Origin of the sequence: Rothia sp. HMSC066H02 (assembly GCF_001814995.1) — a bacterium.
GTDB classification, from domain to species: domain Bacteria; phylum Actinomycetota; class Actinomycetes; order Actinomycetales; family Micrococcaceae; genus Rothia; species Rothia mucilaginosa.
Genome location: NZ_KV818688.1, coordinates 402,124 through 459,794 on the forward strand (window position 1 = coordinate 402,124; position 57,671 = coordinate 459,794).

The window sequence follows — 57,671 nt, forward strand, 5'->3', positions numbered from 1 at the left end:
CGAAGCGAAGCGAGGGCGGGTTCCCTGTAGGAACAAGGAGGAGCACCTTCCCTCCTTAAAACCAAAAAGTTAAACACAAAAGCCCTGATTCCGAAGAATCAGGGCTTCATCTGTGCGCGATACTGGGATCGAACCAGTGACCTCTTCCGTGTCAGGGAAGCGCGCTACCGCTGCGCCAATCGCGCTCACAAAACAGTTGTTTTGTTGCGAGGTGAGGACGGGATTCGAACCCGCGTACACGGCTTTGCAGGCCGCTGCCTAACCACTCGACCACCTCACCGCATACGCTCCACAAGGGAACGCGTTCGAACTCTTGGAGTCCTTACGAGCGGTTGACGAGACTTGAACTCGCGACATCCACCTTGGCAAGGTGGTGCTCTACCAACTGAGCTACAACCGCATATCAGCGTATTCAATTTGAATCATTCCGTTGGAGTTTTTCGCTCCGTCGTGCTGACAGGTAAATACTATACGGGGTTTTTGAGTGTTTGCCAAATCCTTTGCAGATCACCTTGTGTTCCGCGTGTTTCCGGGGCAGAACGGGGTATTTGGGCTCGTTTTTGAGGTGTGTGAGCAAAATTTATTTTCATGGTGCCGGTCACATTTTCGGGGTTTTGGGGTGGTTACTGTTCCCGTGAGGGCGGCGGCGAGCACACGATGCCCGCCACGATGTCTGCAGAACGTCCGCAAAATTTTTCGCAAGGACACGAAAAGGAGGGGCGGGGAACCAGGTTCCCCGCCCCTCCCCCTATGAAATCCGCATCAGAAATCCGCACCGGCGAAAACGCCAGGCTCATGTTTTCTGGAGCCTCTAGAGTTCTTCGAAGAAGAGTCGTTCGTAGACCTTGCGGGCGTTACGGGTTTGGCGCAGGTAGTCCTCTTCGAGGGCGCGTGCGCTACCGGCGGGGTATCCGCACCAGCGGGCGATTGCTTCCAGGTCGGCGCGTCCCGAGGGCAGGGTGTCGGATTGGCGTACGCCGCGCAGCACGTTGCCGCCGCGAATCTTCGTGGCGAGTAGCCAGGCGCCGCTGAGGATTTCAGCGTCCGCGGCTTCGACCAGTCCCGCCTCGACCGCGGCGTTTAGCGCCTTCAGGGTGGAGGTTGTGCGCAACCCCGGCACGGCGTGCGCGTGGCGTAGCTGTACGAGCTGGACCAGCCACTCCACGTCGGAGAGTCCGCCGCGGCCGAGCTTGAGCTGGCGGGTGCGGTCGGCGCCGTGCGGCATGCGTTCGTTCTCAACGCGCGCCTTCATACGGCGAATCTGCTGCACCTGTTCGGGCGCGAAGGCTACCGGGTAGCGGTACGGGTCGATGAGCTCCACGAAAGCCTCGCCGAGCGCCTCGTCGCCCGCGATGGGGCGGGCGCGGGTGAGCGCTTGGAACTCCCAGGTTTCCGCCCAGCGTTCGTAGTAGGAGCGGTAGGAGTCCAGCGAGCGCACGATAGCACCCTGCTTGCCTTCGGGGCGCAGGTCGGCGTCCACTTCGAGGGGCCGTTCGGCGCGAATGGCGGGTTTGACGGGCTGTTTGAGGAGCGTCAGGGTGCGGTTGACGATGCGTGCCGCCTGTTCCTGTGCGGCGTCTTCGTCGGCCCCGTCGAGGGGTTCATGGACGAACATGACGTCCGCGTCGGAGCCGAAGCCGTTCTCGGCGCCACCGAGGCGGCCCATGCCGATGACGGCGATGCGGGTGAGTAGCTTCTCCCCCGTTGCATCCTCAGCCTCCGCACCCTCAGCGCCTTCCGGTGCCGTTTGGAGTTCACGCAGGGCAATCTGCAGCGCCGCACCGATTGTGCACTCGTCGATGGCGGCAAGACCGGCGCAGGTGTCCTCAACGTCGACGATGCCCAGGGTCCAGCCCATGGCGGTGCGCAGGGTTTCGCGGCGGCGCAGGTAGCGCACGGCGCGCATCGCCTCGGCGGCGTCCGCATGGCGTGCCAGCAGGGAGGAAATCTCGGAGGCGAGCGCTTCCTCCCCCAGCGGTTTGAGGTCGGCGACCTTGTCCAGCCAGGCGATGGAGGCGGAAGCGTCCTCCAACAGGTCGGTCATGGGGCGCGAGCTGGAGAGTAGCTGGCTGAGGCGTTCTGCGGCTGCGGGTGAGTCGCGGAGCATGCGCAGGTACCAGCTGGTGCTGCCGAGCGATTCGGAGACGATACGGAATCCGAGCAGACCGGCATCCGCGTCCACGCCGCGGGCGAACCAGCCCAGTAGCACGGGCATGAGGTGCCGCTGAATGTCTGCACTGCGGGAAAGTCCCGTGGTGAGTGCCTTGATGTGGCGCATGGCGCCGCGCGGGTCGCGGTAGCCGAGGGCTGCGAGGCGGTCCTGTGCCGCCTGCTCGCTGAGCACTACTTCGTCGCGGCTGAGCGTGGAGACGGCGGCGAGCAACGGGCGGAAGAAGATCCGCTCGTGCAGTGAACGGACGTTCCGTTTAATTTTCTGCCACGCCTTGAGCATCTGCTCGGCGGAGAGCGTGCCGTTGCGTTCCGGGGAGAGAATCGAGCGGGCGAGGGCGCGCTGTTCGGCGTCCTTCTCGGGCATCAGGTGGGTGCGGCGCAGCTGCTGCAGTTGGATGCGGTGCTCGAGCACGCGCAGCTTCTTGTAGTCGCGGCTGAACGCTTCGGCGTCGGTGCGGCTAATGTAGCTGACGGCGGTCAGCGCCGCGAGGGAATCCACGGTGGATTTGGTGCGTACGGCGGGGTCGGTTCGACCGTGCACGAGCTGCAGCAGCTGCACGGTGAACTCGATATCGCGCAGGCCGCCCGGGCCCAGCTTAATCTGGCGGTCCACCTGGTTCGAGGGAATATTGTCGGTCACGCGGGCGCGCATCGCCTGCACGGATTCCACGAAGGATTCACGGCCAGCGGACTCCCACACGAAGGGGTCAATGGCGCGGGCGTAGCGGGTGCCCAGCTGCGCCGAACCGGCGATGGGGCGCGCCTTGAGCAGCGCCTGGAACTCCCAGTTTTCCGCCCAGCGCTTGTAGTACTGAACGTAGGATTCGACGGTGCGAACGAGCGGGCCGTCCTTACCTTCGGGGCGTAGGTTCGCGTCGACCTCCCAGAGGGCGGGTTCGGGTGCGGGGCCCATGATGGCGCGGGTGAGGGCGTGCACGAGTTCCGTGCCGATGGTGGAACATTCGTTCTCGGTGAGCTTGAGCGGGGCGCTCTCCCCCTCTGCCCCGGCATTGGGCACGGCGCCAGCGGCGGCGGGTTCTACGGGCGCAACCACGTACACTACATCAACGTCAGAGATATAGTTCAGCTCGCGGGCACCGCACTTACCCATGCCGATAATCGCCAAGTCCAGGGCATCTACGGCTTCGCCTCGGCGAGGAGCCGCCAGGCCGGGGCCCAGCCCCTCCGCCACTTCGGTGCGTGCAATGGCGAGCGCACCCTCCAGCGCGGCGGCAGCCAAATCGGCGAGGTGACGACCGATGGTGGGCATCATTTCGACCGGGTCTTCGCAGCACACGTCGAGCAGGGCGATGCGCGCCAGGGCGGCGCGGTAGGCGACGCGCAGGGTCACGTAGCCGTCTTTGCCGGTCTGTTCGGCGGCAGCGCGCGGGCGCTCCGCGTGGGGGTCGGCGCCGAGGGCGGTGAGGATGTCGCGGCGGTAGGGGGTGTCCAACGGTGCGATGGGGGTCAGAAATTCCCCGTCGGTTTCCGGCAGAATCGACGCCGGGTGCTGGGAGCGAATCAGCGCGCTCTCAGCCGGGTACACCTGCGTGTCGAAGAGCGGGTCAATGTGTTCGGGGCGGCGGTAGAGAAAATCGCCAATCGCCTGGGACGCGCCGAGCAGGCGATACATGCCGAATTCTTTGTCGCCGCGGTTGGCGCGTTCGGCGACCGCCGGGTGCTTCTCGATGAGGCGCACGAGGGCGGGCAGGGCAATATCCGGTGAGGGGGCGAGGCGCAGCCCGGCAAAGAGCGCATCCTGCGAGACGTGCTTCAGTTCGGGGGCGTTGAGCCAGCGTTCTGCCTTGGACGGGTCGTGGAAGCCGGTGGCGATCATGCGGGTGCGCAGGCGTAGCTGGGCTTTGCGTTCGGCTTCGGCGCGTTGCTCGTCGTCGAGTGCGTCGGGGGCGATGTCGGTGAGCGGTTTGGGTTCTTTGGCGGGGTCGATAATGCGGATGAGCCCGGTGGCCGGGTAGTGGGAGCTGTCAGTCATAGCGTGAGAACCGTGGGTAGAGAACTGGGGTTAGAGAACTGTGGGTGGAGAGTAGATCCGGGGTGGAGAGTATAAATTTCGGCGGCAAAAATCGGCGGTGAACCGCGCAGCCGATAGGTGCATTTGATAGACCTGTGGGCGGCACCCGCCGGTGTGTTACCGGTAGCGGGTACCGCCCTGAGGCTGTCAGCGGTTACTCATTTAGAGAATACCGAGGTTGTGCTTGAGCTCGTACGGGGTCACCTGAGCCTGGTACTGATCCCAATCGGCGCGCTTATTGCGCAGGAACTGCTCGAAGACCTGCTCGCCCAGGACCTCCGCCATGAACTCGGATTCTTCGGTGATATTGATGGCTTCACGCAAGGACGCGGGCAGCGGGTTGTAGCCCATGGCGCGGCGTTCAGCGTTGGTCATGGCGGCGAGGTCTTCGGTCACGGCGGGCATGAGCGGGTACTCGTTTTCGATGCCCTTCAGACCTGCTGCGAGAATCACCGCGTAGGCGAGGTACGGGTTCGATGCCGAGTCCAGGCCACGGTACTCGATACGGGCAGACTGCATCTTGTTCGGTTTGTACAGGGGCACACGCACGAGGGCGGAGCGGTTGTTGTGGCCCCAGGAGACGTAGGAGGGTGCCTCGCCGCCGCCCCAGAGGCGCTTGTAGGAGTTGATGAACTGGTTGGTGACCGCGGTGAATTCGGGGGCGTGCTTGAGCACACCGGCGATGAAGTGGCGTGCGGTCTTGGACAGCTGGTATTCGGCACCGGCTTCGAAGAATGCGTTGGTGTCGCCTTCGAAGAGGGAGAAGTGGGTGTGCATGCCGCTGCCGGCGTACTTGGTGAAGGGCTTGGGCATGAAGGTTGCGTACATGCCGAGCGAGTAGGCGACTTCCTTGATGACGGTGCGGAAGGTCATGACGTTGTCGGCGGTCTGCAGGGCGTCGGCGTGGCGCAGGTCGATTTCGTTCTGGCCGGGGCCGGTTTCGTGGTGGCTGAATTCGACGGAGATACCGACTTCTTCGAGCATGGTCACTGCCTTGCGGCGGAAGTCCTGCACGATGCCGCCGGGGGTGTGGTCGAAGTAGGATTCGTAATCCACGGGCACGGGGAATCCGTCGGCGCCGAGCTTGGAGGATTCGAGCAGGTAGAACTCAATTTCGGGCGAGGTGTAGCAGGTGAAGCCCATCTCCGCAGCCTTGTTGAGCACGCGCTTGAGCACGCCGCGGGTGTCGGAGGCGCTGATCTCACCGTCGGGGGTGAGCACGTCACAGAACATGCGGGAGGTGTAGTCTTCCTCGCCGCGCCAGGGCAGGATCTGGAAGGTGGAGGGGTCCGGCTGCAGCAACATGTCGGATTCGTAGATGCGGGAGAAACCCTCAATCGAGGAGCCGTCAAAGCCCAGGCCCTCATCGAAGGCGCTTTCTACTTCAGCCGGTGCGAGCGCAACGGATTTGAGGGTGCCGACCACGTCGGTGAACCAGAGGCGGATGAAGCGGATGTCGCGCTCTTCGATGGTGCGCAGTACGAATTCCTGTTGGCGGTCCATGAGTTGCCCTCTCGGTGCGGGCGCGCATCCGCGTGGTACCCGTCTGTGGGTGGCGGAGGCGCGCTAAATTTGTTGCCGAGGTGAGGAAGACCCTGTTGCGGAAGGTCCTGCATGTCCCTTGGGGTTCCAAGGGGTTGCGGCGGGTTGTGTACCAGCGGTGCTGGCGCCTCCTTGCCCCGGCGTGTGTCCTGTTGTTATCTAGCCTATCGGGTTCTGCCCTGTGGCGGGTGGGTGGGAGGTTTCGTTTGTGTAAATTCTCTTTTCGTGTGCCGCGGTAGCTCAGATTCTGGGCGGTGCCGGGGGCCGCTCCCCCCGCTTTCTGCGGTGCGGGTTGTGTTCAGATACCTAGCATATGGTTGTGTTCAGATACCTGGCAGATGACGGTTCGCGGGGCGTGGTCGGGGTCGCCTTGCGATAATGGGGGTATGCTACATTCCGTTCTTCTCTCATCAGCTTCGCAGGCGCTGCCCGCACAGGTGGCGCCCGCACAGATTCCTCTAGCGGCGAGCACACTGGTTGCTGCTGACCCCACCGGGCTTGAGTGGCTGCTACTTATTGCCGCCCCCATTGTTTTCTTGGTGTTGTATCTGGTCTGTCTTTTTGCGGTTGCGGTCTTTGGCCCGACAGTCATGAAGAATAACAAGACCGGTGGTGCGACCTATCTGCTGGACCGCCCCTCCCGTGTGGCGTTTAGGACCCGCACCGTGGCGTTGTGGGCGCTGGTTGGTGCGTTTGTGGAGTTCATTTGGACCGGTTATACGGGTCGTTTGGGGTCGAGCGCGGCTATTCCGGTCATTATTTTTAGCTGGTCGTGGAAGTACACTTTCTTCTTCTTGCCGCTTCAGATATTTCGTGCCTGGTACGTTCACGCAAGCCGTGGCAAGTATGATGCGCTGTCGGCTGAGGGTGCTCAGCGCCGTGAGAAGCTGAACCGTAAGAGCGCTTACGAGGTGTCGAAGATGATGCAGCGTAACCCGCAGCAGTTCGCCATGAATAAGGAGCTGCATACGCTGGCGCGCGGTCAGAAGATTGCGGGCGTGCGTCCGTTCCAGCACCTTGACGAGGCGGGCAAGAAGCGCCGCACGAACTATACGGTTGAGCTGGCTGTGGCGCTCATGCAGGCGCGTGCCATGAACCCCGGCAAGCTTCCGTCGGAAGCGTTCGGCGAGAGCATCCTGGGTATGGGTGTTGGCATTACGTCTGATCGTGCGGTGGAGCAGACCTGGTTGACTCTGTGTACGGAGCGTGTCAACGCGCCGGATGCGCCGAACTACCCGGATTCGCTGTACCCGGTGGCGGCTCGTTTTTCACTGTTTACCACGATGTCGCTGTTGCAGCCGGTGATGGGCCGCCCCTATTCGCCGTTTACTGCGCCGGATGCTCGTCGTTTCGTGCCGCGTGATTTCTCGGCGGATACTGTGCTGTTGAAGACTGAGGAGCTGGGCAAGAAGGCTCTGACGCAGAGCGCTATTTTCCGTCAGATTCATGAGCGTCTTCTGCCGTTGCATCGGCAGCAGCCTCAGCTGGTGGATGGCCGCGCCCTGGCGTATTGCGGTGCCCTACTGCTGAGCGTGGCGAAGGCGGAGGCGGAGAGCCAGCGGTTGACGAGCCAGATTCTGGCGGCGGCTGCTTCTGAGCGTGGCGTCCTGTCCTTTGGCGTGTTCTCGCAGATCTCTGAGGATTATCAGTGTGTTCAGCGTCTGCTGAATCTGATGGTGAAGGCGACCGCCGACGTTGAGCGTTTCATCAACGCGGTGGAGGCGCTGGTGCAGATGCATTCTGGTCCGGTCCAGCCTTCCGGCATTGCGTACGAGAAGGTGCAGATGGAGTACATCGCTGCTCTTCTGGACGTTATTGTCTTCTCTTCGCACGCCCCGCTTGCCGGTTCTATTCAGGCGTCTTACGCCCTGCTGAAGGCAGACTATGAGGCGTTTACTTTCAACACCACCGATGAGCTGAGCCGCAGCTATTGGCTGCAGTACGCGAAGAACGCGGTGAACGCCTGCGATACGGGCCTGTCTCAGGGCTATGAGGGTTTCTTCGATAACGATGCGGCGCTCCCGGCGTGGGAGTCCTACGCGGAGGACGTCGTGAAGGAAGTCTGCACCTATTCGATCATGCAGCTGTACTGGGATGCTCTGGTGCAGCAGGCGCTCATTCAGCGCGATTTGCCGCGTGAGTTTAGTGATGCTTCTTCCGCTGTTCCGGAGCTGATGAATAAGAACGCCGCTGCGTCGTTCCCGACCTACTACATTAACCTCATCTGGAACTAGGCATAGTTGTTCCCTCGTGGTGAGCGGTACGCCAGGTTGGAGCCGTGCAGGGTTAGAATAGTCAGCATGACTACTGAGCGTTCTTCCGAGATCTCTTCGCCCTACGCGGCACAGCCTGCCGCTACCTCTGCGGCGGCTCCCGCGACTGCTTCTGAATCGAAGCCTTTTGACCTGGACACCGTCAAGAAGGTTCGTACCGTTCACCTGGCTCAGGCTAAGGCGACCGGTCAGAAGTTCTCCATGCTGACCTGTTATGACGCTCTGACGGCGCAGATTTTTGATCGCGCCGGCATCGACATGCTGCTGGTGGGTGATTCAGCGGCGAATGTGGTGCTCGGCTACGAGTCCACCCTGACCATTACCCTGGATGAGATGATTCCGCTGGTTGCGGCGGTTTCCCGCGGTGCATCCCGCGCCATGGTGGTCGCTGATCTGCCGTTTGGTTCCTATGAACAGTCCCCGCAGCAGGCGGTGGCGAGCGCTGTTCGCCTGATGAAGGAGGGCGGCGCGCACGCGGTCAAAATTGAGGCTGATGCTTCGATGTCTGAGTGGGTTCGTGCCCTGGTGCGTACCGGTATTCCGGTGGTGGCGCATGTTGGTTTCACCCCGCAGTCGGAGCATGCTCTGGGCGGTTTCCGTGTGCAGGGCCGCGGCGATGCGTCTGAGCGTGTTCGTGAGGATGCGGTGGCTCTGGCTGAGGCTGGCGCGTTCTGCGTGCTCATGGAGATGGTGACTACCCAGACTGCGCAGCTGGTGGATGAGGCTGTGGGCACTGTGCCGACCATTGGTATTGGTGCCTCGAATGTGACCACCGGTCAGGTGCTGGTGTGGCAGGACATGATGGGTGTTCGTTCCGGTCGCGTGCCGCGTTTTGTGAAGCAGTTTGCGCAGGTCGGCCAGGTCATGGAGGACGCTGCGCGTGCTTATCGTGAGCAGGTTCGTTCGGGTGAGTTCCCGGCGGCTGAGCACACTTTTGAGTAGGCTTTAGGCTGAGAAGAAAAGCTTGATGAAGAAAAGCTTGAGAAGAAAGACCCCCGTATCCGGTGCTCCGGGTGCGGGGGTCTATTCGTCTCAGACTGTATGCCTGTTGAGCGGCGTGCGCCTTGAGCGTTGCTGAGGACGTTGGGCAAGGCTGAGGGTGCTCGTTCTTTAGAGCCAGCCGCCGTCCTTTTCCCAGGCGTCGTTGCGTTCACGGGCGCGGTCCATGGCGTGTGCCGCCTCCTCGTAGGTTTTGAAGGGCCCCCACAGGGAGGTGACGGCGCTCTGCTGACCGCGTTCAACCTGACCGGTTTTGAGGTTGTACCAGTACTCTTCGGGGTGCGGGCTGGTGGCTTCGGTCGCGGAGTTCAGGGTCTTTTCGACCGCCGATTCGATGGCTTCGCTCAGGTGGTTTTTCTTCTCACTCATGGGTTCTCCTTCGACGGTGAGGGGTTGGTGTTTCTAGCTTCTCACGCGCGTAGGTTCGTGGCAATGAGGCGGGCGGAGCTTCTCACGGCGTTTCCCCTCCACGGTCTTCCGCCCCGGTCTTCCGTCTCTGCCTTCCACTCCGGCTTTCCGCCCGCGCAGTTTTTGCCTCTAGCGTGCATGAAATTTTATTCACAATCTGGGAAAAAGGTACGGCTTGTGTATCCGCCGCTTTTTAGCGCCTGAGCAAGGGACACAACCCGCCCACGCCCGGTAAGATGAAACTATGTCTTCAACCAAAACGAATACTTCGCACAATCTTCCTGCAGAGCCCGGTCGAGCACCCGTGGGTTGTCTGACCCCCGGACGCATCACCCCCATGCGCCCGGTCCCCTCGCACATTGTTCGCCCCGAGTACGTGGGTAAGCCCACCGCCAACGAGGGTAACGACTCGAACATGTACACCCCCGAGGAAGTTGAGCGGGTTCGCGCAGCCGGCAAGATTGCGGCAGGCGCCATCGTTGAAGCATCCAAGATTTGCGTGCCCGGCACCACCACCGACGAGATTGACGTGCTGGTCCACGAATACATTTGCGACCACGGCGCGTACCCCTCCACCGTGGATTACCGCGGCTACCCCAAGTCCGTGTGCACCTCCCTGAACGAGGTCATCTGCCACGGCATCCCGGACTCCACCGTGCTGGAGGACGGCGACATCCTCAACCTGGACGTCACCGCATACCTGGACGGCATGCACGGCGACACCAACAAGACCCTGCTCGTCGGCAACGTGGACGAAGAGTCCCGCCTGCTGGTTGAGCGCACCGAAGAGTCCCTGAACCGTGCGATTAAGGCTGTGAAGCCTGGCCGCCAGATCAACGTGATTGGTCGCGTCATTGAGAAGTATGCGGCACGTTTCGGTTACGGTGTGGTTCGCGACTACACCGGTCACGGTGTGGGCCGCGAGTTCCACTCGGGCCTCATCATCCCCCACTACGATGCGGCACCCGCCTACGACACCGAGATTCGCGAGGGTATGATTTTCACAATCGAGCCCATGCTGACCCTCGGCACCATCGAATGGGACCTGTGGGATGACGACTGGACCGTGGTCACCCGCGACCGCAAGCGCACCGCGCAGTTCGAGCACACCCTCGTGGTGACCGCTGACGGCGCGGACATCCTGACCCTGCCCTAAGCGCAGCCCTCTGGGTTTCCTACTTGTGCAGGTACGAGCCCAGCCCCTCACTTTTATATCAATTCACCCACTGACAAGCCCGCCCACTCCCTTAGGTTACACGGCAGTAGGCGGGGTGAAAGAGAGAGAAAACCATGAGCGATTACGCAGAACCCGGCGTCATCAACGAGCTGCCCGCCCCCACCCCCAAGGACCTGCAGATTGGTGTGGACATTGGAGGCACCGGCATTAAGGGCGGCATCGTCGACCTGCGCACCGGTAACCTCGTGTCCGACCGCTTCCGCATCGACACCCCCAAGCCCGCAACCCCCGAGGCTGTGGCTGAGGTTGTACGCCGTGTAGTGGACGAGCTGCAGGGCCGCGACCTGGCACCGGACCCCGAGTCCGCTGTCGGCATCGACTTCCCCGCAGTGGTGAAGAACGGCATGGTCTTCTCCGCAGCGAACGTGGACGACTCCTGGATTAACACCGACCTGGAGCAGGTCATGAGCGAGGCTCTGGGCGGCCGCACCGTCTACGGCCTCAACGACGCTGACGCAGCCGGTCTGGCTGAGGCAACCTACGGTCAGGGCCGTAACCGTGACGGCCTGATCGCTGTCATCACCCTGGGCACCGGCATCGGCTCCGCCCTCATCAACGACGGTAAGCTGATCCCGAATACCGAGCTGGGTCACCTGGAGCTTGACGGCCACAACGCCGAGTCTCAGGCTTCTGCTCGTGCCCGCGAGGTGCACGAGCTGTCCTGGAAGAAGTACGGCAAGCGCCTGTACCGCTACTTCGAGCACGTTCAGATGCTCTTCTCCCCCGACCTGTTCATCATCGGCGGCGGCATCTCCAAGAACCCGGAGAAGTTCATGCCGTACTTTGAGGATCAGATTCGTACCCCCATGGTCATGGCTGCCCTGCGTAACAACGCGGGTATTGTGGGTGCGGCGCTGTGGGCTGGCGGCATGCTGCAGGAACGCAAGCGCCGCGGCGAAGCATAAGGGCTTGCTTCCTGCTATCCGCCTCGGATAGCGCTTCACATACGTATGAAGGGACCGCCTTCCGAATCATTCGGAAGGCGGTCCCTTCTGTATGCCGCTGCGCATGTAGCGGCGGCTGAGCTCATTAGCTACTGGGTTAGCTAGTGGCTGTGCTAGTCAGTTACTGTGCTAGCTAGTTACTGGGCGATGCGGTCCTCACGCAGACGCGCAATCGCCTCCTCAAAGTCTTCAAGGTTCTCAAACGCCTGGTACACGCTCGCAAAACGCAGGTAGGCGACCGCGTCCAGCTTCGACAGCGGCTCCAGGATGGTCAGACCCACCTCGTGCGCGTTAATCTCCGCCAGACCGCGAGCACGAATCAGCTCCTCAACCTCCTGGGCGAGCTTCGCCAAATCGTCCTCACCCACGGGGCGGCCCTGGCATGCCTTACGCACGCCAGCGGCAATCTTCGAACGGTCAAAAGGCTCGGTCACGCCGGAACGCTTAATCACCGAAATGGTGGTGGTTTCAACGGTCGTGAAGCGGCGAGCGCAGGAGGTGCACTGGCGGCGGCGGCGAATTGCGGCGCCGTCATCGGTGGTGCGGGAATCCACCACGCGCGAGTCGGTGTGCTTGCAATAGGGGCAGTACATTCGTTTCTCCTTGGCTGGGCGCTAGCGCCCGCGTATACAGCGCTCAAGAATATTTATACCTATTCTACCGTGATATAGAGCGGATACACCGTATGTTGTGAGTGAATATACGCTCAGGGTGGACTCTGCTATGCAGAATCCACCCTGTCATTCCCCTCATAGAGGCGTGTTGTTAGCGTCGAATGCAGCTCGGACCGAAAATCGTCTTGATTTCACCGAAGAGGCTCGGGTTCGGTTCCACGCGCACGCTCGCATCCAGCAGCACCAGCTGCTCCTTATCGCGGGTGCGCACGAGCATGCGCACATCCGCGGTGCCCTTGTGGTCGCGCAGGGTCTCCTTCAGCTCCTTCAGGTTCGCCTCGGTCACCAGGTACTCGGGTACCACGATGGTGATGGGTGCGGCGCGGCCGTCATCGCTGATTTCCAGGATCTGCAGTTCCTGCGCGCTCATGTTCACGCTACCGTCGTCGCGGCGCTGCACGCGGCCACGAATCGAGCAGATGAGGTCGTCCGCCAGGGCGGCGCCCATCGTCTCGTAGGCGCGGGAGAAGAACATGACCGTAATGGTTGCGCCCGAGGGGTCTTCCAGCTCCACGGAGGCGTACTGGTTACCGCTGGACTTGGCGATACGACGCGAAACGCCGGTGAGCATGCCCGCAACGGTGACGGTTTCGCCGTCGCGCACGTGCGAGTCTTCACCAATGATGTCGTGCACCGAATGGCTTGCGGCATCCGAGAGCGCACGCTCCAGGCCACGTAGCGGGTGGTCCGAAACGTACAGGCCCAGCATGTCACGCTCAAAGTTCAGCTTCTCGCGGCGATCCCAATCGGGCACGTCCGGGATGGTCACGGTCAGTTCGTCGCCGAGGGCGTCGTCCATGCCGAGGGAGCCGAAGAGGTCGAACTGGCCCGCCGCCTCCTTACGCTTGACCGCCACGGCGGCATCCACTGCCGCCTCGTGGATGAGGGACAGGGAACGGCGCGTATGACCCAGGTCGTCGAAAGCGCCCGCCTTAATGAGCGACTCGATGGTGCGCTTATTGCACACCTGCAGCGGCACCTTCTTCAGGAAGTCGTTGAAGGACTCGTAACGGCCCTTCTCCTCGCGGGCGGCAATCATGCCCTCAACCACGTTCGCGCCCACGTTACGAATCGCACCCATACCGAAGCGAATATCATCGCCGACAGGGGCAAACGTCAGGGTGGACTCGTTCACGTCCGGGGCGAGCACGGTAATGCCCATGGCGCGGCACTCGTTCAGGTACAGTGCGAGCTTGTCCTTGTTATCGCCCACACTGGTCAGCAGAGCAGCCATGTACTCCTGCGGGAAGTGCGCCTTCAGGTACGCAGTCCAGTACGATACCAGACCGTACGCAGCCGTGTGCGCCTTGTTGAACGCGTAGTCCGAGAACGGCAGCAGAATATCCCAGAGCGCCTTAACAGCGCCCTCAGAGTAGCCGTTAGAAATCATGCCGTCGTGGAAGGTAGCGTACTGCTTATCCAGCTCCGCCTTCTTCTTCTTACCCATCGCACGGCGCAACAAGTCTGCCTCACCCAGAGTGTAGTTCGCGACCTTCTGAGCAATCGCCATAACCTGCTCCTGATACACGATCAGGCCGTAGGTGGTGTCCAGAATATCCTTCAGCGGCTCTTCCAGCTCAGGGTGAATCGGCTCAATCTCCTGCTTACCGTTCTTACGCAGAGCGTAGTTGGTGTGCGAGTTCGCACCCATCGGGCCCGGACGGTACAGCGCCAACACTGCCGAAATGTGCTCGAACTCCTCAGGCTCCATGAGCTTGAGCAGCGAGCGCATCGGGCCGCCATCAAGCTGGAACACGCCGAGGGTGTCACCGCGCGCCAGCAGACGGTACGATTCCGGATCGTCCAAAGACAGGGATTCCAGGTCCAGGTCGATGCCTCGGTTGACCTTAATGTTCTCCACCGCATCGGAGATGATGGTGAGGTTACGCAGACCCAGGAAGTCCATTTTGATCAGGCCCAGGCCCTCACAGGTGGGGTAATCGAACTGGGTAATGACCTGGCCGTCAGCCTCGCGGCGCATCACGGGAATCACATCCACCAGATTCTTGCTGGACATAATCACGCCCGCGGCGTGCACGCCCCACTGACGCTTCAGGCCCTCCAGGCCCTTCGCAGTCTCGAACACCTGGCCGTAAATCTTATCGACCGGGTCCTCAATGAGGGCGCGCAAATCTGCCGCCTCGGCGTAGCGCTTATCCTCTTCGTTGTACACGTTCGCCAGAGCAATGTTCTTGCCCATGACGTCCGGCGGCATCGCCTTGGTGAGGCGCTCGCCCACCGAGTACGGCTGGTCCATCACGCGGGAGGCGTCCTTGAGCGCCTGCTTCGCCTTAATGGTGCCGAAGGTGACAATCTGCGCGACCTTGTCCTCACCGTACTTATCGGTCACGTAGTCGATGACCTCGCCGCGGCGACGATCGTCGAAATCCACATCGAAGTCGGGCATGGAGACACGGTCGGGGTTAAGGAATCGCTCGAAAATCAGGTCGTGGTCGAGCGGGTTCAGCTCGGTAATGCGCATCGCGTACGCCACCATCGAGCCTGCACCGGAGCCACGGCCCGGACCCACGCGGATGCCGTTGCGCTTTGCCCAGTTGATGAAGTCGGCGACCACGAGGAAGTAGCCGGGGAAGCCCATGGAGGTAATAACCCCCACCTCGTACTCCGCCTGCTTGCGCACAACATCAGGGATACCCTGCGGGAAGCGATAGTGCAGGCCCTTTTCAACTTCCTTCACGAACCAGGATTCCTCGTTTTCACCCTCGGGCACGGGGAAGTTCGGCATGTAGTTCGCCTTGGTGTTGAACTCCACGTTGCAGCGTTCAGCGATTTCGAGGGTGTTCTCGCAGGCACCGGGAATGTCACCAAAAATGGAGTACATTTCCTCGGGCGAGCGCAGGTAGAAGTTATCCGCGTCGAACTTGAAGCGCTTGGGGTCGGTCAGGGTCGAGCCGGACTGCACGCACAGCAGCGCCGCGTGGGCGGTGTGGTCTTCCTGGCGGGTGTAGTGCAGGTCGTTGGTCGCCACGTAGGGCAGGTTCAGCTGCTTGGCGAGGCGGTGCAAATCCTCCTGCACGTTGCGTTCAATGTCGAGGCCGTGGTCCATGACCTCGCAGTAGAAGTTGTCCTTGCCGAAGATATCGCGGAAGTCGCTCGCCGCCTGAATTGCCTCGTCGAACTGGCCCAGGCGCAGGCGCGTCTGGATCTCGCCGGAGGGGCAACCGGTGGTAGCGATCAGGCCCTTCGAGTAGGTCTGCAGCACCTCACGATCCATGCGCGGCTTGTACAGCTGACCTTCCAGCGACGCAATCGAGGATGCACGGAACAGGTTGTGCATGCCCTCAGTGGTTTCAGCCCACATGGTCATGTGGGTGTACGCGCCACCACCGGACACGTCGTCGCGGGAGCCGTCGCCCCAGCGCACACGTGAACGGTCGGTGCGGTGCGTGCCGGGGGTCAGGTACGCCTCCACGCCAATGATGGGCTTGATGTCGTGCGCTTTAGCCTGGCGCCAGAAGTCGAAGGCACCAAAGAGGAAGCCGTGGTCACTGGTCGCCATGGACTTCATGCCGAGTTCTTTAGCGTGGGTGAACAGGTCGCCCAGGCGCGCGGCACCGTCGAGCATGGAGTACTCGGTGTGCACGTGCAGGTGCGCAAAATCTTTGGTTGCCACGGGAATCTCCTGGAGGTGTGGGCTGGAGGATGGGCGGTGAATGTGAAGCTGTGTGCGGCGGTCCGCGGACGGCTATATCTAGCCGGGTTGTCTAGCCGAGCTGAACTTTGCCCTCGCGCAGAGCGGTCAGCGCGTAGGACAGGTCGAGCGGGTACTCGCTGGTGAAGGTCACGCGCTCTCCGGTACCGGGGTGGTCGAAGCCTAGGCGGTGCGCGTGCAGCCACTGGCGGGTCAGACCCAGTTCGGCACTAAAGCGCGGGTCGGCGCCGTAGGTCAGGTCGCCGCAGCAGGGGTGGCGCAGCGCGGAGAAGTGCACACGAATCTGGTGGGTGCGTCCGGTTTCTAGGTGCACCTCTACCAGGGATGCGGGGCCGAAGGCTTCGAGCACATCGTAGTGGGTGATGGAGTTGCGGCCGTCTTCGACCACGGCGAACTTCCATTCGTTGCCGGGGTGGCGGCCGATGGGTGCGTCAATGGTGCCGCGCAGCGGGTCGGGCAGGCCCTGCACGAGGGTGTGGTAGACCTTGTCCACGGTGCGTTCCTTGAAGGCTCGCTTGAGTTCGGTGTAGGCGCGTTCGCTGCGGGCTACGACCATCAGGCCGCTGGTGCCCACGTCCAGGCGATGCACAATGCCCTGGCGCTCTGCCGCGCCGGAGGTAGCAACCGAAATGCCCTCACCCATGAGCGCGGAGATGACGGTGGGACCGTGCCAGCCCGGCGAGGGGTGCGCCGCCACGCCCGCGGGCTTGTCCACCACAACGATATCGTCGTCCAGATGCACGATGCGGAAGCCGTCCACCTTCTCGGGGCGGATGTCCGCCAGATCGCGCGGTGCGGGTGCATCGACGACGACCTCATCGCCTGCGGAAAGCTTGTAGGACTTGCCAATCTTCACGGTCTTGCCGTTGTTGGTCACGGTCACGTGGCCGTCACGAATCCACCCGGAGGTGCGGGTGCGCGGCGCATCGAGGGCACCGGCGAGCGCGGCGTCCAGGCGCATACCGGCGAGCGCGCCTTCAACGGTGAATTCGGCGCGGATGCGGGCCGTATCTTCGGCGGCGTTGGTGGTTTCGCTCATGCGGCTCTCCTTCGGGTGGTGTTTACTTTGGTTGTCTGTGTGAGGGGTTGTCTGTGTGAGAACGTCTTAGTAGGCACGTGTGTCGGCAACGTAACCGTCGGCGCGTATGCCGGAACGGGGAGCTACTTGGTGCTCTTCCCTGCCGCATTCTTGTCGTCAGCCTGCACACGGGTTCCGTTGAGGTTCAGGCCCTTGAAGTTCAGCAGAACGATGAACGCCATGCACACGCAGATTGCGGAGTCTGCAATATTGAAAATCGCGAAGTTCGGTACGGAAATAAAGTCGACCACGTGACCGGAGCCGAAGCCGGGCTCGCGGAAGAGACGGTCAAAAAGGTTGCCGCAGATACCGCCAAGCAGTCCGCCTAGCGCGAGGGTCCAGGACAGGGCGCGGGTGCGGCGCAGCAGGTAGAGCACCACGGCTGCGGCGGCGACCATGACGAGGGTGAAGACCCAGGTGACGTTCTCGCCCATGCTGAACGCGGCACCGGAGTTACGGATCGAGTACCACCACAGCAGCCCGTCAATAACGGTGATGCGCTCCCCCAACTGCATCTGGGTGACGACCAGGTATTTGGTGCCCTGGTCGATAGCGAACACGACGGCGGCAAGCACGAGCGCGAGGATGCCCGCAGAGCGAGCCGAGAGGATGCGCACGCGGCGTCCGTCAGCCTTTGTAGCGGTGTGTGAGACTGAGGCTTCAGCAGTCTTGGGGGTGTTGGTCATAGCTCTCCTCTAGTCTGTGCCGGTTGCTACGCGCCCGAACGCAAACCTGGTGCGGTACCGTTCGATAGTGCCCCTCTAGCTTAGCAAATCGGGGTAGTGCATCGAGTATTCGGCGTGTGCTCTCCCCCGCTTCTCATCCTGTGTTCTCAAGCCGGGCGGAGCAGGCATGAGAATACCGCCCGGTTCTCTCCATCTTCCCCGGTGAATAGCGGTGGAAGAGAAAGAATCCGGGCGGCATACGCTTCAAAGCGTCGTTAGCTCATTCAAGCGAACTGATTTATGCGGAAGCCTCGATGGACTTGAGGTTCTTCAGCTCCTGAACCTGTGCATCCAGGTGCTGCAGCAGCTTGGAGCGGTAACGGCTCTCGAAGCCGCGCAGAGCCTCAACAGCGATCTCCAGCTCTTCCTTCTCGTCGGTGAGGCGAGAGAGAACCTCTTCGCGCTGCTGCTGAGCTTCGCTCACCATAGCGTCTGCCTTCTTCTCTGCCTCTTCGAGTAGTTCAGCCTTAGCCTTCTCGCCCTGTGCCACGTAGTCGTCGTGGACCTTCTGAGCCATAGCGAGCAGTGCCGCCGCGTCCTGAGGTGCTGCTGCCGGTGCTGCCGAGGACTGTGCGGGTGCCACAGCCGCTGCGGGGGATTCGGGAGCGTTTGCGGAGAGCTGCTCGACCTGACGCTCCAGAGCGTCACGCTCGGAGTACAGTGCGCGCAGTTCGACAACGAGCTCGTCCAGGAAGTCGTCGACCTCGTTGCGGTCGTAACCGGACTCTTCGGTGACGATCTTGAAGCTCTTAGTGATCAGGTCTTCGGGGGTGATTGCCATGGGCTTCTCCTCTGGGTATCCCTACGGGGTTTGGTGGTGATGTTGAGTGCCGCGGATTCACCAGCCAGATAGGGCGTGGCCCCAATATTTTAGGGTCCCGATGATTCAGGGCATGGTTATGCCGCGATGCAGTCGTTGGCACCAATTCTACTATTCTTTGGTTTCTGTGCCCGGTTATACGTCGGTTGAATCGTAAAATATTCGCTCAGCGCAAGGGTGGGATTCACCACGCGCTGCGTTTATCCCTATCCTCGCCGTAATCAAGCTCGATATCTGCTCGCGGGTGCATTTCGCATGATTCGACGCCGGCTGTATTCGTCTCTCCCCCCTCCTCGCGGGAGGTTCTTCTCGGCCCAGAAATTGGGTACAGAAAACCCCGCCAGCGCTTCATCCCATGCCAGGATGCCAAGCGCAAGCGGGGCTCTCATGCCTAGTTCTCGTATCTCTCCGATGGAGGGGCTACGTTAGGACAGCTTCGCGGTAATCGTCGTCATGATGTTCAGCAGGAAAGACAGCAGAACAATCAGAATCAGAAAACCGGTATCCAACGCAACGTTACCCACACGCACCGGCGGAATCAGACGACGCAACAGGTTCATCGGCCAGTCCGTCACCGCGTACACGCCGCTAGCGAAGAGCAGAACGATGCCCTTCGGGCGCCATCCCGGAGCAAACATGCGTACCCAATCAAAGAGCATGCGCAGCAGCATGGAGACGTAGAGAACGTACAGAATAATCGTAATGAGGGCGAAAATATAACCCATCTATCAGTCCTTAGCCCTGGTCGAAGGGGAATTCGCCGTCGGTCTCAAAGCCGGCGGGAACCTCGGAGTTAGCCACGCCCAGGACCTCCAGGTTGGAGGGGGTCAGCAGGAACACCTTAGCGGTGACGCGCTCAATGCGGCCCTCCAGTGCGAATGCCAGACCGGATGCGAAGTCCACCAGGCGCTTTGCGTCTGCGTCAGGCATTTCTTCCACGTTCATAATCACGGGGATGTTCTCGCGGAATGCCTCACCAATGATCTTTGCGTCATTGTAGGAGCGGGGGTGGATAGTGGTGATACGACGCAATTCGTCCTCTTCTTCCTCGTAACCGTAGGTGTATCCGTTGGTTTCTTCGGGCTCGTAGCCCTGTTCGTAGTAGCCGTCGTTGGAGTACGTATCGGCGTACTGCTCGGTGTATTCGGTATTCGGCACCGGGGTGTCCTCCCAATTGTCTGCGCTGGCATCGTCCCAAGTCTGCTCGGTTTCTGCCAGATCAGCTGTGGTTTCAGGTGTATGAGCGGTGGCGTGTGCCGCTGCATCTACGGTTGCTCGTCCGTCGGCAGATTCTTCTGCGTCCAGATACTCGGTTTCTGTACCGTCATCGTAGCTATCAGCCTGCAGGTACTCTTCCTGTTCAGTATAGGCGGGTTCGTCCTGCGGGTGGTAGGTTTCGCTCTGCGACTCGGCATCGCTGTACTGTGCCGAGCCGGGCAGTGCTGAGAGCCTGTTGGCGCTGTCGGTCTTCTGTGCTGTAGCAGCCTGCCCTGCGGAAGCGTTTGCCTCCCTGCGGGTGTCAGCCTGCACAGCCTGCGGGGATTCTTCCGGCGTCGTCTCAGCGTTCTGGTATCGTTCCAGGCCGAGGAAACCCGCCAGACGGCTTTGTTTCGCCATGATTCTCTCGCTGTTCTTTCACGTTGGTGGTGTACAGGTTCTGCCGTAGTGCGTCATCAGAAGGTGTGTGCGTAACGGTACGCCATGCACCGGCATGTATATATTACCAGCGCCCACCCCGCGCAGGCGGTCAAGGGCACCGATGATTATGCCGCCGGTCTGCACCGAAAGCAGCCCAGCACTCGAAAGTAGCCCAACGCTCGAAGGGCAACGCACGGCGCGTAGCTTAGGCGAGGCTAGAGCGCCGGACGCTTACCCATGATGTCGCTACCCACGCGCACGCAGGTCGAACCCCAACGCACCGCCGCCTCCAAATCCCCGCTCATGCCGGCGGAAATCTCGGTCGCGTGCGGCACCTGCTCACGCACCAGCGACGCCAAACCGTAGAGCTTCTCAAACGCCGCATCCGGGTTCATGCCCAGCGGTGCCACCGCCATCACACCACCGCAGCGCAGATGCTCGTGGTTCTCGATGCGCTCCACCAGCTCCAGCAGCTCGGAGGCGCTGGTACCGCCGCGCGCGCCCTCAGCGGCGTGGCCAGCCGTCGCAACCTCCGCCAGGGACACCTGCACCAGGCAGGTCAGCGCACCATGCTCCGCCGCCGCAGGTGCGGGCGCCTCCCCCACCTCAAAGCGTGCCAGCTGGTTCGCGTACGCCTTCGCCAGCGCGTCCGCCAGGGAGGGGCGGTCCACCGAATGCACGCTGGAGGCGTACTTGACCACAGACTTCGCCTTGTTCGTCTGCAACTGGCCAATAAACGCCCAATGCGGGGGCTGCACCTCACGCTGAGCACAGTAGGCGGCAAGCTCACGAGCCTTCGCGCTCGCCTCCTGGTCGCGGTTCTCACCGAAGAGGGTCACTCCCCCATCCAGCAGTGCCGCCGCGTCGGAGGCGGGGAAGAACTTCGTGACCGTCACCAGCTGCACCGGGGCGCTCTCCTCGGTACGCACGGCGCTGTGGTCCTGCTCCGCGGCGCGGATACGCTCAAGCACGCGGCGGTAGTTCTGTAGCAGCTGCTCGGCACGTTCGGGAGTGTACTGCAGGTTCTCTTCTACGTTCATTTCAGACATCTTCTCTCCTTCAGCGGCTCTATCTTTAGCGGTTCTATCTTTAGCAGCTCTAGGCGGCGGGCTCTGCCGCCTTCTCAATCCACACCAGACCTGCGATGCGGCCCGGCTTCTCACCGCGGTTCGTGAACCCGCGATGCGAATACACCTCGGGCTCCTCAAACGTGCACTGCGCACAGTCCATGCTCACCTGCACACCCGCCTCCTCCAGCACGGCGCGGGCACCGGCGGGCAGGTCCAGGCCGGGGGTCTGCTGGCTGGTCACCGAATGCACCTGCGGAATTAGTTCGGTGGACTCGGTGCGCATATCTTCGGGCACCTCGTAGCAGCTACCGCAAATGCTCGGACCCAGCCAGGCGGTAATTTTCTCCGCGCCGAGCTGACGCATCCGCTGCACGGTCTGCTGGAGCACGCCATCGAGCAGGCCGCGGCGGCCAGCGTGAGCCACCGCCAGGATCGGTTGCCAGTTCGCGACCCGCTCACCCACAAGCACCACGGGGATGCAGTCCGCCACCATAATCGCCAGGGGAACGCCCTCACTGCTAATCGCCGCATCGGCGACCGGAGAGTTCTCCAGCACCGCGCGGGCACGCTCAACCGTACGCTCCTCGGGTGCACCGGGCGCGTAGGATTCCACCGCATAGTCTTCCGGGTAGGCAATCTGCACGCCGTGCACCTGGTTCAGGTAGAAGAACGGCTCGGTGCCCAGCGCCTCCTCCAGGGCGGCACGGTGGTTGAGGGTGCGCACCAGGGAGGCGTCCATACCGCCGCCAAGCTCATCGTCCACGTGCAAGCCCAGGTTGCCCGCCGCGCGGGAGGTGAAACCCACCCGCACACGCCAGGGACCCAGGGTTCGGGTATCGGCAGAGGCAAGTAGCGAAGTTTTGGGGGTATCGCTCATCTTCTATTCCTTCATCAGATATCAGCGGGTATAACGGCGGGTATAGCAAAGGGGAGCCGAGAACAGCACAATGTGCGTGTTTCTCAGCTCCCCTATAGCTTCATAAGACTCTCAGCCGTACAACGCGCTTAGGCGTTCACAGCCGGGCAGACTACTTCAGGAAGTCAGGGACGTCCAGGGTGTCGCGGCGAGCCGGAGCTTCCTCCACAACCGGGGGAAGGTCAACGTCGAAGCCAGCAGCGCCGGTGGAAGCCGGAGCAGCAGCGGGTGCGTTGTAGCCGTAGCCGTTAGCAGCCGGAGCGGTGGAACCGCCGAAGGATGCCTGGGTGCGCTGAGCCTGAGTAGCCGCAGCAGTGGAAGCGTTGGAGTTGGTTTCCGGGTTCACTGCGTCGAAGCCAGCAGCAATCACGGTCACGCGAGCCTCATCGCCCAGTGCGTCGTCAATAACAGCACCGAAGATGATGTTTGCGTCGGGGTGAGCAACTTCCTGAACCAGGCGTGCAGCCTCGTTGATCTCGAACAGACCCAGGTCGGAGCCACCCTGAATGGACAGCAGAACGCCGTGTGCACCGTCGATGGATGCTTCCAGCAGCGGCGAAGCGATAGCCAGCTCAGCTGCCTTCACGGCACGGTCCTCACCGGATGCCGAGCCGATACCCATCAGAGCCGAACCTGCACCCTGCATGACGGACTTAACGTCAGCGAAGTCAAGGTTGATCAGGCCGGGGGTGGTGATCAGGTCGGTAATGCCCTGCACACCGGAGAGCAGAACCTGGTCAGCGGACTTGAATGCGTCCAGCATGGAGACGTTACGATCCGAAATCGACAGCAGTCGGTCGTTCGGAATAACGATCAGGGTATCAACCTCATCGCGCAGAGCAGCGATACCGGTCTCAGCCTGGTTGGAGCGGCGACGGCCTTCGAAGGTGAAGGGGCGGGTCACCACACCAATGGTCAGAGCGCCGAGGGAGCGGGCAATACGTGCCACGACGGGTGCGCCACCGGTACCGGTGCCACCGCCCTCACCTGCGGTCACAAAGACCATGTCTGCGCCCTTGAGGACTTCCTCAATTTCCTGCGCGTGATCCTCGGCTGCCTGACGGCCAACCTCGGGGTTTGCGCCCGCGCCAAGACCGCGGGTCAGCTCACGACCAACGTCCAGCTTAACGTCTGCATCGGACATCAGCAGAGCCTGAGCGTCAGTGTTGATAGCAATGAACTCAACGCCGCGCAGACCAACCTCAATCATGCGGTTGACTGCGTTGACGCCACCGCCGCCGATACCAACGACCTTGATGACTGCCAAGTAGTTCTGGGGAGTTCCAGCGTCCATGTATTCCTCGATTGTTCCGTGTTCCAGCTTCGGAAGACCCGCAGCTTAATCTAAGCCTGAAGGTTTCCTCTAAAGAATGACTTTATCTGCTAGGATACCAAACTGTTTTTGTAGGTTCCTAGTCACACAGCGCAATTACCCCCTCTTTTTGCGGATTTCACACAAAAAGGGAGGATAAAGCGCCTGAATGGTTCCCCTAACGAGTCACCGGTACGCGCGGGGCAGACACGTCATAGACGGTCACCTTCTGCGTCTGTGCCTCGGAGGAGGTCTCCTCCTGAGCACGCTTAGCAATAGCCTGGCGCAGGGAGAGCAGGACCTTAGCCTTCAACTCGCTCTCTTCAGCGGTTCCCCACTGCACCGTAGTATTATCCCTCAAGGTTAGAGTGATACTTGAGGTTGATGTAGCGCCGGCTTCCTTAACCTGAGCTAGAAGTTCAGAGGGCATCGCCGAAAGCGCCGTAGAAATGGTGCGGAACTCAGCCGAAGTCTGCGGGTCATCACCGCTGAAACGAACCAGCGGTACCGAGGTATCGGGCTGAGTCGCCGACTCCAGAAGGCTCACACCATCGCTATCAACAGTATGGTACGTATCGCCCTGCTTCACAACCGCAACCGCGGTACGCTCCTTCAGAGTCACCACCAGCTCATGCGGCGGACGGCTCTCCACCTGCACGCTACGAATCACATTATCCTGCCCGATCAGCTCACGCACCTTCTTCTCATCGATGCGAGTGAGCGGAACGCCGCGCAGAGGCTCAAGCTTCTGCTCCACCTGGGTGGTTTCCAGCAGGGACGCGCCGCGCACCGTAATCTTCTGAGTCGCCAACAGGGGCGAAAAGAAGACCAGCACCACATACAGCACCGCAATAATAGCCAGTGCCGAAGCGGTGTACAGCAGCTTACGGGCACGAGTCAGAGGCGCACGCTCCTTACGGGGGCGCTCCTCAGCACGCAGACCGTCCAAGCCCGGATCCTGACGCAGACGCTCACGCTGAGCCTGACGGCTCGCACGCTCGCGCTCCTTCTCAATCTCCGCGGCACGCTGCTGCTCACGCTCTGCACGCCAACGACCAAAACGACTCGTGGGGCGAGGCTCTTCAACAGCCTTCTCCCCCGCCTTATCGGCGCGTTCCTCAGCCTTCTGAGCGGCAGACTCTTCGCAAGATTCAACAGAACCGGCAGAAGACTTCTGAACAGAACTCTTCTGCGTAGCCTTCTGATCGGCTACTTCCTTTTCTGCGCTCTTCTCAGCCTGAGCAGAGGCACTCTTAGACGAAGAATCCTCAAACGCCTCAACATCAAACAGCTCAGGCGCGTGCTCAACCTCAGACACGGTACGACCGGTCATCAGCGCAGAACGCACCGAATCCTTCAAAGACTGTGCTGAAGAATGAACCGCCGCAGCGCTCTTGGACGCCGAAGAATCAGCATCGTTCTGACTGGGCGACTTATGCACCACCGGCTTACGCGGCATGTGTCGCACGGAGCTCGAAGACTGAGTAGCGGAAGGCTGAGTAGCGGCAGACTGCGCACCAGAAGGCTGAGCAGAAGCCTCCGAGGATGCAACCTCGACAGGCTTCACGGCGTCCACAGACTTCATAGCTTCCGAGGGCTTTGCAGTCCCAGTAGCTTCTGCGCTCTTCACAACCTGAGGCTGGGTGGCCTGCGGCTGAGTCAGCTGAGACTGCGCAGATTCAGCCTGCACAGACTCAGATTTCTTAGCCTCAACCTGCGCATTCTCAGCTACCTGCTGGGCGCGCAAACGAGCACGCGAACGCGGAGCCTTCGGCGCGCGCGAGGAGGAATGCCCCTCCGAAGAGAGACCAGAACTCATCGGCACAGCCTAAGCCTCCGACTTCTTCGACTCGCCACCGTGACGGATTTCCAGGGACTCCAGCAGACGCGCACCCAAAGCGGTCACATCGCCAGCGCCAACGGTCATCACAATATCGCCAGCCTGAGCACAGGTCACAATATCCTCAATAGCGTCCTCAGCGGTAGCGTAACGAACCTCAGAGAAACCAGCACCGGTAATCAGCTCACTGGTCACACCCTCAATCGGCAGCTCACGAGCCGGGTAAATATCCAGCACATGAGCACGGTCAGCCATCGACAGGGCCTCAGCGAACTCCTTCGCGAACTCGCGAGTACGAGAGAACAGGTGCGGCTGGAAAATCACGTACAGGTTGTGGCCATCAGCCACGGTACGGCCCGTCTCCAGAGCGCGGAACACCTCGGTCGGGTGGTGCGCATAATCATCAAAGACCTTCACGCCCGCAACCTCACCACGCAAGGTGAAGCGGCGGTCAGCGCCCACAAACTCAGCCAGTGCACGAGCAATATCGGCAGCCTCGTAACCAGAGATCAGCGCCGACGCAAAAGCAGCCGAAGCGTTCAACTGGTTATGAATACCGGGCACCTTCAGCGCAAGATCCTGCTCACCCTCATAACGCGCACCGCGGCACTCAAAAGACCACGACAGGTGCGAGGACGAGGAAGAACCCGCGCTGGTAATCTCGCTAATGCGCAGGTCAGCATCCTCAGACTCACCGTAGGTCACTACGGGCACACCCGCCGCACGAGAACGAGCCGCCAAATCAGCCGCGCCCGCATCATCAGCACAGGTCACCACAACACCGTTAGGTGCCAGCGAACCCACAAAACGGTTGAACGCCTCAAAGACACGCTCATCCGTCTCATAGAAATCCAGGTGGTCCGGCTCAACATTCGTCACCACAGCAATAGCCGGGCGGTAACGCACAAACGAGCCGTCCGACTCATCAGCCTCAGCCACAAAAATCGACTCCGGGTCCTGAGCGCCCAGGTGCGCGTTCGTGCCGCGACCAGCAATCACAGTACCCACCGCAAACGACGGGTCAGCACCCAGCTGATCAAACATCACAGAAATCATGGAGCTGGTCGTGCTCTTACCGTGCGTACCGGCAACAGCAACCACCTGAGACTCACCCATCACGGCGGCAAGCGCCTCAGAACGATGCAGCACACGCAGACCCTGCGCACGAGCGGCAACAAGCTCCGGGTTATCCTCACGAATCGCAGTAGAAATCACCACGGTATCAACATCCACAATGTTCTCAGCCTGCTGAGGAACACCCACACGAGCACCCGCAGCACGCAAAGACTCAACAGTAGCCGACTCCGCACGATCAGAACCACTCACCGTCACACCAGCCTGCAGCATCAGAGCGGCAATAGCGCTCATACCCGCGCCACCAATACCGATGAAGTGCACACGGCCCAACTCGCTCATCTTCGCACGCTCAGGGAACGGCGGGTTCAGCGGTGCCGGCAACACCATCTCAAGATTCATCAATTCAGTCATTACTTCTCAGCTGCCTTCAATACTGCTTCAGCCATAACGCGCGCCGCGTCACGGATACCAAGTTCATACGCCGCAACGCCCATGCGCTCCAGCTCCTCCGGGTTCGCCATAAGAGCCGGAATCTCACGGGCGAACCACTCACCGGTGACCTCTGCATCCTTCACCAGCAGAGCCGCAGACGCCTCCACCAGAGAACGAGCATTCAGAGCCTGCTCACCATTACCAATAGGAAGCGGCACAAAAATCGCGGGAACACCCACCGCAGCAACCTCACTGACGGTCGCCGCACCCGAACGCACCAGCAGAAGATCAGCGGCAGCATACACATCCTGCATGCCGTTGCTGAACTCAATCTGACGGTAATTCGGGGCGCTCAACAACTCGCCGTTCTCATCCAGAACAGCCTTACCCTTGCCGGTAATATGCAAAATCTGGAAGTCCCACTCCGCAAAGTGGTCACGGCACGCCGCCACCGCATTATTCAGGCTCAACGCACCCAGCGAACCGCCCGTCACAATCACGGTCGGCTTCTGCGGGTCCAGGCCCAGGTTACGGCGAGCCTTCGAACGGTGCGCCTCACGGTTCAGGTAGGCAATCTCATCCTTCATCGGCATACCCACCAGGGTTGCACGCGGGAAAGGAGTGTTAGGGAACGCAACACCGGTGAACTTAGCGAACGTACCGCCCAGGCGGTTCGCCAAACCGGGCTTCGCGTTCGCCTCATGAATCACCACGGGAATCTTAGCGCTCAACGCCGACAGATACGCCGGCGGGCACACGTAGCCGCCCACGCCAACGACCACGTCTGCATCTGCTTCTTTGAGGATGCGGCGGGTCTTCGACAGGCCACCAAAGAACTTAGCGGGGAAAGCCAAAGCGGCACGGTTAATGCTACGAGGGAACGCTGCACGAGGGATGAACTCAATATCGAAACCAGCTGCCGGAACCAGCTCGGCTTCCATCTTATCCGCAGTGCCCAGCATCAGAATCTTAGCGTTCGGTTCAAGATCACGAACCGCACGCGCAATCGCGAGCATCGGATTAATATGACCGGCGGTGCCACCACCGGCGAAGACTATAGAGGGCGCCTTCTTCGTCATAGGTCTTTCTCCCAACACATCGGTACAGCATCATTTTACGCTATCGCACCTGTTCAAAAGAGCGCCCCCGCCATTGAGCTACAACTCAATAGCGAGGGCTTTATCTTATATTCAGCACATATTCATCACGGGTAGAGGCACGAACCGTAGCTCACTTCCCCGAATGTCAGCCCCCGATATGCAGGCTTCACGGAGCGGGTTCCGCGGGGTTTAGCCCTGCTTGCGGGTGCCGCGCTGAGCGGAATTCCGAGCCGGACGCTGTGCCTGCTGAGCGCTGTTCTTCGGAGCGCCCTTTGCCTGAGTACCCTGTCGCGGCGCTGACTGACGTTGAGCGCCCTGTCGAGGATTACCCTGCCGCTGGGCACGACGCTGACGGTCCTCAGGATGCAGCGGCTGCAGGCCCGCAGGTAGCGAACCCGACGGACGGTGCTGTGCGCTACGGGGCTGAGCGCCCCGAGGCTGCTGCACTCGCTTCTGAGCAGCAGGTTTCTGAGCAGTAGGCTGCTGAGCGGTACGGGGCTGAGCAGGCTTACCCTGTGCCGCTCGAGTAGAGGCAGTACTCTTCTGGGCAACACGAGCCTGCTGACCGGTACGAGGCTGAGCGGGAGCCTTCTTCGGTGCAGGCTTCTGCGGGGCAGGTTTCTGCGAGGCCTTCTGCTTCTGAGCTTCAGCCTTCTGCTCCGCCTTCACACGGGCAGCTTCCTCACGAGCCAGACGCGCCTCTTCTCGAGCCTGCGCCGCCTCCTGGCGAGCCTGTTCCTCCTCACGACGAACCTGCTCCCGAGCCTGGCGCTCCTGCTCCTTCTGCTGCTCACGAGCCATACGAGACAACTCACGCTGCTGATCCGGCGCAAAACCCAACCAACGGCGCAACGTGCTCTCCGGACCGAAAACAACCTTCAAAGGATTATGTTCCTTCAACAGGTGACCACCAGCAGCCGCACGAGCAGCCTCCTCCTGATTCAGAACATCCTGCAGCGGCGAACGACGCTGCCATTCAGCATTCTCACGACGAACCTCACGCACGCTCTGGGTCTCAATATTCGACGGTTTCGTCGCGCCACGCAACGGAGTCTGCCGCGCAAACGCCAACAACAAACCCGCCGCAAACAACGAGGACAACAGCGACGAACCACCATAGGAGACAAACGGCAAAGGCACACCAATCACCGGCAAAATACGGGACACCATGCCCATATTGATAATCGCCTGAGAGGTCAACCAAATCATGATGCCGCCCGTAGCCAAACGCACCAGCGGATCAGTAGTACGCAGCATAATACGAACCGCGCAATACACCAGGCCCACATACAGCAGCAGAACCGCCAGCGTACCCAGCAGACCCAGCTCCTCACCAATAATGGCGAAAATATAGTCGTTATGCGCCTCAGCCAGGTAGTTATACTTCTGGCGCGACTGGCCCAGACCAACACCCAAGAAGCCACCGGTCGTCAGCGCCACCTCACCAGAATTCGCCTGGTCACAGTTAGCGTTCGTGCACGAGCCCCAAATACCGAAAATACGAGCCACACGGTTCGCGCTACTGAGCACACCCACCAGCGCCAACGCCGCAAACGCGCCGCCAATCTTCAGCAGCGAGCTGCGAGAAGCACCCGCCAGCCACATCATGCCCACAAAGATGAAGCCATACACCATGGCGGTACCCATGTCACCACCGAGCATAATCAGCAGCACCAGAGCACCCACACCATAAATCGAGGGGAACAGCGTGCGCCAAATACTACGAGAAATATCGCCGTGGCGGCTATACACCCATGCCAGCCACATAATAATCGCCAGCTTCGAAAACTCCGACGGCTGGATCTGTCCGATGCCGGGGATCTTCAACCAGTTACGGTTACCGTTCACCTCAACGCCAACGACCACCACAGCAAGCTGCATGACCAACGCGACAATCAGCATCGCGTACACCACAGACTTCTTGTGGTAATACCCAACAGGGATACGCGTAATACCCGCCATCGCAATCACGCCAAGAACCAAGAACATGACCTGAGACGAAACCTGCGAGAACGGCGACTGCCCCTGAGAAATCATGGTGACGCTCGACGCCGACAGCACCATAATGCAGCCAAAAATAGCCAGACCCAGGGTGGTGACCAGCAGCATCACCGGCACATCCCACAGGTCAGCCTTCAAACCACGACGGTACAGCCTATCGGCACGAGTACGGAACGGCGCAGAGAAATCCTCCAAACCGGCTCGCAAAGACGCCCAACGGCCACTCGCGGTCGAACGCGCCGAAGAAGCCGAACGCTCCGAAGATGCGTTGGTACTCACATGCCCTCCTATAGGCCTCAACTGCCACGGATCCGTCGTGGCGAATACACGAAAAAGGTTCAGGGGTGGGACACCGTTACCATCCCACCCCCGAGAAGAACCCGCAGAAAGCACCCCGGTCGCCCGAGACACCCTATGCAGGCAATGTCCTAAGAGTCTGCCAGCTGGGCGGCAACAGCGTTCGCAAACGCATCACCGCGCACCGCATAATTCTTGAACTGGTCCATCGAAGCAGACGCGGGAGCCATCAGCACGGTATCCCCCGGATGCGCCAGCTCAGCAGCCTTCGCAACGGCCGCGTTCATCACGGCAATACCGTCCGAAGAATCAGCCACAGCGGCGGTCATATTGTAGGTCGGAACCTGCGGAGCGTGGTTAGCCAACGCCGACTTCAGCGCCGCAGTATCAGTACCGATAATCAGCACAGCCTTCAGACGCTTAGCGTGAGCAGCAATCAGCTCATCGTACTCAACGCCCTTCGACAGGCCGCCAGCAATCCACACCAGCGAGGGGTAGCCGCTCATCGACGCGTTCGCGGCGTGAGGATTCGTAGCCTTCGAATCGTTCACCCACATGATGTCGTTCGCGTAGCCCACCAGCTGGTTGCGGTGCGCACCGGTCTTGAAAGAACGCAGGCCCGCTCCCACAGCCTTCGGGTCAATATCAGCCGCACGGCACAGCGCCGCAGCCGCCAGAGCGTTCTCCACGGTGTGCTTTGCGGGCATCTTACCGGGTGCCGGAGCCAGATCCTGCAGGACCGCCAGCTCGTACGCCTCGTTGTAGCGGTTCTTCAGGAAGGCGCGATCCACCAGAATATCCTCAGCCAGGCCGAGCATCGACACGGCGGGCATCTCAGTGGAGCTAAAGCCAATCGCGCGAGCGCCCTCAATAACGTCCGCGTTCTCGACCATGCGCAGGGTGTCTACGTGGTCGGTGTTGAAGATGCAGGCAACCTGAGTGTGCTCGTACACGCGAGCCTTATCAGCCTTGTAGCCGTCGAAGGAGCCGTGCCAGTCCACGTGATCCTCAGCGATGTTCAGAACCACCGAAGCGTACGGGGACATCGAGTAGGTCCAGTGCAGCTGGAAGCTGGACAGCTCCACCGCGAAGAACTCATAGGGCTCATCGTCGGCAATGGCGTACACGATGGGCATGCCCACGTTACCCACCTGAATAGACTTCTTACCGGCAGCCTTCAGGATGGAATCGACCATGCCCACGGTGGTGGTCTTGCCGTTCGTACCGGTCAGGCACAGCCACTTGGGGGTCGGGCGGTCGTTGCGCTCATTCAGGCGCCACGCCAGCTCCACATCGCCCCAAATCTGGATGCGACGCTCATACGCGTCCAGCATGACCGGGTGGTCGGGACGCACGCCCGGGGAGGTTACCACAAGCTCGGGTTCCTGACCGTCCACCGGGGGCAGTGCGCGCATGTGCTCGGGACCAAACAGGCCCTCAACGTTGCCGTAGGCGTTAGCGTACAGGTCGATGCGCTCACGCTTCTCCGGGGTATCTGCCCCGTCGATGACAACAATCTTCGCACCCAGCTGAGCGAGCACATCGGTCACAGCGTCTCCGCTGGTACCCATGCCCACCACGACCACACGCAGGTTAGCCCAGGGGGCGCCCCAGTGAGTCAGCTCCGCGAGGCGCTCGTTCTCATACACCGGGTTCACCGCAATAGCGGCAGCGTTCGCTTCAATGCGAGCTGTATCCGGCTGTTCATTAGTTGACATTAGTGAATCACTCCAGAAGTCTGCGAGAACCAGTCACCGAAGAACAGCGCCAGGGCGACGAGCACGCAGAGGGCGTTAACAACCCAGAGGCGGAACACAGAGTTTACTTCGCCGCTGCTGACGGTACCGGGGGCAATGCCTCGCTTATCAATTGAGTACTTGCCGTTGACGCCGACCTTCTCCATGTGGTGATGGAAGGGGGTCATACGGAAGTAACGGTGCGCATGCAGGGGCTTCTCCCCCGCTGCGACCGAACGCTTACGGCTGGTCTTGAACACGAACTTCTGCACGATCACAGAGAACACTTCCAGCACGGGAATCAGAGCGATGACCAGCAGAAGCAGTTCGGTGCGGGTAAACAACGCGAAAGCAACCATTGCGCCACCGAGCGCCAGGGAACCGGAGTCGCCCATGAAGATCTGTGCCTTCGACACGTTCCACCAGAGGAAGCCAGCCAGCGAACCTACCAGGGATGCGGCAATCAGAGCCAGCGAACCGGGGTCGCGCACATCGTAGCAGGCGGTGCCGGCACCGGCGGAGCAGGCGTGTACGTACTGCCAGATGCTGATGGTCAGGTAGCCGGAGAAGATGGTCATCATGATGCCGCCAGCCAGGCCGTCCAGACCATCGGTGAAGTTCACCGCGTTCGTACCGGACAGGGAGATGAGGGTAATCCAACCAACCAGCAGGATGGAGCCGAAGACCGCGCCCGCCGCGAACAGATCGATGGGCAGGTCACGTACGAAAGAGATGGCGGTCGACGCCGGACGAGCACCCGACTCGTTCGGGAACTGGAATGCCAGGTACGCGAAGGGCAGGGTCACGCCCAGAAGACCAATGGTCTTCTGCTTCTCGGTCAGACCCTCGTTGCCCTTATTGCGGAACTTCATGATGTCGTCCGCCGCGCCCACACCGAGCATACCCAGGGTGAAGGCGATGGTCAGCCACGCGGTAGCGGTCGGTACCGGCGCGGTACCAAAGAGCAGGGCGCTCACCGCCAGGGTCAAGAAGTAGGCGAGAATCGCCGCGGGGATGAAAATCAGACCCGCCATGGTGGGGGTGCCCGCCTTATGCTGGTGGGCCGCCGGGCCTTCCTCACGGATGAGCTGGCCAAGCTTGAGGGACTTCATCTTCTTGATGAACACCGGCAGCGCGGTGAGGGAGATGAGGAATCCGAAGATTCCAGCAATCAGCACGGTAATCATAAAGCGCTACCCTTCGTTCGTGGTCTGTTCGGTCGAAGTACGGTCGCCATTAGCGGTACCGTCCAGGTGAGCGGCAAGGTGGTCGCTCAAATCGGTGGTTTCAACAAAGTCACCGGCAGAAAGCCAGGTCGGTGCCTGCTCTTCCTCAGCGCCGAAGGTGTACTCGGCGAAAGCAACCTGGTCACCCAGAATGCCCAGCTTCGCGCCGTTCGAGGACTTGAAGAGCACAATGTCGCCGGGGTGAACCTCGGCGCGCAGGATCTGCTCTGCCTCTTCCGGGGTCTTCACCCAGGTCGCCTCATTACCCCAGGAGCCTTCCAGATGAGCAGCATTGTAGATGGGCTTCGTCTCGTCGCCCACAGCAATCAGCTTGGAAATGTTCATGCGCACCACGAGGCGACCGATGCGGTCGTGCTCCTCCACGGAGGCGTCACCGAGCTCCAGCATGGCACCCAGAACAGCCCAGGTGCGGTGCGGCTGACCGGTCGCCGGGTCGACGGTGCGACCCAGCTGCGCCAGGGTGCGCAGTGCCGCAGCCATCGACTCGGGGTTCGCGTTGTAGGCGTCGTTAATGACGGTCACGCCGTCAGCGCGGTCGGTGCGCGCCATACGCCACTTCGAAGCCGCCGCCGCCTTGTTGAGCGCGCGAGCAATCTTCTCACCCGAAATACCGCTGTTGTAGGCGATCGTCGCAGCAGCCAGCAGGTTGTGCACGTGGTGCTCACCGATCAGCTGCGAGGAAATCTCGTACTCGCTACCGTCGGGCAGGCGCAGAGTGAACTCGGGGCAGCCAGCGTCGGTGGTGCGCAGGTTCAGCGCCGCCACGTAGCGTTCGTAGGGCTGACCGTTCGCGTCGGTCTTCTCGCCCACGCCAAAGTACGTAATGGGTGCAACCGAACGCGACGCCATGCGCAGCACGCGCTCATCGTCAGCGTTCAGCGCCAGGGAACCGGTCGGCTGAACACCCTCAGCCAGCTCACCCTTAGTGCGCTCAATATTGTCCACGCCGCCGAACTCGCCAGCGTGCGCGGTACCAACCTTCAGGATTGCACCGTGATCGGGGTGCGCAATATTCGCCAGGTACTCGATGTTACCCACACGGTCCGCACCCATCTCAATGACCAGGTAGCGGGTGGACTCATCCGCACGGAAAACGGTCAGGGGCACGCCCACCTCACTGTTGTAGGAGCCGACCGGTGCAACGGTCGGGCCCTCCGGGGTGAAAATGGCGGCAAGAAGGTCCTTGGTGGTGGTCTTACCGGCAGAACCGGTAATACCGATAACGGTCAGCTCACCCTGAGCGCGCATCTGCTCAATGGAATAGCGCGCCAAATCGCCCATCGCCAGCACCACATCGGGCACCTGGATGCTCGGGTAGGGCACGCCCTGCTCGTCGAGTACTTCACGCTCGACCAGCGCCAGGGTCGCGCCCCTCTCAAACGCCATGGGGATGAACCTGTGACCGTCAGTGACCGCACCGGGCTTCGCAACGAACAGGGTACCGGTCTGCACCTCGCGGGAGTCGGTGGTGGCGAAGTCTGCGTACACCTGCTCCTCACGGCCCTCTAGGCCGATAGCGGTGCCGCCGGTTGCCTCAATAATCTGGGCGGCGCTGAGCTTAATCATTCTTCACCATACCTTCAGCGGTTTCAGAGTCACTTTCATCGAGCATGCGCTGGTAGTCAGGCAGAATCTCGAAACCGTGCGCACGCAGGGCACGGGCGGTTTCAACACGGTCGTCCAGGGCGATATCCACGCCGTCAACATCCTGTTCGGTTTCGTGGCCGCGGCCAGCAATCAGGATGGCGTCGTGCTCGCCCGCCAGGGCAATTGCCGCATCAATAGCGGCGGCACGCGGAGAAATATTCAGGATCTGGGTGGCTCGGCGGTTCTCAGCCTTCTGCGCGCCCTCCTCAACGGCGGCACGAATCGGCCCGGGCGCCTCACCGTGCGGGTCGTCATCAGTCACAACCACAATATCTGCGTACTGTGCCGCAATCGCACCCATAATCGGGCGCTTGAGCTGGTCACGCTCGCCGGTCGCACCGAAAACAATCATGACCTTGCCATCGCCGGGGCGGTCCATTGCCTCCAGGGCACGGGTCAGACCGTCCGGGTTGTGTGCAAAGTCCACAATCGCGTGCGGAGCCAAGGAAATCAGCTGCATACGGCCCGGAACCACCGGAGTCAGGGCCGAACCGGACGCCAGCTCAGGCAGCAGACGCTCACGCTCAGCGGAGTCAGTATCCAGGTACGCCATGAGCGCCGCCAGCGCAGCATTCGAAACGTTAAAGTCAGCGGGCAGACCGGTGTAGCATTCAATGCTCTCACCGGCGCCATTAGCCACGTGGAAGCGGTGGCCCAGGCCTTCACGCTGAACCTTCACCACAGCCCAGTCGCGGGCGCCAAACTCTGCGGGCACCTCAGCCAGACCGGCACCGCGCGCAGTCACCAGGCGGTGCACCTGTTGCGCACCCATCTGCTCGCAAGCGGTGGAGAACATCTTCTCGCCCCACTCGTCATCAGCAGTAATCACCGCAAGCTCAGCACGCTCAGGAGTGAACAGCTGCGCCTTCGACTCAAAGTAATGCTCCATGGTGCCGTGCAGATCCAGGTGGTCCTGGGTCAGGTTCGTGAAGCCAGCAACCGCATACTTCACGCCGTCCACACGGTGGTAATCAATCGCGTGCGAGGACACCTCCATTGCGGCGCAACGCACCTGATGCTGACCCATAATCGTCAGCAGAGAATGCACGTGAGGAGACTCCGGGGTGGTCATCTTCGAAGGAACCGACACACCATCAATCAGAATCTGAATAGTGCCAATCAGACCGGTTTTCACACCCAGGCCGGTGCGGAACACCGACTCCAGCATGTAGGTGGAGGTGGTCTTACCGTTCGTACCGGTCACCGCATAGCGGTGGGTGGCGGGGAACGAAGCCGAACCATAAATCAGCGCAGCCAACGGACCAACGTACTCGCGCAGGTTCTCAGTCACCAGGACAGGCACCGGCGCCTCACCCAGCAGTTGCGCACCGGCAGCATCCGTCAAAATAGCGGAAGCACCCAGCTTCAACGCAGCCTCAGCAAACTGTGCACCGTGCACCTTCGCACCGGGCAGAGCCACGTACAGGTCCTGCGGGCGAACACCTCGGGAGTCCATGCTAATACCGGTGACCTCAACAGAATCACCGGATTCAGAACCCTGAACGCCACTAGCCGGCTGGGCACTCACCTGAGCACCCAATCCCTGCAGATGTTCGCGAAGGTGCGCCAAACTCACCGGGCGCACAGCATTCGGGCGCAGAGTCTGAGCGTCGCCGCCCAGCAGGTTCTGGCCGGGTGCGTGAGATGCGGTATCCATCGTCCTTCTTTCCTCTCCGCTGTCCGAAGCGGTGAGCTCTGTATGGTCAATGCGCTCAAGGCACACAGGGTCATTCAATATTCTACGGTCTTTAGGCTTCGACAGGTGTTCAGTACCGGCGCTTCTTCATCACGAATCAGCTACCGGGCGCCTCTCCCCCGCTCGCCTTTAGCTCGTCTTATTGGGGCTGTCCTCAGCAAAAAGCGGAATCAACTCCGGTTCACCGGTAGAACGCGGCACATTATAGGTGTGCAGAGTCTTCTCCATAATCTTGGAGAACTCCGCCGTCGTACCCACGCCACCCTCGGGACGCTGCATGGTCACCGCAACCAAGAACTGCGGGTTCTCAATCGGCGCCACGCCAATAAAGGAGGTCGTGTTGCCGTCATAGCCGCCCTTCTCACTCGGAGTTTCCGCAGTACCGGTCTTACCGCCCACGCGGTAGCCGGTCACCTTCGCCGGACGGGCGTGGCCCTGCTCCACCATGTTCTCCATGAGGGTCAGGCAGGAGGCGGCAGTCTGCTCGCTCACCATGCGTTCGCCAGGCTCCACGGCACGCTTATGTTCGGTGCCGTCCGCGTCAATGATTGCGTCCACAATGCGCGGCTTCAGACGAACACCCTTATTGCCCAGCGCCTGGAAAATCATGGCGGTCTGCAAAGGAGTCTGCGCAACACCCTGACCGAACAACACCGTGTACTGCGTACGGCCGTCCCAATCGCGCCAATCGCTGATCAGGCCCTGCTCCTCACCGGTCAGCTCAATGCCGGTAAACTCACCAACACCGTACTTCTTCAACCAGTTGTAGCGCTCTTCCTTGCTGAGCTTCTGAGCGATCAGCACCATACCGGTGTTCATCGAGTCAGTAATAATGCCCGAGAAAGTACGCTTCTGCGCCCCGTGCTCAAACGCATCCTTGAAAGTCTGCCCGTCAATCGTGAGGGTCGCGGGCACATCATACACGCTAGTCGGAGTCGTCAGGCCCTGCTCAATCAGCGCCGAAGCAGTCAGCATCTTCTCGGGCGAACCGGGCTCCACGTTCTGCGAAATAGCGCGCGGAGTCATGTCCGCCGCATCCTCAATGGTTGCCGCCCCCGGGTCCATCGTGGAGGAATCAGCGAGAGCCAAAATGGAGCCGTCCCGCACGTCCATGACGATTGCGGTACACCACTCCGCTTTGAGCTCCTCGGCGCGGGCGCGCACAACCTGCTGGGCGAAGTACTGGATGTCTCGGTTAATGGTCAGACGCACGTTCTTGCCGTCAACTGCGAGGCGCTGCTCCTCCTTGGCCACGGGGATGCGCACACCGTCCGCGCTGATCTCGTAGGTGCGCTCGCCGGGGGTTCCGGCCAGCTCCTTTTCGAAGACGCGCTCAATACCCACCGAAAAGTTACGGGTCACGGTGCCGCCGGTGCCATTGCCGTCGGGTTCGTCCACGATGTTGTACTTGCCGACCACGGAGCCGCCCACGCTGCCGTTGGGGTACAGGCGCTGCGAGAAGGCCTCGCCGTAGATGAAGGGCGCGCCAAGGTCGTCAATCTTGTGGAAAATCTCGGGGGAAACATCGGTCTTAATGACCGAGTACTTGGAGGTGCCGTCCAGCTTCGACTTGATGAATTCGTCGGTGATGCCCGGGTCCACGCTCTTGAGGATATCGGTCATCTCGTAGACCAGCTGGCTCGGGGTCACCTCAATCTTCTCGGTGCGGTCCTCGTTGTAACGCTTAAAGGTGGCGACGGCCGTCTGATCCGCGGTGAGGTTGTAGCGCTGCACCGAGCGGGCCATGACGTTGCCGTTAATATCGAGAATCTGCCCGCGCACTGCGGGAAGCACCTGCGAGCGCAGACGCTTCTGGTGCGAGGCGTTGGCAACCCCGCCGGGGTCGAAGCCCTGGCGCACGAAAAGGTTTACGCCGATGACGCCCAGGGCACCGGTGGCGGCCGCGCCTGCCAGAAAACCTCGGCGGGTCAGGTCCGGCTTCCTGGATGCCGATTCGTTCGCGTTCTTACGCGCGTCGGAGCTCATGCGGTGGTCCTTTCGGTGGTCTAGTCTATCGGTGATGCTACGCATCCTGTGGTCAATGTTGTTTATCGTGCGGGCTGGCTTGCCGCGGGGCTAGCGGCAGGGCTGGGCTGCTGTGCGGCGCTCGGGGCGGCGGAAGCAGCCGGGCTAGCAGGCGCGCTCGGTGCAGGGTTGGCCTGCTGGGCGGGGTTAGCCTGCTGCGCGGGGCTTGCCGAGGCGCTTGCAGATGCCTTTGCCGTAGCGCTCGCCTGGCTGTGTCGCTGCTGAACAGACTTGTCAGCATCCACAATGCCCTTGGCGTAGCTTTCTTCCGAACCCACTGCCGGCGGCGAAATCAGGTTCTCCTGCTTGTTTCCCTCAGCACCGGTCGGGCTTGCCACCGGGGCGGGGGTGCCCTCAATCTTGGAGGTCTGCAGGTTCAGGGTGGCCTGCGAGGAGCTGGCGAACATGCCCAGGGCGCTCGCGCGCACCGCCAGGTCCTGGGGCGCTTCCTTGAAACCGATCTCCTGCTGCAGGGCCTGGTTCTCCTGCACGAGACGCTGTTCCTGCGCGCGCAGGTCCACCATGTCGTACTGTCGGGTCACGATTAGCACGTTGGGCAGCAGGATAAAAATCAGGGTCAGCGGGATTGCTGCAAAAACAGCGAGCATGGTGGGTGGGCTGAGCTTACGGGCTCGACGGCGCACCGTCGAGAGCGGGTGACGCGACTTCGGCTTCTCTTCGCGGGTCTCTTCGGCGCGGGCTGCCGCACGGACGCTCGAGGGTACACGGCTCGCATTCGTCGAGGTGCGCTTACCGCCGTGCGAAGCCGCGGTACTGGCGGGGCGGACCACCGGCTGGGAGGCGGTGACCGGTTCCAGACGCGCGGTGCGGGTGCGACCGGAGTGAGCTCGGGTGGAGGCGCGGCTCGCCCCGGTCGATGCGCCAGTAGAGGATGCACGGGTAGAGCCAACGGCGCCGGGGGTGCCGGCGGCAGGGCGCGAGGAACCGGCGCGTCGACTCCGCGGGGCGCCCTGGGTGCGGGTGGGGCGCGGGGATGCGTGCTGGGTGCTCACTCTTCTTCGCTTTCTGTCTTCTACTTGGCGGGGATGCGGATCTTCTCGGCGGCGCGCAGCTTGGCACTGGCGGCGCGAGAGTTCTGTTCGATTTCCTCATCGGTAGGCGGTTCGGCGCCGCGGGTAATGATTTTGACGGTGGGCTTGTGCTCTTCAAGCTCTACCGGGAAGCCCTTGGGTGCCTTGGAGGATGCTTCTGCGGTCAGTGCCCTCTTGACGATCTTGTCTTCGAGGCTGTGGTAGCTCATGGCGACGAATCGGCCGCCGAGGTTGAGCGCCTCCAGGGCTGCCGGTACGGCGCGTTCGAGGGCCTCCAGTTCGTGGTTCACTTCGATGCGCAGCGCCTGGAAGGTACGCTTGGCGGGGTGGCCGCCGGTGCGCTGCGCGGCGACGGGCACCGCCTTCTGGATAATGCGCACAAGCTCACCGGTGGTTTCCAGGGGCGCGTTGGCGCGGGCGGTGCAGATGGCGCGGGCAATACGCGACGCGAACTTCTCTTCGCCCCAGTTGCGGATAATGCGGCGCAGCTGGTCTTCGCTGTATTCGTTGACGACAATGCGGGCGGTGAGCTCGTCTTCGGAGTTCATGCGCATGTCCAGGGGCGCGTCGTAGGAGTAGGCGAAACCACGGGTGCGTTCGTCCAGCTGCATGGAGGAGACACCCAGGTCCATCAGGATGCCATCGATACCCTGCACGCCGGCGGTTTCCATGGCGCGGTCAATCTCATCGTAGACGGCGTGCACGGGTACGAAGCGGTCACCGAAGCGCGCCAGGCGCTCACCGGCGATGGCGTGCGCCTGCAGATCGCGGTCAATGCCGATGAGTACAAGGTTTTCGAAGCGTTCGAGCAGCGCCTCGGAGTGACCGCCCATGCCGAGGGTGCCATCAATAACGTAGGCGGTGCCGTGCTCCTCAACGGCGCGTTCGATGCCGGGTGCCAGCAGGTTAATGCAGCGGTCCAGCATGACGGGCACGTGGCGTTCGCTGGCTTCACGCTGGGAGAGGTTCTCAATGGATGCGCCGGTGACCTTGGCGGCAGCGCCGGATGCGGTCGTACCGGTTTCGGGGGCGTGGTCTACGCTCATGGGTGCTCCTGTGAGAGTTTGTCCTGCGGGAAAGCTTACGGAAGAGTGGTGCGGTGGTGATAGAGAGATGCCGGGCGGTAGCCATCGCACCGGCGGGGTGTCGGCTAGAGTAGCGGGCTGAACGGGTCCTCGTCGAGGGAGGCGAATTCAGCTTCGGTGCGGGCGAGGTATTCCTCCCAAGCTGCTGCATCCCAGATTTCTGCGCGGGTACCGGATCCGATGACGACGAGGTTGTCGGTCAGTCCTGCGTATTGGCGCAGTATCGGCGGGATGGTGATGCGTCCCTGCTTGTCGGGCAGTTCGTCTGAGGCTCCTGAGAGGAAGACTCGCAGGAAGTCTCGGGCGGCTCGTCCGGGCAGGGGCGCAGTGCGCATCCGCTCGTGGATGCGTTCAAATTCTGCGGCGGGGAAAACGTACAGGCATCGTTCTTGACCGCGGGTCAGAACGAGGCCTGCTGAGAGTTCCTCACGGAATTTGGCGGGAAGGATGATGCGTCCTTTGGCGTCCATTCGTGGCGAGTAGGTACCTAAGAACATTCACTTCACCTCCCCGATGTGTGCCCCTGATGTGTGCCATTGTGCTGAAGCCTGCGGGAGCGTGGTTGCTCCACACATCCTGTAGGTGCCGGTGGCGGGGTGTGCCGGGCCGGCGCCTCCGCCGTCTGTTTGAGGGCACGGCGATAGGACTGACTTTCAGCTTTCCCCTCCACTTTACCCCACTTTCCACCACCTACCCCACCCGGCAGAGTATCTTTTAGTGTTTTTATGCTCTCTTCTGCATTTTTAACGCTGCCGCACAGCTTCTACACAGCTTCGGGTGTTTCCGCTCAGCGGGCCGCCTTCATCATGTTTGCTATGCCCTGACTCAAGTACAGAGTCAATGACGGGGCCAGTTGCAATAGTCATTGCGCTCCATCCGTCCGCCCCCAAAGCGTCCATCTCTCACTGGCTCGGGCACAGAAAAAGCGGAAGGTAAGAGAATTCTTACCTTCCGCCTGTGAAGTCTTGATGAAGTCTTAAGACCCTAGAGAGTACGGATGCTCAGCCACGAGAAATACTAGCCGTGAGAAAAACTATTGCACCAAAGCAGTACTAGAACTGGCCGTTATTGCGTTCGTCCCAGCGGTCCTCCAGACGATTCATGAAGGAGGAACGCTCCTTCTGCTCACGCTGACGCACGCGAGCTGCGCCCTCTGCCTTACCGCCGAGGAAGGAATCTACCGGGGTCTTCTTACTGGTGGTTGCGAAGTACACGCCACCTGCCGCGAAGAGGAAGCCGAAGACACCCAGCCAAATCATATTCGATGCAACTGCACCAATAATGATGCCCAGGCCAATGAGAACGAAGAGAATACCGAGAGCCAGGTGGCGAGCACTAAAGACCGGCGCGGTGTTGCCGGTTGAAGACATGGAGGAGGCAAAGTGCGGGTCCTCATTGCTCATGAGTTCTTCGAGCTGGTCCAGAACCTTCTGTTCACGCTCGGACAGTGCCATCGTTTTCTCCTTTGAGGTGTCTCTGCTCAAAATGACATTCGTATCAGCAGGGTTAGCTGGTGTACCAGCTGGCGCGGTGTGCGCTTCTTCCCGTCGTATGTTTCCCATCGTACCGCGCGGAGTGGGGTTGGCGCATTCTTTTTCAGGCAGAAGTACCTCAATGTCTTCTGTGGAGGGCACTACCCTTTCTGCGATGGTTCCCCTCGGGCTAGTTCCCTCCCTCAGCCTTTTACTCAGCCGTTTTCTCGGCCCTTTCCTCGACCTTCTGTTCCGGTACCGCCACCCCGGAGGCTGGTTTGAGGCTTTCCTGCGAGTACTTGCGATGAATGGCGTCCATGACGTGCTCAACCTCGGACCATCTACCGCTCTTCACAAGGCGAGCACCAGAACCCGAGCGAGTACCATTCCCTAGGCTTTTACCTACTCCCCCGCCGCCTCGTTGTGCTGAGGCGGTTTTTGCGGATGCGTTTTGTGCGGAGCGTGGGTTTGCCCCGCTCTCGATGGCATCAAAAAGGGTCTGCTGCACCCCGTCTTCGGCGCGGGCGAGTTTTTCGGCGCGCACTCCGATGAGTCGCAGGGCGCGTGGCGCCTCCTGACCCACCAGAATTTCATCTGCTCGCAGGGCTTCCAACGCCAGGGAGGCAATCTGCATACCGGAGTCCACGGGCACGTTTAGCGCTATAGCGCGGGTGTGCGTTTCGAAGGTGCTGTAGCGGATCTTGAGACTGAGCCCTCCGGCGAGTTTCCCCGAGGATCGCAGGCGCTTTCCCAGCTTGAGACTCAGCTCCCGAATAGCAGCGCTCACCTCCTGGGCATCGGTCGTATCCGTCTCGAAGGTGTGCTCGCCACCCATGCTTTTCTCTTCGCGCTCGGTGATCACGGGGCGTTCGTCAATACCGCGTGCCATGGCCCAGAGGTGCTCGCCCTGGGCAGTGCCGAAGCGTTCTTTGAGCCAATCCAGGCTCATGGACCTCATCTGGGCAATGGTGTGAATACCGTATCGGGAGAGCTGCTCGGTACTTTTGACACCCACTCCCCACAGGTCGGAGACTTTTCTCGGGTCAAGAAATTCTTGAACGCGCTCGGGTGGAATGACCCACAGCCCATTCGGTTTACTACCGGTGGACGCCATTTTGGCGAGCAGCTTATTGGGCGCCACCCCCGCGGAGGAGGGCAGGGAGAGCTCCTGCGCGATGCGGTCGCGAGCGCGCTGCGCCAGGGCGACGGGGTCTTGGCCGTGCAGGTAGGCGCCGGTGAGGTCTACGAAGGCTTCATCCACGCTGACCTGCTCAACGTAGGGGCTCAGATCGTGAAGGATTGCCATGACGGCGCGGGAGTAGTGCCTGTAGTCGCCGCGCAGCGGCAGGACGATGGCGTTGGGGCTGAGGTTCCGGGCGCGACTGAGCGGCATGCCGGAGCGCACTCCGTGGGCGCGTGCCTCGTAGGAGGCGGAGCATACGACCGAGCGGGGACCCAGGGGCGCCACAATAATGGGCTCGCCGCGCAGGGCGGGGTTTTCGAGGAGTTCGACGTTGACGAAGAAGGCGTCCATGTCCAGGTGCATAATGACGCGGCCCCTCCTTGCTCCGCTGTTCTTGCCGGTTCGCGTCTGCCCCATGTCGCCTCCTCTCATAGCTTCTACGCCCACCTACCGAAAATATAGCACATTTCTACGAATAATAGGGGTAATATATCGTAAACGTGTTCGCAAATGCGTTCTCTTGGGCTTTTCTCCACTAAGCTAGAAGAAGTGCACACCGCACAACACATGGACCGTACATAGCGACCATCAGCGAGGATAGTATGACTCCCCCTTCTCCTTCCGGAGCACCCACTCCCCAGGCGACCGAGAGCCTCACCGTAGCGGCACCGAATATCCCGGCGGCTTCTGCGCACCTCGCTGAGCGTATTGCTGAAGAGCAGCGAGCCTACCTGCACGCTTTTGACACCCTCATGGCTGAGTTTTTTACCCGCCAGCGCGAGCTACTCGAGGGCATCTCTGCTGAGACTCTACCCCTGCTGGAGGCTATTGAATCCCTCTCCACCGGCGGCAAGCGCCTGCGTGCCCTGCTGAGCTACTGGGGTTGGCGAGGTGCCGGTGGCACACCCGTAACCAAGAACCGCGCGTCCTGGTCTATTGTGAAGGCCGGCATGGCGGTGGAGCTGTTCCAGACCTCCGCACTGATTCACGACGACATTATCGACCGCTCCGATACCCGCCGCGGCGCTCCCTCCGTGCACAAGCGTTTCGAGGCGGCGCACGAGCAGAATAGTTGGCGCGGTGATGCTTTCAACTACGGTCTGACCGGCGGTATTCTTGCCGGTGACCTGACCCTGGCGTGGTCTGCCGAGGTTTTCGCGTCCCTGGGTGAGGGAGCGATTTATGGCGCCCCTGCGCGCACTATTTTTGACCGGATGCGCACCGAGGTTCTGGCGGGTCAGTATCTGGACGTCTACTCCGAGGTTCTCGAAACCGAGGACGCTCAGGCGGCTCTACAGCGTGCCCTGAACGTGATTCGTTTCAAGTCCGCCAAGTACTCCTGCGAGCACCCCTTCACGATTGGTGGTGCTCTGGCTCTGCAGGCTGCCGCGCTGGAGAACGGCACCGGTGCCGTGAGCGAGCAGCACCCGGTACTTGCCGGTTACCGCGCGTTCGGCCTGCCGCTGGGTGAGGGCTTCCAGCTGCGTGATGACGAGCTGGGCGTCTTCGGCCAGCCCGAGGTGACCGGCAAGCCCGCTGGCGATGACCTGCGTGAGGGTAAGCGTACCGTGCTGGTGGCGCTCACCTCCGCCGCACTCAATGAGAAGGATGCGGCGCTTCTGCACGATAGCTTGGGCGACCCCGAGCTGAGCGATGAGCAGGTGGAGCGCATCCGCGATCTGATGGTTTCTTCGGGCGCTTTCGCCAAGCATGAGCAGCTGATTGAGCAGAAGTCTCAGGCTGTGTTTGAGGCGCTGGAGGCGATGAACCTGGACGAGCTGACGCATGCGGCACTGACCGATATCGTGGGCCGTGCACTGCGTCGCAAGGCATAGATGCCCTGCGTCGTAAGGCGTAGAGGTTCAACACAGTTAGAACGTTAAACAAGTTGAGGCGGCATACCGAAGTATGCCGCCTCAACCTATTTAGCTATAGTTCTGAGCCGCTATTACCAAGCCAGATTACCAAGCCAGTGCCTGCGCACGGCGACGGATCTCGGTCTTACGACCGTCAATCAGTGCGTCGATGGGGCGGCCGGGCAGGGAGTCGTCGCTGGTGTACAGCCACACGATAGCTTCTTCATCGCTGAAGCCGGAATCCTTCAGGACAGCGAGGGTGCCCTTGAGGGATTCGAGTACTCGCGAACCGTTCATGAACAGTGCGGGTACCTTACGCACGTTGGTTTCCGGGTCGCGCAGAGCGATGAGCGTACCGTCAGAAATCAGGTTGTGAACGCGGGTCACCTTCAGGTCGAGTGCCTGCGCAATTTCGGGGATAGTTACCCAATCGCCGACGAGGGCGAAGGTCTGAGCAATATTTTCGTTAGTCACCTTTTAAGAGTGCCAGAGCTGGCACGTATTTACCACTTTTGACCCGCCGCAGGTTCGCTGCCCCTCCCGGATTCTTTCGTTCTTGTGCCCTGCCCGTTGTTCTTGCGTTGGAGTCGGGTCCACCGGCACTTTGTAAGAATTCGCTGAGTGTTCACCTGCCCGGCGCCCTTTGGCATCGCTTCTGCCCAGGTGGGCGGGCTAAAATGTTGAGACGTATGAATACTCCCAGCCCACGCCGGATTTCTCCTGTGAACCCTCGTTCTTCTGCAAATACTCCTGTTCCTCCCGCCACCCGTCCCGCTGCCCCGGATACCGCTATTGGTTCTTCGCAGTGGCTCAGTGGCGCCATTATTGAGGGTCACTACCAGGTGGGTTCGCTTATTGGCCGCGGCGGCATGAGCGAGGTGTATTATGCGCTGGACCTGTGGTCGAATAACCCGGTTGCGCTCAAGGTTCTCTCCCCCGCTCTGGCTGAGGATGCAGCGAACCGTCAGAAGTTCCACCGTGAGGAGCGCTCGATGCGCCAGGTAGGTGGCGGCGGGCATACGGTGGGTGTGATTTCATCGGGTACCGAGTATTTTTCGGGTCAGATGGTCATGTATATCGTGCTCGAGTACGTGCACGGTTGTACGCTGAGCCAGCTGCTACGTGTGCGTAATGCCCTCTCGCTGGGTGAGGCTCTGGATATCCTCATTCCGGTCGTGGAGGCGCTCTCGGAGGTTCATGCGAACCGCTACCTGCACGGCGATATTAAGCCGGGCAATATTCTTCTCGACGCTAACGGCCAGGTGAAGCTCACAGACTTCGGTCTCTCCCGCCGTGACGATCAGGTGGATGCGGGCGCCCCCATGGGCACCCCCGCCTACGTAGCGCCGGAGGTTCTTGATCCGAAGGTGAAGGTCGGAGCTCAAGCTGATATTTTTGCACTCGGCGTGATGATGTACCGCATGCTTTCAGGTCGTCTGCCCTTTGTGGGTCTGGAGAATGACCAGCAGGTGCTCTACCACAACGCCAATATTGAGATGCCCGCGCTGACCGATGTCGCGCCGGGTGCGGACCGCGACATTGCGGGGCTGATTTCGTGGTGTACCCGCAAGCAGCCGCACGCACGCCCGGAGGATGCGACCGAGCTGTTCACGGCTCTGCTGGAGATTTCTGAGTCGTTGGGTGAGTCTGAGCGTGCTTGGCGCGCCCCCTCGTGCCCGGAACCGGAGCTTCCCCTTTGGGAGGCCGTCGCCGATATTGCGGAGCGTAGCGGCGCCGCGCAGATGGTGCGTAACACCCCGATTAGCGCGTTTAGCGATGCCCGCGATCTGCTCGCCTACGATGTGTACTCCCCCGACAGCCTCGTGTACGATGCCTCGGCAGCGAGTCAGGGCGTGCACCTTGCCGACGTGGATGCTGAGGACTCCGTGCTCAACCGCCAGGGCATTCCGCCTCTGGTGAGTTCTGCCTCCGATAATGACGATTCTGACACTGATCAGGAGAAGGAAGGCTCAAAGGGCAAATCCGGCAAGCATGGTCTGGGTTCGTTCATGGGCCGCCGTACCACCGCGGCGAAGGGCCCGCTGACTCAGTCCGTTGGCATTGGCCCGCAGACGGAGCAAGAGTTCATCTCAGCTAACGGCGAGTACGCCCCAATCCATGCGGAGCGTTCGTTGAGCCCCTCCGGCACACGTCGTTCGAAGTCTAAGGGACCGGCGAGCGCGTCGGAGGCTTCACCGGCAGAGGAGACCGCTTCTTCTCAGGAATCCGAGCAGTCTTCGCAGAAGGATCCTCGCCTGCCCGCCAAGCAGTTTAGGACCCCGCCCTCGGGTATGGCGGTGGGCGGTTGGGCTCTGGCGCTGATTCTGCTGGGCATGGGTTCGAGCTTTACCGGTTGGTGGCTTGCGACCTCACTGGTGCAGTCGCAGTGGTGGCGCAATATTGAGGCGTTCCTGACCTTCTAGTAGTGTCCCCCCTCGAGCACTCCGTCCTCGCCTGTGCACTCTGTCCTCGTCTTTGCAGTGCGCAGGTTAAACGCAATGCCCGGGTCTTCACTCACTATGAGCGAAGACCCGGGCATTGTCGTGTCTACTGCTCCCCGCCAACTATCGCGGCGAAAAGCATGAACGTTTTATGCGCGGTTCTTGAGGTACTCGGAGACCAGGAATGCAATTTCCAGGGACTGCGAGTGGTTCAGACGCGGGTCGCACAGGGACTCGTAGCGGTCTGCCAGTGCTGCCTCGTCGATGGCGTCGGAGCCGCCCAGGCATTCGGTCACGTCGTCGCCGGTCATCTCTACGTGGATACCGCCGGGGAACGAACCCAGTGCCTCATGCACCTCGAAGAAGCCGCGAACCTCGTCGAGCACGTCGTCGAAGCGGCGGGTCTTGTAGCCGGAGGGCACGGAGATGGTGTTGCCGTGCATCGGGTCGGTGACCCAGACGACCTTCGCACCTTCAGCCTGCACGCCCTCAACGATTGCGGGCAGCTTCTCGCGGATGTTCTTCGCACCCATGCGGGTGATGAAGGTCAGGCGGCCGGGCTCGCGGTTCGGGTCGAGCTTGTCGATCAGTGCGAGTGCATCCTCAGTAGTGGTGGTCGGGCCCAGCTTCACGCCGATGGGGTTGCGGACCTTGGAGAGGAAGTCTACGTGTGCATCGTCGATGCCGCGGGTGCGCTCGCCAATCCACAGGAAGTGTGCGGAGGTGTCGTAGGGCAGGTGAGTGCGCGAGTCGATGCGGGTGAGGGCACGCTCGTAGTCCAGCACGAGTGCCTCGTGGCCGACGTACATGTCGGTGGTCTTGAGGGCTTCGAAGTTCACGCCGCATGCTTCCATGAACTTGAGGGCGCGGCCGATTTCGTTGGCGGTCTTCTCGTAGCGCTCATGCGCGGGGTTGGAGGTGAAGCCGCGGTTCCACTGGTGTACGGCGCGCAGGTCTGCGAAGCCGCCCTTGGTGAAGGCACGCACCAGGTTCAGGGTGGATGCGCTGGCGTGGTAGCCGCGCAGCATACGCTTGGGGTCGTGTACGCGGGCTTCGGGAGTGAAGTCGAAACCGTTGACGGTCTCGCCGCGGAAGGAGGGCAGGGTAACGTCGCCGCGGGTTTCCATGTCTGCGGAGCGCGGCTTGGAGAACTGGCCCGCCATACGGCCCATCTTCACCACGGGCATGGAGGCGCCGTAGGTGAGCACTGCAGACATCTGCAGGATGGTCTTGACGCGGCCGGAGATCTTGTCGGCGGTTGCGCCCGCGAAGGTTTCTGCGCAGTCGCCGCCCTGCAGGAGGAATGCGCGGCCTTCAGCAACCTCACCAAGTGCCTGGCGCATGGCGTCGACTTCACCGGCGAAGACGAGCGGCGGTACCGAGTTCAGCTCGGCGATAGTGCTCTCAAAATCTTCGTGCTCGCTCCAGGTGGGCTGCTGGTCAATGTGCAGCTGACGCCAGGTGTCTAGGCCGTGGTCGGGGGCCTGCGAGGTGCTGAGGTTTTGGTTGCTCATCTTCACTCCATCGGGATGGTCTTGTGCGTTTTCTGATTCAGCCGCCGTTTCGGGTGCCCGGTAGGCCGTATGTGGCATGCGTTCACGTGATTCTTAGGGGCGAATAGACTAATTGTACTCTTGCTCCCTTCAACGCCTAGCCGTCTAGTCAGGTACATCTCATATGTTTAGATAGAGCTATTCAAAATCAATGATTCGGGCATGGAAGATTAACTGCGCGGAGGGGACGCGAAAGGGCGAGACTCGGGGTATCACCCCTTATCCCGCCCTTGGCGTAGTCGCATACCCGCTTGGGCAACGTTTAGTTAGTTCTCTGTAGCTGTGCGACTGCCGCATCAGCGCTCATGTTTTTATCGGCCATGAGTTTCTTGACGCGGTCGGCGTACACGTCCACGTATTCCTGGCCGCTGAGGGCACGAATCTCGGAGCCAATACGGTCGGCGATTTCACGCTGAACGCGGTGGCTCAGGTCTGAGCCGTCGGTGTATTCCTCGAAGGTGAGGGGCTTGCCGATAATGGTGCGCACCTGGATGGGCTTGCCGTCGTGGCGCAGACGGATACGGTTCGAGCCGGAGGGCTGAATCAGGTCGGTACCGATCTGTCCGATGGGCACTACGGGTACGCCTGCTTCAACTGCGAGGCGGGCGACACCGACCTTGGGGCGGTAGCCGCGTCCGTCGGGGCTACGGGTGCCTTCGGGGTAGATGCCAATCACGCCGCCGTCCTTGAGGACCTGCGCACCGGCGTTGAGGGATTCCTGGCTCTTCTGGCCGCCGGAACGGTCCATGGGAAGCTGACCGACACCACGGAAGAACGCCGCCATAGCACGACCCTTCACACCGGGGGTGGTGAAGTAGTCGCTCTTGGCGAGGAAGTTCACGGTGCGAGGCATGGCGAGAGGAATGAAGATAGAGTCGCAGAACGCCAGGTGGTTGCTGGCGACGATGTAGGGGCCCTCGGGCAGGTTCTCCAGGCCAACCACGTCATGGTGGTACAGTCCCTGCAGCAGGGGTGAGCCAAGAACCTTGAGCGTTGAATAGAGGGCGGTGTTAGACATTGGGGTCTCCTCTCTGAATGTTCCCGGCTCAATTCTAGCGTGTCTGGAGAGGCGCGAGGGAACGCGCGATAATTAAAGAAAAGAGAACGATTTTTCTGCGCACCGGTGTATTCGGGTGCGCTGGAGGCGATATACCGGCATCGGCGCTGTATCTGTGGCGCCCCACCAGGCGTACGCTATAGAGCCTGCACCTGCGTTCATATTCTCGCAGGTTGGCGAAGGAGGACCATGAGCATTTTTGATAACTCGTTGGAGCCGCTCAAGCGGATGCGCCGCAAGGCTCGCGAGCGCAGGCTTCTAGCAACCCAAAATGTCAAGGACTCCCTGGCGCGTCGCCTCGAGGGCGACCAGGAAGCGTTCGATCACTCCCCCGTTTCTTTTAGTCCCGACCCGGCGCAGCATTCTGTGGGTATTTTGCTGGTGCACGGTTTTACGGGTTCACCGCATAGCATGCGCCCGTTGGCTCAGCATTTTATGGAGCTCGGGTATGCGGTGGAGATGCCGTTGCTGACCGGTCACGGTACTCATTGGAAAGATTTGCGCGATAGCACCTATGAGCAGTGGCTAGCTTCTGCCGAGCAGGGGTACCGTCGCCTAGCCAATCAGGGTATGCGTGTGGTGGTCATTGGTATGTCGATGGGCGGCACGGTGGCGACCCATCTGTCGGCGCGCCTGCCGGTGGCGGGTACGGTACTCATCAACCCCTACATGGTGGATGTGAATCCGATGATGCGCCATGCAGGCAAGGTGTCGAAGGTTCTGCCGATGCTCAAGGCGATTGGTTCCGATATTGCGGTTCCGGGTGTGAGCGAGGGCGCGTATTCTATCGTTCCGACGGCGGCGGTGCATCAGCTACATCTTTTGGGTACTGAGACGCGTGCACTGATTCCGCAGTTGAAGGCGCCGGTTCTGTATGCGCGTTCACTGGGCGATCATACTGTGTCGGATAGCTCCCACAAATATTTTCTCGAACATTGTTCAGTTCCTGTAGAATTTAGGTGGCTGACCCGCAGCTACCATGTGGCAACGCTCGACTACGACGCCGAGTATCTTCTCTCTACTGTTCAAGCTTTTGTCGCATCACTAAACCACTAAATTCTGACAGTTCCGCCCGCTGCACACCGGCGAATGCATCACCCGCCGCGGCGAGCAGAACATTCAGATAGCCATCACGGCACCTCGAGCATTCGAGGACAGCCCGCGGCCCGGACCGCCCGAGCTTACGCCCTGATTCGAAAGGCGCATTATGAAAGTCTTCTCCACTCCCGCTGAGGTTCTTGTCGACCCCTCACTGAACCTGACAAGCATTGTTGAGCGTCACCGAGCCGATAGCTCCAACCCGGTGCTGTACCGCCGTCAGATGTCTCCGGGTAACTGGCAGCCGGTTCGCGCCCAGCAGTTCCACCAGATGGTGACCGACCTGGCGAAGGGCATGATTGCCTCTGGTATCCGCCCGGGTGACCGTGTGGGCATTATGAGCCGCACCCGCTTCGAGTGGACCGTTATTGACTTCGCGATTTGGTACGCGGGCGCCATCTCCGTGCCGGTGTACGAGACCAACGCACCCGCACAGGCGGCGTGGGCGCTCGCCCACTCGGAGGCTACCGCCATCTTCGTTGAGGACGAGAAGCTTCTGGCACGCATCGCGGAGGCTGAGGAATTCGCCTCCACGACCCAGGAGCCCATGCAGTTGAAGCACCGCTGGGTCATTGAGAACGGCGACCTCGATACCCTGAGCACTCGCGCCTCCGAGGTAAGCGATGAGCAGCTGGAGCAGGTACGTTCCGCAGCCGGTTGTGACGACCTCGCGACCATTGTGTACACCTCCGGCACAACCGGTCGCCCTAAGGGTTGCGCACTGACTCACGGCCACTTCCTGAACCTCAGCGCCAACACCAGGCTGGTCGAGCCCGAGATTGCGAACTCCCGCAACTCCTCCATTCTTTTCTTGCCGCTGGCGCACGTTCTGGCGCGCCTGATTCAGGTTCTGGCGCTGGATGCTGGTCTGGTTATTGGTCACTCCCCCAACATCAAGAACCTCGCTTCTGACCTGGACAGCTTCAAGCCGACCATGCTGCTGGTGGTGCCCCGCGTCTTTGAGAAGGTGTACGAAGGTGCCATGGCGAAGGCGGCTAAGGGCGGCAAATTCAATAAGTCTCTGTTTGAGCGTTCCACCGATATTGCGGTGCGCTGGTCGCAGGCGAAGGTTGAGGGTCGTGTGCCCCTCAAGCTGGCGGCGCAGTACGCTCTCTACGACAAGCTGGTCTACTCGAAGCTGCGTGCGGCTCTCGGCGGCGAGCTGCGTTACGCGGTCTCCGGCGGCGGTCCCCTCGGTGAGCGCCTGGCTCACTTCTTCCACGCGGTGGGTGTGCAGGTGGTGGAGGGTTACGGTCTGACCGAGACCTGCGCCCCGATTGCGGTTGGCCGCATCAACCCGTACCAGATTGGTATGCTTGGTCCGCTCATCCCCGGCGCCGAAGGCTACATTGCTGAGGACGGCGAGCTCCTGGTCCGCGGCGTGGGCGTAATTAGCAGCTACTATAAGAACCCCGAAGAGGACGCTCATGCGTTCACCGAGGACGGTTGGTTCCGCACCGGCGACCTTGCTCGTTTTGACGAGAGGGGCTACCTGAAGATTGTGGGCCGTAAGAAGGAAATCATTGTCACCGCCGGCGGTAAGAACGTGATTCCGGGTATTGCGGAGGGCCATTTGCGTACTTCTCCCCTGGTGTCTCAGGCAATGCTGGTCGGCGATGAGAAGCCGTTCATTTCAGCGCTGGTGACCTTGGACCCGGATACCCTACCCGAGCAGCTCGAGCATCTGGGTCTGCCGCGTTCGCTCTCCATTCCGGAGGCTGCGGTTCACCCGGCGGTCCGCGCCGCGATTCAGAAGCTCGTGGATGAGGCGAACCAGCTGGTTTCCCGCGCCGAGGGTATTCGCGAGTTCCGCATCATGAACCGTGACCTGACCGAGGAAGATGGTTACCTGACTCCTTCGCAGAAGCTGCGCCGCGCGAAGATTCTGCAGGATTTCTCCTCCTACGTGGATGAGATGTACGGCAAGGTTTCTGATAGCACGTCGGATTCTTTGGCTCGTCTGCAGGAGTACGCGGCGGAGCAGTCTGAGAAGTTCGCTGAGCTGCGTGAGCAGGCTGCTGAGCGTCTGCACGAGTACGCGGATCAGCAGACGGAGCGTCTTGCTGAGTTGCGTGAGCAGGCTGCCGAGAAGTTCGAGGAGCTACGCGAGCAGGCGGTTGAGCGCATGCAGAAGCCGCAGGAGGATAAGACCGAAACGAAGGAAGACGCCGAACGGTCTGAGAAGACTAACGACGATTCCGAGCATGAGACCGCTACCCCGGCTAAGGGTGTAGAAGCTAAGAAGGCAGATACTCAGCGTTCTGAAGGCGAAGACTCTTAGTCGTCACTAACTGATTGTGAATATATATGTGAGGAGGGGGTCGTACCGTTTAGGTACGACCCCCTCCTCTATGTTTACCTCAACGCTCAGAGCCTGAGCCCTTGAGCGGTATTCTTTGAACCGGTTGGTACTAGTTGGCGGGCTCGTCGAATTCCAGGCCGAGCAGCGCGTTCTCAATGATTTCGGTCAGTGCCGGGTGGATCCAGTACTGGCCGCGTGCGAGGGTGCGTGCATCCATGCCGAAGCTCATTGCCTGCAGTAGCGGCTGGATGAGCACGGAGGATTCTTCACCGACCAGGTGCGCACCGAGCAGCTCGCCGTTGTCCTTGCGGGCAATCAGCTTGCACAGGCCGATCTTGTCTTCCATTGCCCAGCCGTAGGCGGTGTCACCAAAGTTCTGTGCCTTGACGGTAATCTCAAAGCCTTCACGCTCAGCGGCCTGGCGCGCCTGCTCTTCGGTCATGCCGACCACGGCGATCTGCGGGTTGCTGAAGACCCCGCCGGGTACGTAGCGGTGGTCGCTGGCACGCAGGTCCTCGGGGTGGCTGAGGTTGTGCTGCACAACGCGGGCCTCGTGGTTTGCCACGTGCTTGAGCTGGTAGCGGCTGGACACGTCGCCGAGGGCGTAGACGCCGGGTACGGGTGCACCGTTGTAGAGCACGCGCTGGTACTTATCGACGGCAAGCTGACCGCCGTCCTGCACGTCGAAGTAGTTCTTCGCGTTGAGGGTGTCGGTGTTGGGGCGGCGACCGGTAGCCACGAGCACAGCGTCCGCCGGGATTTCGAGTACCTCTTCACCGTTCTCGGCGGTGCGCTTCGCTACGACGGTCACGCTACCGTCGGCATTCTCGCGGATTTCGGAGAGGCCAGCATTCTTGACGATGTTCCACTGCTTGCTTGCGGCTTCTTCAAAGCGTGCCACGACCTCTTCATCCACGCCGCGCAGCAGGCGGGAGGAGCGGTTCAGCTGGGTTACTTCGGTGCCGAATGCGGAGAAAACGTGGGAAAATTCTGCCGCAATCACGCCGCCGCCGATGACAACCATGCGGGCGGGCAGTTCGTCCAGGCGCATGACGTTGTCGTTGGTGTAGACCTTGGAGGAGTCGATACCGGGCACGGGAGGCAGCACGGCGCGCGAACCTGCCGCAATGACAATCTGGCGGCCCTGCAGGCGGGTGCCGTCGGTCAGCTCAACGGTGTGGGAGCCGACGAAGCGCGCGTACTGGTCGTAGAAATCGACGTTGGGCAGACCGGCACGCCATTCGCGGCCGCCTTCAACAATCTGGTCAATGCGAGAGGCAAAGATGCGGTCACGAATCTGTGCCCAGTGCACGGCGTCTACGTGTGCGTCGACGCCCAGGTGCTTGACCTCGCGGGTCTTCTGCGCGATAGTCGCCGGGTAGACGTACATTTTGGTGGGGATGCAGCCAACGTTCAGGCAGGTGCCGCCGAAGATGCCGCCGTCGATGAGGGCGACCTTCTTGTCGTCCCATTCGGGGCCGATGAGGGTGTTGCCGGATCCGGAGCCGATGACGATGAGGTCGTATTGTGCTACGCCGTCAATGCGTTCTACGTTCTCGATGCTCATGTGGTCCTCTCGTTGTTGGTGTTGAGGCTGGGCTCGTTCCCAGCGTGCCCCTCGATGGCGGGGTTATTTCTGTTACTGCCACTATAACGCGTGGAGGCTACCGGCTATTCCCACTATCTGGTGTCAATGTTGACGGATATGCGAAAGGTGCACCGTCCCAAAGGACCACAGCACTGAGAACACAGCGCTGAGAACACAGGGGTTCTTTGAGAAAACGCACTCAAGCGTTGAAGCTATTTGAGCCCGCGGATTAGTGACGCGTAGATGTCTGCGATTAGAGATCAGCCATGAGCCCAGCCAGCAGACGGGTGAAGTCAATGGCGGGATCAACCGATTCTTCGTCGGGCCAAAAATGAATCGGGTACGCCGCACCCTGGGCACGCTGCAGCACGGGGCTTTCAGCGAGCACAGGATCTGCCACGAGCTCGCCGAAGAGGGAGCGCATTTCGTCGCGTCGGTAGCGGTGTTCGCTGTCGTTGGGGCGCATCTTGTTGATAACGACTCCCGCGCCGTCAATACTGATGCCGCTTTCCTGCTGAAAGCGCACGATGGCGCGCAGGGTTCGTTCGGTGCCCGCCACGGAGAAAAGGGAGGGCTCTGCGACCGAGAGGATGCGCTCGCTAACCGCCCAGCCCATCGAAGACAGGGTTCCGAGGAACGGTGGGCAGTCAATCAGGATCACGTCGTAGGCGTCCGCTGCCGCCTCCACCATGCGCTTGAAGCGGCGGATGAACGGCGCGGCTTCCTGACGGTCCACGAGGGTGGAGCGCGCCGAGCCTCGCGCCACCTTCACGCTACCGGTGGTCACGGGGTTATTGGTCAGCAGGGTGGGTTTGCCGACGAGCGCGTTCCAGGAGGAGCTACCGGCTTCCTCCGCGAAGGCGCGCTCATTGGAGCTGGCGATCAGGGAGGCGACGTCGGGGATGGTTTCATCCACTGCCAGGCCGGTGCTGGCGTCGCCGTGGGGGTCGAGGTCAATAACGAGTGTGGAGAGTCCGCTGTGTAATGCCGCGGAGGCGAGCCCCAAAGTGATGGACGTTTTGCCAACGCCGCCCTTGAGGCTGCTGATACTGACGATGCGGGGCATGCAGGTCCCTTTTTGAGTGAGGTGTAATGCCCCTTTATTTTAGCGAATCTTCGCTTTTCTTCTGGCTCTGACAGGGGTGTATCTTGAGTTTTTTCTCAAGTGAGCATTGAATATTCCCTCGGGTTTAAAGCTTCAGCCCGCGCTCGCCACCTGGCAGGTGGTAAACGCGGGCTGATCTAAGTTTTATGTTTTATGCCTGTGCGCGGCGGGCACGGCGGGCGGCGAGTTCGTCGCCTTCGAAGTTTTCGTGCATTTCTTCGCCGGGCTGGCCGTTGAGGTTCATTTCGATTTCGCGCCAGACGCGGCCGATAGCGATACCGAAGACACCCTGGCCCGCCTGGACCAGGTCAATGACCTCGCTCGGGGAGGTGCATTCGTAGACGGTGGTGCCGTCACTCATCAGGGTAATGTTCGCCAGGTCGTCAATGCCGCGGGTACGCAGGTGCTCGATGGAGGTGCGAATCTGTTGCAGGGACACACCGGTGTCCAGCAGCCGCTTCACGATCTTGAGTACGAGCACGTCGCGGAAGCTGTAGAGGCGCTGGGTACCGGATCCGGAGGCGCCACGCACGGTGGGTACGACCAGGTCGGTGCGTGCCCAGTAGTCGAGCTGACGGTAGGTGATACCGGCCGCCTTGCAGGCGACGGCGCCACGGTAGCCGAGGTTTTCCTCGACGACAGAGACAGGGTCGGTGAAGAGTACGCCCTGTTCACCGCGCGGAGGCGGTGCTACAGGGAAGAGGGTGTCGAAGCCATCCAGGGGCTGATCAAAGCCCTGGGGTGCGTGCGTGGTTGCGGCCTCGCCTGCATTTTCGGCTACCTGCTGCTCTAGCACGGTCCCTCCTTTTCGTTAAACCCTTTTAAGTGCTTCACCGCGCCCCATCAATGCGGTCGATGTCGTTCCGGTGTAGACCCGATTCTCGGGGAGAGATCTCGGGGTGAGATTCTAGGGTTGAGGTCTAGAATCTGCGTCTATGATTCGCGTGGCTCCTCTACTGGGTTCCGGCGCGGTTTTCAATACTACACGGCGGTTCGACAGTGCGACCGATGCGCGATAGGCGCGGTTGTTCAATCTATTTTAACTGATAGAGGGCTCTACTTAAAATTGAACCCACCGGAGCGAATGATCTTTTCGGATTCGTTCGTATCTCTTTAACGCCTTACAGGGGCGCTCCTCCCCCGCCGTTCCGTTCGCTTTTTCTGGGCGCCCATCCCACAGGGGAGTTTATACAGGGGGGTTTAAAAAGTAAATGCGTACGGATAGGTAGTCCGTACGCATTTACAGCTGAGTTGAGTAAATAGCCTTG

At 61.0% G+C, this 57,671-nt stretch carries 40 protein-coding genes, 3 tRNA genes and 1 pseudogene; 8 read left to right on the plus strand and 36 right to left on the minus strand.

From position 1 onward, the window contains the following. Positions 1-113 precede the first annotated feature (113 nt). The 5 genes from HMPREF2999_RS08845 to glnA form a co-directional block, all read right to left on the minus strand. Positions 114-185 (minus strand) — tRNA-Val (locus HMPREF2999_RS08845). Between the two features lie 24 nt (positions 186-209). Next, positions 210-280: transfer RNA gene (locus HMPREF2999_RS08850), tRNA-Cys, on the minus strand. Positions 281-327: 47 nt separating this feature from the next. Further along, positions 328-400: transfer RNA gene (locus HMPREF2999_RS08855), tRNA-Gly, on the minus strand. Between the two features lie 411 nt (positions 401-811). Beyond that, positions 812-4,165 (minus strand): bifunctional [glutamine synthetase] adenylyltransferase/[glutamine synthetase]-adenylyl-L-tyrosine phosphorylase, encoded by a 3,354-nt coding sequence (locus tag HMPREF2999_RS08860; RefSeq protein WP_210399548.1) that lies wholly within the window; start codon positions 4,163-4,165, stop codon positions 812-814. Between the two features lie 201 nt (positions 4,166-4,366). Beyond that, the gene (gene glnA, locus HMPREF2999_RS08865) at positions 4,367-5,707 is read right to left on the minus strand and encodes a type I glutamate--ammonia ligase (protein WP_012903787.1); all 1,341 of its coding nucleotides are present in this window, start codon (positions 5,705-5,707) and stop codon (positions 4,367-4,369) included. A 425-nt stretch (positions 5,708-6,132) separates the two neighbouring features. On the opposite strand from glnA, the gene HMPREF2999_RS08870 reads away from it, so the two are divergent. After that, positions 6,133-7,980: a geranylgeranyl pyrophosphate synthase gene (locus HMPREF2999_RS08870; RefSeq protein ID WP_070675026.1), complete on the plus strand. Its 1,848-nt coding sequence runs from the start codon at positions 6,133-6,135 to the stop codon at positions 7,978-7,980. A 66-nt stretch (positions 7,981-8,046) separates the two neighbouring features. Beyond that, entirely contained in the window at positions 8,047-8,961 is a 915-nt protein-coding gene (gene panB / locus HMPREF2999_RS08875; RefSeq protein ID WP_070675022.1) for a 3-methyl-2-oxobutanoate hydroxymethyltransferase, read from the plus strand. Positions 8,962-9,129: 168 nt separating this feature from the next. Here panB and HMPREF2999_RS08880 read toward each other — a convergent pair whose 3' ends face one another. Next, positions 9,130-9,387, minus strand: a complete 258-nt coding sequence (locus HMPREF2999_RS08880) for a hypothetical protein (protein ID WP_083315065.1) — start codon at positions 9,385-9,387, stop codon at positions 9,130-9,132. Between the two features lie 283 nt (positions 9,388-9,670). Between HMPREF2999_RS08880 and map the strand changes: the two genes are divergently transcribed. Next, positions 9,671-10,582, plus strand: a complete 912-nt coding sequence (map, locus tag HMPREF2999_RS08885) for a type I methionyl aminopeptidase (protein WP_005506520.1) — start codon at positions 9,671-9,673, stop codon at positions 10,580-10,582. 134 nt (positions 10,583-10,716) lie between these two features. After that, positions 10,717-11,568, plus strand: coding sequence for a polyphosphate--glucose phosphotransferase (gene ppgK, locus HMPREF2999_RS08890; RefSeq protein ID WP_070675019.1), 852 nt, complete (start codon positions 10,717-10,719; stop codon positions 11,566-11,568). A gap of 176 nt (positions 11,569-11,744) precedes the next feature. Here ppgK and nrdR read toward each other — a convergent pair whose 3' ends face one another. From nrdR to dinB, 24 genes and pseudogenes are all read right to left on the minus strand, one after another. Then, positions 11,745-12,200, minus strand: a complete 456-nt coding sequence (nrdR, locus tag HMPREF2999_RS08895) for a transcriptional regulator NrdR (protein ID WP_005506525.1) — start codon at positions 12,198-12,200, stop codon at positions 11,745-11,747. Positions 12,201-12,372: 172 nt separating this feature from the next. Next, positions 12,373-15,915 (minus strand): DNA polymerase III subunit alpha, encoded by a 3,543-nt coding sequence (gene dnaE, locus HMPREF2999_RS08900; protein WP_070675016.1) that lies wholly within the window; start codon positions 15,913-15,915, stop codon positions 12,373-12,375. 91 nt (positions 15,916-16,006) lie between these two features. Then, a complete protein-coding gene (locus HMPREF2999_RS08905; protein ID WP_005507767.1) occupies positions 16,007-16,993 on the minus strand; it encodes an RluA family pseudouridine synthase in 987 nt (328 codons plus the stop codon). Positions 16,994-17,115: 122 nt separating this feature from the next. After that, positions 17,116-17,718, minus strand: a complete 603-nt coding sequence (gene lspA, locus HMPREF2999_RS08910) for a signal peptidase II (RefSeq protein WP_049354873.1) — start codon at positions 17,716-17,718, stop codon at positions 17,116-17,118. A gap of 277 nt (positions 17,719-17,995) precedes the next feature. Continuing rightward, positions 17,996-18,538: a DivIVA domain-containing protein gene (locus HMPREF2999_RS08915; protein ID WP_049354874.1), complete on the minus strand. Its 543-nt coding sequence runs from the start codon at positions 18,536-18,538 to the stop codon at positions 17,996-17,998. A gap of 464 nt (positions 18,539-19,002) precedes the next feature. After that, complete coding sequence (locus tag HMPREF2999_RS08920) at positions 19,003-19,302, minus strand: YggT family protein (protein WP_005507764.1); 300 nt, start codon at positions 19,300-19,302, stop codon at positions 19,003-19,005. 10 nt (positions 19,303-19,312) lie between these two features. After that, positions 19,313-19,624, minus strand: a pseudogene (locus HMPREF2999_RS09620) (cell division protein SepF); the annotation flags it as partial. 806 nt (positions 19,625-20,430) lie between these two features. After that, positions 20,431-21,264, minus strand: coding sequence for a YggS family pyridoxal phosphate-dependent enzyme (locus HMPREF2999_RS08930; RefSeq protein WP_070675010.1), 834 nt, complete (start codon positions 21,262-21,264; stop codon positions 20,431-20,433). A 49-nt stretch (positions 21,265-21,313) separates the two neighbouring features. Next, complete coding sequence (locus HMPREF2999_RS08935) at positions 21,314-22,162, minus strand: purine nucleoside phosphorylase YfiH/LACC1 family protein (protein ID WP_070675007.1); 849 nt, start codon at positions 22,160-22,162, stop codon at positions 21,314-21,316. Positions 22,163-22,313: 151 nt separating this feature from the next. After that, positions 22,314-23,495 (minus strand): cell division protein FtsZ, encoded by a 1,182-nt coding sequence (gene ftsZ, locus HMPREF2999_RS08940; protein WP_005506541.1) that lies wholly within the window; start codon positions 23,493-23,495, stop codon positions 22,314-22,316. A 196-nt stretch (positions 23,496-23,691) separates the two neighbouring features. Then, positions 23,692-25,332, minus strand: coding sequence for a cell division protein FtsQ/DivIB (locus HMPREF2999_RS08945; RefSeq protein WP_246823108.1), 1,641 nt, complete (start codon positions 25,330-25,332; stop codon positions 23,692-23,694). A gap of 9 nt (positions 25,333-25,341) precedes the next feature. After that, entirely contained in the window at positions 25,342-26,841 is a 1,500-nt protein-coding gene (gene murC, locus HMPREF2999_RS08950; RefSeq protein ID WP_049326895.1) for a UDP-N-acetylmuramate--L-alanine ligase, read from the minus strand. Beyond that, complete coding sequence (murG, locus tag HMPREF2999_RS08955) at positions 26,841-27,941, minus strand: undecaprenyldiphospho-muramoylpentapeptide beta-N-acetylglucosaminyltransferase (RefSeq protein ID WP_049326894.1); 1,101 nt, start codon at positions 27,939-27,941, stop codon at positions 26,841-26,843. Before murG ends, murC begins: the two co-directional genes overlap by 1 nt. A gap of 210 nt (positions 27,942-28,151) precedes the next feature. Next, positions 28,152-30,242, minus strand: a complete 2,091-nt coding sequence (locus HMPREF2999_RS08960) for an FtsW/RodA/SpoVE family cell cycle protein (protein WP_070675001.1) — start codon at positions 30,240-30,242, stop codon at positions 28,152-28,154. Positions 30,243-30,391: 149 nt separating this feature from the next. After that, entirely contained in the window at positions 30,392-31,978 is a 1,587-nt protein-coding gene (gene murD / locus HMPREF2999_RS08965) for a UDP-N-acetylmuramoyl-L-alanine--D-glutamate ligase (RefSeq protein WP_070674998.1), read from the minus strand. Further along, positions 31,978-33,183, minus strand: a complete 1,206-nt coding sequence (gene mraY, locus HMPREF2999_RS08970) for a phospho-N-acetylmuramoyl-pentapeptide-transferase (protein ID WP_005507747.1) — start codon at positions 33,181-33,183, stop codon at positions 31,978-31,980. The genes murD and mraY overlap by 1 nt, the downstream gene beginning before the upstream one ends. Before the next feature lie 6 nt (positions 33,184-33,189). Beyond that, on the minus strand, positions 33,190-34,809 hold the full coding sequence (gene murF, locus HMPREF2999_RS08975; RefSeq protein ID WP_070674995.1) for a UDP-N-acetylmuramoyl-tripeptide--D-alanyl-D-alanine ligase: 1,620 nt from the start codon (positions 34,807-34,809) through the stop codon (positions 33,190-33,192). Further along, complete coding sequence (locus tag HMPREF2999_RS08980; RefSeq protein WP_070674992.1) at positions 34,802-36,547, minus strand: Mur ligase family protein; 1,746 nt, start codon at positions 36,545-36,547, stop codon at positions 34,802-34,804. The genes murF and HMPREF2999_RS08980 overlap by 8 nt, the downstream gene beginning before the upstream one ends. A gap of 168 nt (positions 36,548-36,715) precedes the next feature. Beyond that, positions 36,716-38,572 carry a peptidoglycan D,D-transpeptidase FtsI family protein gene (locus HMPREF2999_RS08985; RefSeq protein WP_070674989.1) on the minus strand — a complete coding sequence of 619 codons (1,857 nt, stop codon included), beginning with the start codon at positions 38,570-38,572 and terminating at the stop codon, positions 36,716-36,718. Positions 38,573-38,634: 62 nt separating this feature from the next. Continuing rightward, on the minus strand, positions 38,635-39,624 hold the full coding sequence (locus HMPREF2999_RS08990; RefSeq protein WP_070674986.1) for a cell division protein FtsL: 990 nt from the start codon (positions 39,622-39,624) through the stop codon (positions 38,635-38,637). A 20-nt stretch (positions 39,625-39,644) separates the two neighbouring features. After that, positions 39,645-40,709, minus strand: coding sequence for a 16S rRNA (cytosine(1402)-N(4))-methyltransferase RsmH (rsmH, locus tag HMPREF2999_RS08995; RefSeq protein WP_070674983.1), 1,065 nt, complete (start codon positions 40,707-40,709; stop codon positions 39,645-39,647). Between the two features lie 104 nt (positions 40,710-40,813). Then, positions 40,814-41,245, minus strand: a complete 432-nt coding sequence (gene mraZ / locus HMPREF2999_RS09000) for a division/cell wall cluster transcriptional repressor MraZ (RefSeq protein ID WP_005507741.1) — start codon at positions 41,243-41,245, stop codon at positions 40,814-40,816. A gap of 555 nt (positions 41,246-41,800) precedes the next feature. Then, the gene (locus HMPREF2999_RS09005) at positions 41,801-42,202 is read right to left on the minus strand and encodes a DUF3040 domain-containing protein (RefSeq protein ID WP_005506566.1); all 402 of its coding nucleotides are present in this window, start codon (positions 42,200-42,202) and stop codon (positions 41,801-41,803) included. Positions 42,203-42,431: 229 nt separating this feature from the next. Continuing rightward, positions 42,432-43,820 carry a DNA polymerase IV gene (gene dinB / locus HMPREF2999_RS09010; RefSeq protein ID WP_070674980.1) on the minus strand — a complete coding sequence of 463 codons (1,389 nt, stop codon included), beginning with the start codon at positions 43,818-43,820 and terminating at the stop codon, positions 42,432-42,434. A gap of 185 nt (positions 43,821-44,005) precedes the next feature. Between dinB and HMPREF2999_RS09015 the strand changes: the two genes are divergently transcribed. Further along, the gene (locus HMPREF2999_RS09015) at positions 44,006-45,238 is read left to right on the plus strand and encodes a polyprenyl synthetase family protein (RefSeq protein ID WP_070674977.1); all 1,233 of its coding nucleotides are present in this window, start codon (positions 44,006-44,008) and stop codon (positions 45,236-45,238) included. Between the two features lie 126 nt (positions 45,239-45,364). On the opposite strand, the gene HMPREF2999_RS09020 is transcribed toward HMPREF2999_RS09015, so the two are convergent. After that, positions 45,365-45,733, minus strand: coding sequence for an Rv2175c family DNA-binding protein (locus HMPREF2999_RS09020; protein WP_070674974.1), 369 nt, complete (start codon positions 45,731-45,733; stop codon positions 45,365-45,367). A 248-nt stretch (positions 45,734-45,981) separates the two neighbouring features. Here HMPREF2999_RS09020 and HMPREF2999_RS09025 point away from each other — a divergent pair, with 248 nt between their 5' ends. Next, positions 45,982-47,682, plus strand: a complete 1,701-nt coding sequence (locus tag HMPREF2999_RS09025) for a serine/threonine protein kinase (RefSeq protein WP_246823109.1) — start codon at positions 45,982-45,984, stop codon at positions 47,680-47,682. A gap of 167 nt (positions 47,683-47,849) precedes the next feature. Here HMPREF2999_RS09025 and HMPREF2999_RS09030 read toward each other — a convergent pair whose 3' ends face one another. Next, positions 47,850-49,214, minus strand: coding sequence for a class II 3-deoxy-7-phosphoheptulonate synthase (locus HMPREF2999_RS09030; RefSeq protein ID WP_070674969.1), 1,365 nt, complete (start codon positions 49,212-49,214; stop codon positions 47,850-47,852). Positions 49,215-49,515: 301 nt separating this feature from the next. Beyond that, the gene (locus HMPREF2999_RS09035; RefSeq protein WP_070674966.1) at positions 49,516-50,271 is read right to left on the minus strand and encodes a lysophospholipid acyltransferase family protein; all 756 of its coding nucleotides are present in this window, start codon (positions 50,269-50,271) and stop codon (positions 49,516-49,518) included. Between the two features lie 228 nt (positions 50,272-50,499). Between HMPREF2999_RS09035 and HMPREF2999_RS09040 the strand changes: the two genes are divergently transcribed. After that, positions 50,500-51,366 carry an alpha/beta hydrolase gene (locus HMPREF2999_RS09040; RefSeq protein ID WP_070674963.1) on the plus strand — a complete coding sequence of 289 codons (867 nt, stop codon included), beginning with the start codon at positions 50,500-50,502 and terminating at the stop codon, positions 51,364-51,366. Between the two features lie 151 nt (positions 51,367-51,517). Next, on the plus strand, positions 51,518-53,689 hold the full coding sequence (locus tag HMPREF2999_RS09045) for an AMP-dependent synthetase/ligase (RefSeq protein ID WP_070674960.1): 2,172 nt from the start codon (positions 51,518-51,520) through the stop codon (positions 53,687-53,689). Between the two features lie 130 nt (positions 53,690-53,819). Here the strand turns inward: HMPREF2999_RS09045 and HMPREF2999_RS09050 are convergent, their stop codons facing one another. The 3 genes from HMPREF2999_RS09050 to HMPREF2999_RS09060 all read right to left on the minus strand — a co-directional run bounded on the left by HMPREF2999_RS09050 (position 53,820) and on the right by HMPREF2999_RS09060 (position 57,199). Continuing rightward, the gene (locus tag HMPREF2999_RS09050; RefSeq protein WP_070674957.1) at positions 53,820-55,277 is read right to left on the minus strand and encodes a mycothione reductase; all 1,458 of its coding nucleotides are present in this window, start codon (positions 55,275-55,277) and stop codon (positions 53,820-53,822) included. 274 nt (positions 55,278-55,551) lie between these two features. Beyond that, positions 55,552-56,364 (minus strand): ParA family protein, encoded by an 813-nt coding sequence (locus HMPREF2999_RS09055; protein WP_005507726.1) that lies wholly within the window; start codon positions 56,362-56,364, stop codon positions 55,552-55,554. 190 nt (positions 56,365-56,554) lie between these two features. After that, positions 56,555-57,199 (minus strand): MerR family transcriptional regulator, encoded by a 645-nt coding sequence (locus tag HMPREF2999_RS09060; RefSeq protein WP_005507725.1) that lies wholly within the window; start codon positions 57,197-57,199, stop codon positions 56,555-56,557. Positions 57,200-57,671: the final 472 nt, after the last annotated feature.

What these genes read in the sequence shown, in the direction of transcription:
- HMPREF2999_RS08860 (WP_210399548.1), bottom strand. Translation starts at nt 4,165, where the DNA reads ATGACTGACAGCTCCCACTACCCGGCCACCGGGCTCATCCGCATTATC.
- glnA (WP_012903787.1), bottom strand. Translation starts at nt 5,707, where the DNA reads ATGGACCGCCAACAGGAATTCGTACTGCGCACCATCGAAGAGCGCGAC.
- HMPREF2999_RS08870 (WP_070675026.1), top strand. Translation starts at nt 6,133, where the DNA reads ATGCTACATTCCGTTCTTCTCTCATCAGCTTCGCAGGCGCTGCCCGCA.
- panB (WP_070675022.1), top strand. Translation starts at nt 8,047, where the DNA reads ATGACTACTGAGCGTTCTTCCGAGATCTCTTCGCCCTACGCGGCACAG.
- HMPREF2999_RS08880 (WP_083315065.1), bottom strand. Translation starts at nt 9,387, where the DNA reads ATGAGTGAGAAGAAAAACCACCTGAGCGAAGCCATCGAATCGGCGGTC.
- map (WP_005506520.1), top strand. Translation starts at nt 9,671, where the DNA reads ATGTCTTCAACCAAAACGAATACTTCGCACAATCTTCCTGCAGAGCCC.
- ppgK (WP_070675019.1), top strand. Translation starts at nt 10,717, where the DNA reads ATGAGCGATTACGCAGAACCCGGCGTCATCAACGAGCTGCCCGCCCCC.
- nrdR (WP_005506525.1), bottom strand. Translation starts at nt 12,200, where the DNA reads ATGTACTGCCCCTATTGCAAGCACACCGACTCGCGCGTGGTGGATTCC.
- HMPREF2999_RS08905 (WP_005507767.1), bottom strand. Translation starts at nt 16,993, where the DNA reads ATGAGCGAAACCACCAACGCCGCCGAAGATACGGCCCGCATCCGCGCC.
- lspA (WP_049354873.1), bottom strand. Translation starts at nt 17,718, where the DNA reads ATGACCAACACCCCCAAGACTGCTGAAGCCTCAGTCTCACACACCGCT.
- HMPREF2999_RS08915 (WP_049354874.1), bottom strand. Translation starts at nt 18,538, where the DNA reads ATGGCAATCACCCCCGAAGACCTGATCACTAAGAGCTTCAAGATCGTC.
- HMPREF2999_RS08920 (WP_005507764.1), bottom strand. Translation starts at nt 19,302, where the DNA reads ATGGGTTATATTTTCGCCCTCATTACGATTATTCTGTACGTTCTCTAC.
- HMPREF2999_RS08930 (WP_070675010.1), bottom strand. Translation starts at nt 21,264, where the DNA reads ATGTCTGAAATGAACGTAGAAGAGAACCTGCAGTACACTCCCGAACGT.
- HMPREF2999_RS08935 (WP_070675007.1), bottom strand. Translation starts at nt 22,162, where the DNA reads ATGAGCGATACCCCCAAAACTTCGCTACTTGCCTCTGCCGATACCCGA.
- ftsZ (WP_005506541.1), bottom strand. Translation starts at nt 23,495, where the DNA reads ATGGACGCTGGAACTCCCCAGAACTACTTGGCAGTCATCAAGGTCGTT.
- HMPREF2999_RS08945 (WP_246823108.1), bottom strand. Translation starts at nt 25,332, where the DNA reads ATGAGTTCTGGTCTCTCTTCGGAGGGGCATTCCTCCTCGCGCGCGCCG.
- murC (WP_049326895.1), bottom strand. Translation starts at nt 26,841, where the DNA reads ATGACTGAATTGATGAATCTTGAGATGGTGTTGCCGGCACCGCTGAAC.
- murG (WP_049326894.1), bottom strand. Translation starts at nt 27,941, where the DNA reads ATGACGAAGAAGGCGCCCTCTATAGTCTTCGCCGGTGGTGGCACCGCC.
- murD (WP_070674998.1), bottom strand. Translation starts at nt 31,978, where the DNA reads ATGTCAACTAATGAACAGCCGGATACAGCTCGCATTGAAGCGAACGCT.
- mraY (WP_005507747.1), bottom strand. Translation starts at nt 33,183, where the DNA reads ATGATTACCGTGCTGATTGCTGGAATCTTCGGATTCCTCATCTCCCTC.
- murF (WP_070674995.1), bottom strand. Translation starts at nt 34,809, where the DNA reads ATGATTAAGCTCAGCGCCGCCCAGATTATTGAGGCAACCGGCGGCACC.
- HMPREF2999_RS08980 (WP_070674992.1), bottom strand. Translation starts at nt 36,547, where the DNA reads ATGGATACCGCATCTCACGCACCCGGCCAGAACCTGCTGGGCGGCGAC.
- HMPREF2999_RS08985 (WP_070674989.1), bottom strand. Translation starts at nt 38,572, where the DNA reads ATGAGCTCCGACGCGCGTAAGAACGCGAACGAATCGGCATCCAGGAAG.
- rsmH (WP_070674983.1), bottom strand. Translation starts at nt 40,709, where the DNA reads ATGAGCGTAGACCACGCCCCCGAAACCGGTACGACCGCATCCGGCGCT.
- mraZ (WP_005507741.1), bottom strand. Translation starts at nt 41,245, where the DNA reads ATGTTCTTAGGTACCTACTCGCCACGAATGGACGCCAAAGGACGCATC.
- HMPREF2999_RS09005 (WP_005506566.1), bottom strand. Translation starts at nt 42,202, where the DNA reads ATGGCACTGTCCGAGCGTGAACAGAAGGTTCTGGACCAGCTCGAAGAA.
- dinB (WP_070674980.1), bottom strand. Translation starts at nt 43,820, where the DNA reads ATGGGGCAGACGCGAACCGGCAAGAACAGCGGAGCAAGGAGGGGCCGC.
- HMPREF2999_RS09015 (WP_070674977.1), top strand. Translation starts at nt 44,006, where the DNA reads ATGACTCCCCCTTCTCCTTCCGGAGCACCCACTCCCCAGGCGACCGAG.
- HMPREF2999_RS09030 (WP_070674969.1), bottom strand. Translation starts at nt 49,214, where the DNA reads ATGAGCAACCAAAACCTCAGCACCTCGCAGGCCCCCGACCACGGCCTA.
- HMPREF2999_RS09035 (WP_070674966.1), bottom strand. Translation starts at nt 50,271, where the DNA reads ATGTCTAACACCGCCCTCTATTCAACGCTCAAGGTTCTTGGCTCACCC.
- HMPREF2999_RS09040 (WP_070674963.1), top strand. Translation starts at nt 50,500, where the DNA reads ATGAGCATTTTTGATAACTCGTTGGAGCCGCTCAAGCGGATGCGCCGC.
- HMPREF2999_RS09045 (WP_070674960.1), top strand. Translation starts at nt 51,518, where the DNA reads ATGAAAGTCTTCTCCACTCCCGCTGAGGTTCTTGTCGACCCCTCACTG.
- HMPREF2999_RS09050 (WP_070674957.1), bottom strand. Translation starts at nt 55,277, where the DNA reads ATGAGCATCGAGAACGTAGAACGCATTGACGGCGTAGCACAATACGAC.
- HMPREF2999_RS09055 (WP_005507726.1), bottom strand. Translation starts at nt 56,364, where the DNA reads ATGCCCCGCATCGTCAGTATCAGCAGCCTCAAGGGCGGCGTTGGCAAA.